Origin of the sequence: Dictyobacter arantiisoli (assembly GCF_008326305.1) — a bacterium.
Classification (GTDB): Bacteria; Chloroflexota; Ktedonobacteria; order Ktedonobacterales; family Ktedonobacteraceae; genus Dictyobacter; species Dictyobacter arantiisoli.
This window is the reverse complement of record NZ_BIXY01000028.1, coordinates 1-57,282: the sequence shown is the minus strand read 5'-3', so window position 1 is coordinate 57,282 and position 57,282 is coordinate 1. Positions and strand designations below refer to the sequence as shown.

The window sequence follows — 57,282 nt, the reverse complement described above, 5'->3', positions numbered from 1 at the left end:
GTGCATTAAAGATGACAAGTACATCAATACCTTCTTGGAGGATAGCTCCCGCCGCAGGAGGAATATAGCCAAAGGCTGCGAAGACCATTGCCAGGCCACTCAAGCCCATGCCAATCCAGATACCTTGCTGGGCGATACGCATGACACGACGGCCCAGGAAAACCGCAGTACTTACGCCTAGAATATTGGTGGAGAGTAAGACGGTATCAGCGGCACTGGCCGCAGCCGTGAGACCCTGGGTTCCCAGCGCCATCCCAACGGTTGCTGTTGCCAGGGCGGGAGCATCATTGATGCCATCGCCGACCATCAAAACTTTCAGCCCTTTTGACTCTAAATCTTGCACCACGTGCACTTTATCTTCTGGTAAACAGCGAGCTATAATGCGATCCATACCAGCCAAATGCCCGACTTGTTGCGCCACCGCTTCACTATCGCCTGTGAGTAAGATAATCTCTTCAATTCCTGATTGTTTAAGTTTGGGACAGAGTTGTCTGATCTCCGGGCGAGGCACATCTTCCATGATGATGAGTGCCTCAACTGTTCCGTTGAGCGCAACGAAGCTACAAATTTGGCCCAGAAAGCGTCTGTGTTCTCTCTCCTCTAAGAAATATTCTGGCAACGGAATATCCAACATGCGTATAAATGTGCGGTTGCCCACAGCGACTGCTATAGAGTTTCCTTCGCCTTGATATTCTTCAGACTGGCTGGTTGCGAGGGTAGCATGAACGCCTTTTCCAAAGATTTCCTCAAAATTGTTGGCAGTAGCAAGGGTGATATTTCTTTTCAGCCCAGCATCAACGATGGCAGAGGCCAGGATATGGGTTGAAAGCTGTTCAACAGAGGCGGCATAGCGCAGGATCTCGTCTTCTGTGTATGGATTTTTCCGCTGGCTTTCAGTGGCAAGAAGAATGGAGGAGACCTTTGGCATGCCCAGGGTCAGTGTGCCGGTTTTATCAAAAACAGCGATGTTTATTTCTCCCAATTGTTCAATAGCTGAGCCACTTTTGACAATAATGCCATTACGAGCGGCCATGTTGATGCCTGACATAATCGCAATCGGAGTTGCCAGTATCAGTGGACATGGGGTGGCAACTACCAGGACGGCTAGTGCATAGACCTGATTGCCAGACATTGTCCATGCTGCAGTGGCGAGCACAATGGTGAGAAGCGTAAAGACAATGCTGTAGCGGTCTGCCAGGCGATGAATCGGCGCTTTCTGTTCCTGGGCCTCTGTTACTAACCGAACAATCTGGGCATATTTACTTTCTGCACTGAGCTTGCTGGCACGGACTTCTAGAATACCATCCAGATTGACGCTGCCAGAGAGGAGTCCCATGCCAGGTATTTTGCGAACAGGGATAGGTTCGCCTGTGAGATCGGCCTGGCTGACACTCGATGAACCCTGCACGATGGCCCCATCTACCGGCACCAGTTCTCCTGGTTTAATAACCACTATCATTCCAGGCTGCACTGTTTCCACTGGGATGTCGAGCAGTTGTTTTCCTTGCCAGATATGGGTAGTGCGTGGCACCCGTTCGACCAGTGAGGAGAGCGAGCTACGCGCACGCCGCAGCGCATAGGCTTCCAGTGCCTCTCCTCCCGATAGCATTAAGACCACGATTGCCCCCGCTAGATATTCATGCAGCAAGAGTGAACCAATAATGGCTATGCCCGCAATGATATCAATGCTGAATTCCTTGTGCCAGAGTCTTCTGATTGTTTCCCAAAGCAGAGGAATACCGCCCCAAATGAGAATTGCTAGCAAGACCCAGTCGGCAAGATCACTGCGCCGAGCCAGCCAGAGCAGCACGCTAATGAGCAACAGGAGGAGTGCAACTGCCGGAATAGGATACCGTTTGCACAGAGACCAGTAATGTGTACACCGAAATATCTGTGTGGTCTTCCCAGACGATGGTGCCTCTGATTGTGCAAAATGTCTCTCCTCCATTTTTTGTGCCTGTATTTGTTCTACTTTGTGTTTTGTCATGGTATCACCTGTACGATCTAACCAGACAGTTTCCTCTGCTATAGAGGCCCCTGCCTGGTTAGACGAAATTTATCTAGAAGCGTCTGCCCAACCATTTTTGTGCTGAGTCATAGGTTTTGTTGTTGTCTTACAGAGAAGATATAGCTCAGGCTGGCCGGGCCTGTGCGAGCATCTCTTGCTGTGGAGGTCGTACAATGAGCAAGGGAAGCCTGGTCCGATTGAGTACCCTTTCTGCTATGCTCCCAAAAATCCAGCGATCTAATTTAGTATGTCCATGGGTGGTCAGCGCTAAAAGCTGGCAGGAGGGAGATTGGTCGGAGTTGCCGTTTTCTACATACTGGATTATCTCTTGGGCAATATCTGCGCTGCTTCTCAGACAACCAATGATCTTGATGCCTGCATATGATTTTGTCGTTTGTTCCAGGCGTTTCACCACATCTTGCAGATAGATCTGTGCTTGCTGGTGGATGAGTTCCTTGAGATCGATCTGATAAATCTCTTTGAAGGCATCTTCATCAGTCTGGTTCAGCGGTTCGATAATACGTAGTAGATGTATCTCGGCCTGGCGTGATGGGGCACAGGCTGCTGCAATTGAGAGAGCTGGCTCTATGATTGCTTCAGCCTGCGATGAGCCATCAAGCGCAATGCAGACTCGAAAGATGGGTTGTCCTTCGCGGTCAACTCCGCATGGTAGTGGATGTTGTTCATCACGTTGGATCAATACTGGTACCGGGCATGTGCGTGCGATCTTTTGAGCCACACTCCCCAATACCCACTGTTTCAGACCTGTATATCCATAGCTGCACAGAACCACCAGGTCAATGCTTTGTCGCGTAATCACTTCCAGAATAGCTGATGAGGCATCGCCGACATAAACCTCTATCATCGTAGGAAGTTGCTTCAATAGCTCTGATGTTTTTAGACTATTCAGGTAGTTTCTTGCCCCTTGTTCCTCAAGCTGCTGGATGCGTTCCATCATCCCTACGGTTTGCATGCTATAGATGCTCATGAATTCAACGCTACGTAGCAAAAAAATGCTGCTGTGATTGATGTGCGCTATATGTGTCGCCAGTGGAAGTGCTTGTTCTGCTCGTGGTGAGCCATCTAAAGGCACAAGGATACGTTCAAACATGGCAGGTCTCCTTCTCAACTTTCATCAGCGGCAACGCCTGGTTAGATGTCAAAGATGAGACTGTGGGGTTGGGCTGCATACCATCCATGCCCCCTCTACCCATTAACACTTCTCTGTAAGAGACTCTACACGTATGAACATACAGTGGTATCACAGAAACAGAAATAGATGTCACACGTACATCACAAAAATCCGTCACGCACCATCGGCAAGGCCTGATTGTGTATGACGTAGAGAGTGAATGAGAGATCTAATCGTCTACTCTGTCTTCGCCTTCTTCATCTTCAGAGTAGAGAGGGATGGAGATAAAAAATGTGGTTCCCTGCCCTTCGACGGATTGAAACCAGATGCGTCCGTCATGCCGTTCGATGAACTCGCGGCTCAAATATAATCCCAGGCCAGTCCCATGAATACCATAGGCACATGCATTCTCCGCACGGACAAAACGGCCAAAGATGCGTGCCTGCTCTTGTGCTGGAATGCCAATGCCATTATCTTTGACACTTACTATTGCGCATTTGTGCTCTTGATCTTCCCACAATGTAATCTGAACATATTCACTTTGAGGGCTATATTTGACGGCATTGGTCAAAATATTCGTGAGGACTTGTTCGACACGCGGCACATCAATCGAAACGACCAGCACAGCAGATTGAGCATCGACAAGACATTGATGATGTCTGGCTGTCAACTGGAAACGCTTTACCACACGGTTCACCAGTGTGACCAGATCAGTTGGCTCCGGATGGAGGTGCAGTCGTCCCGCTTGTAGCCGTGTCACATCCAGAAGATCATCCATCAAATCTCCCAAACGTCTGGCTGCTTGATGAATTCCTTCAAGTGATTCCTGTTGGTCAAGGGTTAATACACCACCTATTACAGGTACCGATTGTGCCTGCAATAGTTGTGCAAACCCTTGAAGAACGGCTAAAGGATTCCGTAATTCGTGCGCTGCAATAGCTATAAAATCATCTTTCAATGCTTCCGCCTCTTTCATCGCTGAAACGTCTTGATGCATAACAAGTGCAGCAGATTCATATGGTGATGTTGCGCTCTGAGAGAAATGCAGGGGAAATTGCTCTGGATTTAGAGCAATCGCATTCACCAGTACTGGTAACGTTGAGCCATCTGGATGACGAATAATCTCCTGATACTGGTAAATTGACACGTTATATTGCACTGCGCGCAAGGTGGTAAGTTGATCGAGAGGAAGGGGGCGCCCATCGCTATGAAAAATCTGAATCGCATTCTGCTGTAAAAATTCGATCATGGGTTGCTCATAAGGCCAGTCCGCACCCCATAAGGCTTTTGCTGCATGGTTGGAGAGTATCAAACGTGCATCATGGCCATGAACCAGGTAGACACTGCTTGGTAACTCATCCAGGATACGTTGTAAGAGGGAACGGCGAGCTTCCGTTTCAGCATGGATAAGTCGTTCCCGCAAAAGCCTGCGCGTTTCAGTGACATCATGCCAGACGACAACGACTTCGGCGATGGGATGATGCTCATCATAACGACCGAACAGTTTTCTATACCCATCCGTTGTTGGTAGAATAGATTGGCGCAGAGGTGACGCATTTACAACAAATTCACGATATTCATGTTTTTCATCAATCATCGTTAATGGAATATCATGTTCCGCCATTCCCTCAAAAGCGCTTCTAGCAGATGCTTGAATAAGTGCCTCAAGAGCCTGCCTTCCCTGAATATGACCCTCTAATTGCTGACGTAACTGTTGAGCACTTTGATTTTCGCGGATGATTTGCCCATGTTGATCTACCAGCGTTACACCATCGGCAATGCTTTCAAAAATGGCTTGTATTTCCTGTGATTGCATCCGCATGATGTGATAGAGGCGCGCATTTTCCACCGCCACTGCCGCCTGAGATGCCAGCCCCATTAATATTTCCTCATCCATTGACGTGAATTGACCAGGAGTAGTATGTCCTAAAAGCAAGCCACCGCGAACCTCACCCTCTCTATCCAGAAGTGGTGCGCCAAGAAAACTGCGGATGATCGGATGTCCTGGTGGAACTCCAATGGCATGCAAATCTTCAGATGGAACATGCCCATGAGCAAAAGCGTATGCCGTATCACGTGCGACCCTACGTGCCTGAGTAGAATCTACGGGATTGGGATGCATCAATTGAAATACATCCTCTACACGTACCGGAACTTTATAACGAAAGATGGGGGCCAACAACCCTTCACCCCCCAGAGGCATGCGACGAAAGAGTTCTTCTTGCTCTTTCGTCACACCAACCACTGCGGCCAGATGAAATAAATTCCCCTCCACAGGAACCAGAAGTTCTCCTTGCTCGTTCATTGGGCGCAGCGTAAAGGCAGCAATTTCAGCGCCAGTGAGATCTGCAGCTGTTTGGGCAATCAGATGAAGCAGTCGTTCCTCATCGTGCTCGCTCATAAGGGCAGCCCCGATACGGCATAAAGCAGCGAAGCGCTCAGATTCGGATAAACTTGGATGAACATTTGGAGGTTCCATCGTAGCAATTATTCCTTCCACAAATTTGATGTTTAGATGAACAGGACTCTTCTGACCTCCTTTGAGAAGTTCAGCTGGAAAGGAGAAATCATCAAAAGGAGTGTTCAGATCTCGTCAGAGCTCATCAAACTAGCCTCCGATGCGTACACCGTGTCTGGATAACTGCCTTGAAAGAGTGGTCCATCCAAAGGAGGCCATCCTTTCAGGCTCCTGCGTACAGGGGGACGATACAGCTTGCGGTTGCGTTTGAGCTGGTTACGTACCTGACAGCCCGGCGATCTGCCGCAACATGGCTTCATCGATTTTCCCATTCGAAAGAGAATGACAGGTACAAAATATGTTACCATATTGTGACACATGGAGGCTATCTCAGCTCAAATGCTGATCTCGAATACAGACCATTTCCCTGGTTTTTGAAATCCATCTGTGATTAAAATAACATGTATGCACTTTCTATTTATAACCATCGTATCTCTGCTTTAGGATACATGAAGATCATAAACGCATCTTTGAACGTTTTGATATGCAATTGACACGCGAAGTTTCAGGCCTGGGACCGGGTCTCACGCTGTGCAAGTATATTGTCGAATTACATCACGGCGTGATCGGGGTTGAAAGCACGCCTGGTAAGGGAAGTACCTTTCGCGTTCTCTTCCCTATTGAATACAATTACCTCTAAAGGAGACCAGGATGACGGCAAGAAAACAGCATATTCTTACTGCAGACGACGATCCACAACTGCTTCGTCTCGTTTCCAGGAGTCTTGAACTTGATGATTTTGATGTGCTGACAGCAACAAATGGAGAAGAAGCATTGGCAATCATCGAATCACAAGCGCTCGATCTTATTCTGCTTGATGTGATGATGCCAAAAATGGATGGCTTTACGGTCTGTCAGAAAGTCCGTGAGTTTTCATCAGTTCCAATCATTATTATCACTGCACGCGGCCAGGACGATGAAAAGGTGAAAGGACTCAATCTTGGTGCGGATGATTATCTTACCAAACCTTTCAACATCGACGAATTGGTCGCCCGTGTGCGTGCGGTCTTACGCCGAACACAATTTACCTCACAAGAACTAACGCATGCTACTCGAACAGTAACCACAATTGGCAATCTCACGATTGACTACGCACAACGACTGGTGACCGTCAATGGCAAAGAGATTGTGTTGACACCGACAGAGTATCGTGTCCTCGCCTATTTAGTGCAAAATGCGGGTTGTGTTGTTACGCAGGATCTTCTCCTTGCGTATATCTGGGGGCAGGAATACGTTGGCGAAGGTCATATGCTTCAGGTAAACGTCAATCGCCTGCGACGGAAAATAGAGCCAGACCCAGCTCATCCACGTTATATTCTCACCAAAGTTGGTATTGGTTATCAGTTTTCCACCAAGCCAAAGGAGTGATGCCTTTTTTATTTCCATTCCTCTTTGCTCTGAAGATGAAGACAGCGAAGACAGAGTAGACGATTAGATCTCTCATTCACTCTCTACGTCATACACAATCAGGCCTTGCCGATGGTGCGTGACGGATTTTTGTGATGGGGTTGTGACATTTGTTTCTGCTTCTGTGATCCCGCCGTAGGTTCACGCATGTAAAGTTCCTTCTAGAGAAGTGTCCACATGGAGAGGGGGACATTCGTCGCGTGAAGCCCCCTCCCCTCCCTACAGTCTCATCTTTGATAGCAGCGCAAGCGTTGCCGCTGATGAAAGTTGAGAAGGAGACCTGCCATGTTTGAACGTATTCTTGTACCTTTAGATGGCTCAACACGAGCGGCTCGCGCTCTTCCTATCATTGCCCGTCTTGCTCATGCGACTCATGGCAGCGTAATTCTGGTGAGTGTGGTCAATCACTTTGTGCTAGGAGAACCTTCATCCACACACAATCACAGAACACTCTCCAGAGATGACATCTCGATGAGCGAAGCGGAAGCCTATCTTGAAGCAACGGCACGTTCCCCTGAACTCGCGCATGTGACCGTTGAGAAGGCGATTCTTTCTGGTCCTGTCGCGTCTACTGTATTGTATGCCGTAACCTCCTGTCGAGCTGATCTGATTGTGATCAGCAGTCATGGGCGTTCGGGCATGATGAGTAAAATGCTAGGAAGCGTCTCTGAGAAGGTTGTCTGCCGGGCAACGATACCCGTGCTGTTACTACGCGAGAAAGGTTCTCTGCCACTCGTGCAGTATCCTCAAACAGATCGAGAAGAGAACATTAACCAGGTGCCATCACCCACGCCTGCTTATGTGGGCAATGCTCATCGAACAATGCCTACCATGTCAACTGGTTTGACACGTATTCTCGTCGCACTCAATGGCACATCTTCTGCTCATGTGCTGCTCAATCCAGCGGCTGAATTAGCAGCCGCGCTTGCATCCCCATATGGCGGGGCACTCCATCTCGCACGTGTGGTACTCCCACCGGAGGTTGTCGCACAGAAACATGCGTATGGATCAGTGGCGGAAACAATGGAGCAAGCACAAAAGTCACTTGCAGCCGTTACCTCGTATCTGCATGTGGGATTGATGGCCCCAATCGTAGCACAGTATCGCCTCGCAGTAACCTGGACGGTTGTAGAAAGCGAACAAATTGCTGAAACCCTGGTGCATCTCGCTGAACACGGAGAGGACGTCGAGGGGGAGGGAGCCTTTGGCGATTGCGATATCATCGCCATGGCAACCCATGGATTAGCTATTGAAAACCAGCTAACGCTTGGCAGCGTAGCTGCGCATGTTATAGCACTTACACACTGTCCCATTTTGCTTGTTCGCCCAACTGCACAGATGCAGATGGATCGCTCTTTTGAGAGATCTGCAAATGTGTGATTCCGCAGGTAGGGTGGACACCGAGACAGAGGACCAAAAGTGATGGAAATAAACTGGACTTTGCATTGTGATCCCAATGAGAGATAGGGGCAAAGCGTGAGAGCGTTTTGAGAGACCAGTGCACTATGGTAGGTATACAGAGAGATTTCGATGCACCCTGGTAGGGACAGGCATGAAGAGAGTCCCATCAGGTGCACAGACGCATTTTAGGATGTCATCCGCAAAGAGCGGACCTGGTCTGGTAAAGGAGATCAATATATGTATGGTGAACTTACCCAAGAACAGATTGATCAGGTATTGTATGCCGAGTTTATTGGTCGCCTGGGCTATCAAATGCAAGGAAAGATGTGTATTCTTCCCATCAACTATGTGTATGATGGGGAAAACATTTATGCGAACACGCTTGATGGTTCCAAACTGTGGATGATGCGCCTATGTCCCGATGTCTGCTTTCAAGTTGATCAGATAAAGAATAGTTCCAACTGGCGCAGTGTCCTTGTGTGGGGAACATTTGAGGAACTCAAAGCAGAGGAGGGTGCCAGAGCCCTCCATTTGCTCACACAGCAGTTCATGACTATGATAGCCAGTGGACAACCATTACATGAGATGAGGAAGGAGGCACACGCACCATCACGCCCTCGCATCATTGTCTATCGCATTCATCTTACGGAAAAAACCGGACGCTTTGAAAACAGCGAAGTATATAATGTTAATGTCACAGGACCACAGGAACAAGAGATACGCTAAAAGAAGGTGCGCATGTTTAAACATATACTTGTTTTGCTCGGCGGTTCAAAGCGTGCGGAACAAGCTATTGAAGGAGCAAAACGCTCAAGCGAGACAACGCATGCTTCGCTAAGCCTCCTCTTGGTCATCGATCCTGATGCCGAGAAAGTAAACCTGTCTGTCCCACTCGTCTTTGACAATCTTGATAAGGCAATTGAGCAAGAAGAAGACCACAGACCACAGAACACATTACCTTCTGCATATCGTGCAACACTATCAACTTCCACTCTCACAAACGGCACGCCTGATACGTCAAGGAGCAGTCATACCAACGATTTTATCCACCATTCAGGAACACCAGATTGATCTGGTAATTTTATGCAGTCACGGCACAACAGAGAGGAGAAACAAGCATTTAGGGAGCGTTGCCCAACAACTCATCACACAGAATACCGTCCCGCTCTTGATTCTCAAAAATGGATGGGGAGCACCGCACACCACCTATCCTGATATGCATCGTTCACCGCACAGCCTCGAAATCGTGGTTGCCCTTGATGGTTCAGAGCAATCAGAGAGAGCGCTCCTGCCAGCCGCCCACCTGATCTCTGCCCCCGAAATCTGTGCAGCGCTTGGGATCTTCCGTGCCACTCTGTATCGATACGCCAAAGAGGCTGAACCGCTTAATTGTCAAAATCCCCGCTCACGGAATTCCAAAATTTACACAAGGGACATCAAACATCCATGGAAGAGGAAAATAGAAAATTGAAGCGTGAGAACGAAATTTTACGGCAAGAAAGGGACATATTAAAAAAAGCGGTGAGCATCTATCAGAAGCAGCCCTGAAGCAGAGGAACAGAGAGTAGATTTGAGGGAGAGGGAAGTGATGCCACAAACAGCACACATCGAGCGACATTTTACCGTTGGAGAGACCATTCGAGATATCGTTATTGGCATGTCAGACGGATTGACCGTGCCGTTTGCTTTAGCAGCAGGACTCTCCGGGGCGGTGAGTTCTAGTTCGATCATCATTACGGCTGGACTTGCCGAGATTGCGGCAGGGTCTATTGCGATGGGGCTCGGTGGCTATCTCGCAGCGCGCAGCGATGCAGAGCATTATGCGAGTGAGCGCAGATGCGAGCAACAAGAAATCCAAGAAAAGACCGAAGCAGAAAAAGCGGAGGTCAGGGATGTTTTCATCTCCTACGGTGCATCCTCTTGTAAATAAGAATGCATGAGTTTGCGTAATTCCTGGCGCGCACGGTGCAGGCGGACTTTTAGGGTAGTCTCGGTAATGCCAAGACGTCTGGCCGCCTCTTTTGTACGCAGGCCTTCGATACTGCGTAAGAGAAAAGGCGTGCGCAAGGTTTCGGGGAGTTGTTCGATTGCCAGTTTGAGCGCGTTGCGTAATTCTTTATCCAGAACCCATGCATCGGGCGTCTGCTCCTCCGAAGTCAGGTCCGCCCCCGATCTTTCCTGCGATGCCTCTAAGGAGGACGAGTCAGGCTTTTTCCGACGTAGATGCATGAGGGCGGTGTTAGAAACAATCCGGTATAGCCAGGTTCGCAGACTGCTTCGTTGCGCAAAGTCGGTGATATGGGAACACGCTCGCAGAAAGCTTTCCTGGACAATCTCCTCCGCCTCCTCCGGGCTTCTCGTCATGCTTAAGGCACGAGCGTATAACTGGCGAGCAAAACGTTTGAACAAACAGGTGCAAGCAGGCTCCTCCTGCTGATACAATCCACGCAAGAGTTCTTGTTCGTTGGCATACACCTCAAGCGACATATTCCACCACGCACTCTGCTCCTGGTTGGATGGGATTTCCCGGCTGTCAGTATCCATATGTTTTTTTATCTCCCTTAACCACTATCGCCCAGGAGACGCCAAACAGATCGGCCAGCGCTCCGGCGAGCAACGCTCCTACTGCATATCCACTATCGCGCCAGAGCCGGTAGACACCCACTGCCGAGGCGCGCCAGTCCGGGTGAGCAACATCAGCGATGGTCGCGAGCAGGGTTGGATAGACCAGTGCCGTTCCCAGCCCAAGCACACTCATGGCCAGTGCCCACCACCCGAATCCATGGAGCAAGGGCAGCAATCCGAGGGTAGCTGCCCGCAAGATCATCCCCCCCACGAATCAGGAATCTTCATTCACACTTCAACGGGGAAGCCGAGCGCGCGCCAGTCAGGAAGACCTGGTTCGAGCCGATGAGCATGGTATCCACGGGCACGCAGCAAGGCGACTGCTTCATCGGCGAACACACAATAGGGGCCCCGGCAATACGCCACGATCTCCTTGTCTCGCGGGATTTCCTGCAACCGTGCTTCGAGTTCTTCAAGGGGCACCGAGCGAGCCTGCGGCAAGTGTCCAGCCGTATATTCCTCGGCGGGACGCACGTCGAGCAGGATCACTTGCTGTTCAGCAAGGCCCTGGAGTAACGCTTCTGCCCCTATGGAGTGCAAGTGTTCTCGATCCTGCAAAAAGGTCTGCACCACATGCACAACCTCGGCCAGGTGCGTCTCGCCGACGTATCGCAGCGCCTGCCACAAGGGAAATACCGCTTCGTCAGCCAGGCGGTAATAGATCGAGACCCCTGCGCGACGAACATCGACCAGGTGTGCCGCACGGAGCACCTGTAAATGTTGTGAGGCATTCGCAACAGACAGACCAGTCTCCTGTGCCAGGGCTTCAACGCTGCGCTCACATTGAGCAAGAACCTCCAGCAGTTCAAGCCGATGTGGATTAGCCAGGGCCTTAGCAATGCGTGCAAACTGTTCATAGAGCTGGTCTTTAAATGCACGTTTCTCATGGGCCTTCATGATTCTTCCCTCTATTCGTTTGATTTATTATTCAATAGATTACTTGAATAATAGTGAAATGTCAATGTTCGCCAGAAGAAAGTCCTCCCACAACGGAAAAGGGCGACTGCCCCTGTGTTCACAAGAGCCATGTAACCTTTTGTCCTTTGCTGCATCCAAGGAAGTGAGGGAAACACCATTTCCCTGATGCGTCACAACAACTATACGGAAAGAGAAGAAAGATGAACCCGAAAAACGCCAATACAACCATCGTTCCTGTCGAAAAAGCCTATGAAATGATCATGGTGACACAAGATGCCATCGTGATTGACGTACGCACACCCGCCGAATTCGAAGCCAAACATATTGCAGGCAGCCATAATATTCCACTGGATCAGCTCCCTGTTTATACAAACGAGATCGCGAAACTCGCGAGCAATACTCCTGTACTCCTGATTTGCCAGAGCGGGACACGCGCGCGCAAGGCGGCAGAAATACTCCAGACCGCGCCAGTGCCTTCCCTCTCTCTCCTCGACGGTGGCATGGTTGCCTGGGAGAAGGCAGGCAAGCCATATAAGCAGGGAGTACAAAAATGGAGTATGGAACGGCAGGTGCGCGGCGTTGCCGGCACACTGGTCCTGCTGGGAGCACTGGGAGGTCTTTTCGCCTGGAAGCCGCTCACCTGGATCGCGGCCCTGGTTGGCGGAGGACTGGCCTATTCGGCGGCTTCCAATACCTGCGGAATGGCGCTGCTGCTCAGTAAACTGCCCTACAACCAGGGCGCGGTCTGTGATGTTCGCCAGACGCTGAAAAATATAAAAGATGCCGCGTAGGAAGCCGCGAAAAGAAGCGACATCAATGAGATCCGCAAAGAAAGAGTGAATTGCTATGATCCTCCATTTAATCTATGATGAAAATCTGGCCCAGGCCAGTTATCTGGTGGGCTGTGCCGCCAAGGGCGAAGCGCTGCTTATCGACCCCAACCGCAACATCGAACACTATATCGCGCTGGCAGAGAGTAAGGGATTGCGTATCACAGCCATCACTGAGACACATATTCATGCTGATTTTGTCTCCGGGGCGCGCGAACTGGCGCACGCAACCGGAGCACAGCTCTACCTTTCGGATATGGGGCCTGCGGACTGGAAATACGAGTACGCGGGGGAGGCAAGAGCGACCCTTCTGCGCGATGGGACGACGTTTCGCGTCGGCAATATCCGCATCGAGGCCATGCACACGCCCGGCCATACCCCGGAACACCTCTCGTTTCTGCTGACTGATACGGCGGCAACCGATGAGCCGATGGGTATCTTTACTGGCGACTTCCTGTTTGTCGGCGATGTTGGTCGCCCGGATCTGCTGGAAAAAGCTGCCGGCGTCAGCGGCACGGCTGATTTGGGGGCACGCCAGCTCTACCGCTCGTTACAGCGCTTCCGCGCATTGCCCGACTACTTGCAGATCTGGCCCGGTCACGGAGCGGGCAGCGCGTGCGGGCGAGCTCTGGGCGCGATCCCGCAAACGACGCTGGGATATGAGAAACGCATCAACTGGGCCTTTGATGTCACCGACGAGCAAAGCTTTGTCGAGGCGGTACTAGCAGGGCAACCGGAGCCGCCGACCTACTTTGCGGAAATGAAGCGCATCAATAGGGTTGGACCGGCTCTGGTAGGTTCGGCGATATTCCCACCGGCTAAAGCAAGCGTTGAGCAACTGATGGCTGATCTGGATGCTGGCAACCCGGTCATCGATACTCGTCCTTCCCAGCAGTACCTGGAGGAGCATATCCCCGGTACCATCCACGTGCCGTTTGGTCCCGTCTTCCTGAACTGGGCCGGGTGGCTGCTTCCCTACGACCGGCCTTTCTCGCTGATCGTCGATGCTGAAGCTGCCCAGGAGGTGCTTACCCTACTCCGTCTGATCGGTCTGGATCGTGTGGCCCATATCTGGACCCCTGACGTGCTGGCCACCTGGAAACAGGGCTGGCAGCCACTTACCAAAACATCGCAAATCACGGTACAGGAAGCCGAGCCCCTGCTCGCTCAGGAGCAAGTGACCTGGCTTGATATCCGTAGTAACGATGAGTACGCGGCGGGCCATATCCCGGGGAGCCAGCACATTCACCTGGGCACCCTGCAACAGCGCCTGCGGGAGATCTCGCCTGAGAAGCCCGTCGTGGTGCAGTGCCAGGGAGGAGCCCGTTCGCCCATTGGCGCGAGTCTGCTGGAAGCCCATCATTATCCACAGGTCATGGATCTGGTGGGAGGGTTCAACCTCTGGCGAAAGGCTGGCTATCCGGTGGTCAAAGGGGCCTAGCGTGAACCTGGGGTGACCACAAGGGTCGCCCCAGGTGGTGGGTTATTTAAAACGTACTTGTTATGAGAGAGATGGAGAAGTAAGGGTGAGTTCGTTATTCACGACGATTGTTTTCGGTGCCGCCATCGGCCTCGTTTTAGGGATGCTGGGTGGTGGGGGATCTATCCTGACCGTGCCGGTCCTGGTCTATCTGTTGCGGATGAACACGCAGGTGGCTGTTACTGCCTCACTGATCATCGTGGGGTTGAACGCAGTGATGGGCAGTGTACTGCACTGGCGGGGTGGTAATGTCTGGCTCAAAGAAGCGCTCCTCTTCGGGATGTATGGCACCGTTTCCTCGTATGTGGGCGCGCGTGTCTCAACCATGCTCAATAGCACGCTGCTCCTGGTGCTGTTCGCGCTTTTGATGCTGGTTATTGCGCTGCTGATGCTGCAACCAAAAGCGCGTGTGGGCATGACCGTGACTCGTCGGCCCTGGTGGCTGGTTCTGCTAGGAGGTCTGGGCGTTGGCTTACTCACCGGCTTTCTGGGAGTCGGCGGTGGGTTTTTGATTGTCCCGGCCCTCGTCCTCCTGCTCGGCATGGACATGCCGACCGCAGTTGGTTCATCCCTGGTTGTGATCGCGCTCAACAGCGCGGCGGGGATTGCCGGTCATTTGAACAGCCATGTGGTCCTCCCCTGGACCGAGATCCTGGTGTTCACCGCCATAGGATTCGCCGGGCTGCTGGCCGGTTCCAGGCTGGCGCGCGTCCTGCCGGTTGCTCGCTTACAGCAGTCCTTCGCCGTATTCGTGCTGGCCCTGGGTGTGGTGTTGCTGGTGTTCAATGTGCCAAAGTTGCTGATATTCTGATGGAGAGACCGTAAAGAAAATAATCAATGTTTCCCCTTGCGCGGCTCCGCGCACGTGGCGCATTGAGCGAGATAGATGCACGCGATTTGCGTTTTTCTCGGGATGAGACCGCAGTCTTTTTTCAGCAGTGCATTCCTTCGCTCCGGCTTACTGAGATGATTGAGCGGATTGGGACACTGTTGGAGGGTTGGGCGACCGGACTGCGCCTGTTCGCGTTTTCACTCCAACGAGTGCCAACAGAAGAAAAGGCGGAGCAGCATTTGACAGGCTTTATGAGTGGGCATCGTCCTTTGCACGATTATTTTCTTGAAGAGGTTCTCAATGCCCAGACCCCCTCTCAACAGCGCTTTCTGCTGCGCACCTGCTTGCTCAGTCGCCTGACCGCCCCTCTTTGCGATGCAATCACCGGCAAGCGGAATAGCGCAGCCGTACTGAGGTCGATGGAGCGGGCCGGGCTATTTCTGGAGCGCCTGGATGGGTCTGGCCAGTGGTATCGTTACCAGGGCATGTTCGCGGAGGCGAGACGACGCCTGGGCGAGGAGACCATCCAGGAAGTACATCTTCAGGCAAGCCGTTTCTTCAGTACCACCAGACCATCTTACAGGCCTTTGGCGCAGATCAAGAAGTGCCTCGCCGGTTAATGGCGGGACCGGAACCGCTTTCACAGCAGGAGCAACGAGTGCTGCGCTTTCACCCGCTCGCGCTCTATGCTGTCCTTCAAATGAGCCATGCTTTCTCCTGCTCCTCTCCCCTCACGGCAGGCAACCTTTCTTTTCCTCCGTCAGCCTGAAAAATTGACTCCCGACGAGCAAGCAGCTCTTCTCACGCTTCGTCAGACCCACCCAGAAGTGGGAGCGAACCTACGACTTGGTTCAGCAGTTTACACAGATGGTACGTACTCGCACAGAGGAGCACCTCGATGGTTGGCTTGCCAAGGTAGCTGACAGTCAGATCCCCAAATTACAGAGCTTTACCCTCGGCATTGAGCGAGATAAACCCGCTGTTGTTGCAGGTTTGACGTTGCCTCACAGCAATGGCATCGTCGAGGGAAAGGTCAACAAGTTAAAGCTTCTCAAGCGCATGGGATATGGCAGAGCAGGATTCCCACTGCTGCGTCAACGGGTGTTGTATGCGCTTTAGAGCCTGAAGACCAATGGCTTCCAGAACGGAGTGAAATCCTCAAGGGATTACATTGGCTCTTTTCAGCAACAAACGGTCCAGAAGGTGGGAGACCCATAAGCTCATCCCTCACCAAAGGAGCGGAAGACCCCATCAAGTAATCACATTTACACCTTATTATCTTAAGCGGATCTGAGGAACAATAGATGGATCTTTAATCTGTTTATCATGAGCCAGCAAAAAAGCTTTTGAAAGAATGAGCGCCAGGATAACATCTCCTTCGAAGGGCAGATAGTATTGGTTATCAGAGGATTCCTGAGCCCCCTTATCAAAGACAATACAGAGATATCGATTATCTGGCTTTATCAAGATGTTGCCTGATCCGAGATGAATACTGTAGGTATGGAGATCACCGCGCACGGTGAGAAAGCGATCTTCAACAGAGCAACGATCCGCAATGGCCAGCCGGGGAATCAGGCGCTCTAACACACTTTTTCGCTCCTCAGCCGACAGAGACAATTCACTCTGATTGTATGTTCGCCAATAGTCCTCAAGTGAACCTGTTTGATTGTATCCATAAGGATCAGCACCAGCATTGGCGACGCTGACAAAGAAATCAATGTCTCGCATGACTTCCGAAAAGATAATAGGCGGAACTTGCTCCAATGTCATGAGCTGTCTGGTGTTGCCTTGCCAGGCCCGTGCCGGATCACTGGGTAAGAAACATACTTGATCGGTTACCAGGTAGTGATAAATTCCACTATCATCAGGGTATCCCTGGAGGGCAAATTCAGCTTTTATCTCCCAATGTGGTAGTTCTAGATAAGGAGGACCATTGCTCTCTCCAGAAAAATGAGTCTGTAATGAAAATGTCCAACCGCGTACACGCGTTAAGGCATTGAATTGATGCTGACGAATGATGTGTCCAGCAAAACGCGTGGAATAATTACTTGTGACACGTTCTGCATCAGTGATTGGGTATATTTCACGATGTGCTTGTTTGAAAGGTTGGGTGACAAGATGTTCTTCGAGCCAGAGACGCCAACGATATGCCTCTTGCGTACTGCTCATAAGAGGATGCCAGAGCGAGACATCGGTCTCGGCAACAAGCTCCAAGGGGTGATTATTGACGTCGACAAGTTGTCCGTCCCACCAAATCCCTTGATTGATCTGGTCGCCAGTACGCAATTGCCAGATGAGGCGTCTAGTCAATAGACTAAGCAGAGGATGATGCAGATAACGTTCTTCCCATGCCGCCAATGACCAGTGCTGGTCGACAAAGGGAAAACGTTCCAAGCGATCTCTCTGTGTGCTCAACATGTGCTCGATGTCACCTGAGAGACGCTTGAGATCTTTCAACTCGTTCTTGTACGCACGTTTGACCTCGGCGGGCACGCTTTTATACTGCGTGCCATCTGCATCCGCCCAGTCCACTTGTACGGTTCTCCCACCTACAGTGAGTTGCGCCGTATATTTCCCAAACAAGCATAATAGATGTCCATCATTGAGATCAAAGGTTGGTACGGTTAATTCTTCCAGATCACTACGCGTCATGTTTTCTCGCCGTGCGACAGCATCCAGAGACTGCCCAATCTTTGCTTGATAGGATGGCTGACTGACATGAAGGCGCACACGTTCTAGCTGGCCAATAGCATACATGCCAGGCATATGTTCCAGGGTAGTGACAGCCGCGCCAGCAACTTTGGGTGCGCGTGGTCCCAGACCAGCCAATTTGCGATATCCCTCGATGGCTGTATCGGCAAGGATAGTTGCCAGGGAACGCTCAGTGCTTCCAGTGCAGAGCCAGATGAGCCCTCTTAAGATATTAGAATTGGCATCATCCATACGTGCTCCTTTTTTATCACTAAAGAAGCTGATCCACCGATGAAGGGTGCGCGTGAGCATATCTGTCTCAACGGCATCAGTTAATGAGCGAGCATGCTTTAACCAGGTATTGTTCAACGTTGCTCCTTTGGCACTGGCACAATGATTGAGGATGCTGAGCCAGGAGGCACGTTGAGCAGCGGGTAAAGCAGCAAGTTCATCGAGAATAGGTTTAGCCCAGGCATCAGGTAGAAGCGAAGAGCGAAACTGCTGTTGATGAGCGGAGAGCAAGTTATCAACTGTCAGAAGATATTTACGATACTCTGCTGTAGTTAGGAATTCCTTCGGGCTGTCATTCAATGAGGTTTTAAATGCCTCAAGAGCAGGACGACAACGTTCCAATAGATCATGTTGTTCAAGGTAAGGGACAATAACAGCCCATAGCCGCCGGATTGGCTTTCCCTGCTCAATACAGAGAAGCAGATTACGAATATTCAACATTGCGTATATATCATCAGGCATGAAAGGAAGTGATTTATGCAGTAAGATATCTATAAGCGTGAGGTCCTGCTGCATACAGATATATGGGAATGGAGTAACATCAGTGCTACTATACTGCCTAGGCATATCAATCATGGCAGATACTTCCTGCACTGCCAGGCGAATGATCCGGACGCGAGATTGTGGCGTAAGTTTTGCTTTGAACTGGATAAGCAATGAGTGTTGTTTCCCGACATGGCCATTACCAAGGTCTTTATGTAGGATAGTGAGTAAGTTTTGTGCTGCCATATCAGTGTTGAGCAGTAAACTGGGATCACGCGACTGGAGAAGATCACTGAATGGTCCTGAACTCTCTGGAAATAAGAGCTTACGCAAGCGTAGACGGACAGAATCTACCGGGTCATCCGGCTTATCATACCAGATCATTTCCTGTGATACATAATGATAAAGAAGCTCTACCTCTGCTCGACAACGTGTCAACCCTTCTTGTGCTGTAAAATAAGGGAAGCAAAGATCAAGCATCTTAAAAGAGAAGATGTAAGCATTACTAATGCTATTAGTTAGCTTGTTATTAGAGAAAAATACATTGATACTTTGCAAAATGCTTTGGATATCCTCTATAGTGTAAGGTAAAGCATCTGAAAGGATGAGATTAGCGAGCTTTTCATTTTGATCAACGAAACTGTAGATCTCACGAGAAGAGCTAGAAGGCCGCTTAAACGCTAAAGCCTGCATTATCTCACGAAGAATAGCTACTTTTAAGAGAGTACTGGTCTTGCTCTGTATGAGTTCAAGTGCGGGATGATCAGGAGGTGGATTAAACATTTCCATTTCTTGATGATACGTGGAAAGCACTTCCTGTGCTTGTTCCGCTAGTGATAGATCACTACCTTGTGCATAATGATGAAATAGTGAGACTAGTCCAGGCGCGTTACCATCAAAAAGTAAGTCTCCAACCAGTAAGCGCAAGCGATATGACTCACGAATGGGTTCATAATTCCCCCAAATATGTGCCAACTCATAGAATAACAGTAATTCATTTCGGCAGTGGACAAAAAGTTCTGGTTGTATGAGATATGCTTCCAGTGTACTGATTACGCGAAACATAGAGGCTTTATGGCTTATAAGGCGGTCGGTTAAAATAAGATCGTGTAGAATGGACAGGATCACCTGCATATCTTCGCCTGAATAAGTTGGACCACGTTCACACAAAGCTTGGATAATGTCAAAGTCATTCCTGACCTGTTTATCATTTGCATAATATTCAGGAGTCATAAAGCGTAAAAGGGCTTGTGCTTGTAGCAACTCAAGCGCTTCACGCAAGGCGACCCGAATTATATGGCTGTACTGTTGGACTTCTAATGATTCTAAGAGGTGTAGACATGCCTCAGCATTGATGTAATGCGTTTCTCTATAAGTCTGGATCGCATGATGAGCCTGCGCTTGCTCTTCTGGTGACATGTTTATCCTCCAATCAGTGGTATCAGTTTGAAAAAGGTGACGGTACTCTTTGCAGTGAAATGAAGAGAAATATCCAGGTGGGTGACTTGCTGGTCATCTACGATGACAATATAGCGTCTCTTCTCAAATGCGGCAATAGCCTGATCATAGTGGGTCTGCTAGTCGAGTAAAGCTGCCGGATCTGCCGGACGCTGGCCCAGCAGCGTAGAGGAGTTGAAGCTAGAAAGTTGGGCACACCTTTGGTCGTTATAGAAACTGACATCTTGCAAGATCCGACAACGAATAATTTCACGCAAGGTGCTTTGTTCTTCTTTGATATCGAGTTGCCAAGAAGGCTGCAAGGTGCCTTGCAGTGATTCATCCTTGATAGTAATAGTTGGCATACCAGGAACCCTCCATATTTATCATACACCTACGTATTCTCCGCGATTCAACCCAAAGCGGAAAGAGGAGAGGAGAAAGGTGTGCAAATATCTCCTGATCAGAAATGATTAGTCAGTGCTGCACTTTCTAAGCATACTCACAACGTAAGGATCTTGATCAAGTATGCTAAGTACAACGTGTCACGAAAATGAGACATAGTGTGCTCCTGCTCTCTTCAATCAATAACAGCTTCTACAGCAACAAACGATCCAGCAGTGCTGAAGTATCATTGGCAAGCGAGCAGGAAGATTCACCAAACCAGTGGAAGGCCCACTTGATGGCGTAATTTTTTGATAATTCTCTGACATCAAGTAATCACATTTACGAGTAGGGTGATAACTAGTACTTGAGGAAGAAATAAATCCATGATTGAGTGTAAATTTGAGCATCGATGAGCGAATTTTTGACAAGTATCTGAGGTAATACCGGCGTTTTTCTCTCGTTAACTACTCAAAGAACCTTCGCAGGCCGGTCAAAGTACTTTCATTTCGATAACGAGTTCTATGCTTTACCTCAGATACTCATCAAGAAATAGCCTCATCGATGCTCAAAATTCACATGGGGTTATTGTGTTATTGCCGGGTCCACTGCTGGTTGCTGTTGCCGCTGCAGGTCCAGATCTCCACCGCGGTGCCGTTGGCGGTGCCGCTGCCGGTCACATCGAGGCAGAGGCCGGACTCACGACCGACGACGCTGCCGTTGGAGTTGAGGTTCCACTGCTGGTTGGTGCCGCCGTTGCAGTCGTAGATCTGCACTCTGGTGCCAGCGGTCGTGGCGTGAGCCGGGATGTCGAGGCACTTGTTGCCGTACACCTGCAGCTCACCGTTGGACTGGTAGGTCCACTGCTGGTTGGCGCCGCCGTTGCAGTCCCAGATGTTCAGCAGCGTGCCGTTGGCCGTGGCCGCCCCTGGCACGTCCAGGCACCGGTTCGAGCCCACACCCCGCAAGATCCCGGCTGTACCGCCGCCACCACTGCCGCCGCCAGCGTTGTTGGTCAGACCCCAGCCATACTGGAGTCGGTCGAGGCCGGACTGGTCGGTGATGCTCAGCGACAGGTTCGTGCCGCTGCCATTCAGTGTCGTGATCGCGCAGGATGCATTCTCGCAGGGGCCAGGGCCTTGCGTCTGGGTGGCTTGCTTGACGCCAGTCCACAGGATCGAACCCATGCCCAGGCTGCGCACGGTATCAGTGATCCCATACAGGTACGACAGGTCGTTGTTGCCGTCCTTGGGGCCGTTGTAGTTGACACCGGTGTTCATCGGGACGCCGAACTCAGTCAGCACTGCGCGGCTGGCGTAACCACAGAGTGCGTTCTGGAAGTCGGTAACCCAGCCCGCCTCGGTAGTGTGCGAGTCACCAAACATACCATAGATATGGATCGATAATAGGGTCCCGCTCAGGCGCGAGTCAGCACCCACCGTGCACAGGTTGGTGTCAGAGTACAGACCTGGAACGATCACCCGACCACGAGGCAAGCCAGGATAGCGTGCCAGCCAGGCGGCCTCGAAGTTGGTCAGATTTGTGGCACTATAGGCATAAGGCTCGTTCATGATATCGAAGTAGAAGTTGCTGTTCCCGCTGTACTTGTTGATCACGGTGTCCCACATAGTGTAGAACGATGTGGTATCGCTGACGGTGCCGCCCTGTAGCCACGGCGCGACGACGACATTCATGCCCAGCGCCGAGGCGGCGTCCCAGGCCGCCGTGTAGCTGCCCCACCAGGATCCTGACGTGGTTGCCGCGTTGAACGGCAACCGCACCGTGTTGGCCCCCAGACTCTGGAATCCCTTCAGGATCGCGGTCGCCTTCGTGTATGTGGTCGCGTAACTATCTGATGTCGACAGACCCACCGGGACGAGGTTGCCGGTGACAAAGTTATCATTCGGGTTTGCCCAGTTCACTCCGTGGAACTGGTTGGTCGCTGCATGCGTCGTTGGAGAGTTTACTCCCTGGATAACGACCAGCGCTATGACGGTGAGTAGCGCACTGAGCACGCAGAAGAGTCGCATCCTGCGATGACGAAACGTCATGTCCATCCTCCTTGTAGTATCAGACACGATCATTGTGCCTATATAGGTGACGTGAAGATAAGTCCTATCTTCTTCTTCTTTCCTGAGGTCAGTCCATATATTGCTCATCCAAGAGCAGATAGATATGAGAAAGGCATGAGATCACCAACTGAAAACTGCCGGAAGGCAGAGGTTGTAAACAGGATCTTCATCCTTTTCTGAGACACAGAGCCTCCTTTCAAAATGGCAGAGCGCTTCTGTCGCGAAGTGTATTCACAAGCCTCTCAAAGGGAGTTACCTCTCACGCTTTGAGCGAGCGGAAGGTGGCGTACACGAGTTTCGTATGACAAGGCTTGTGAAGAGAATCGTCGTTTCCTTTTTTGACAAAGAGCTCAATTGACAACTTCCATGAAAAGTATAACTCATAGACAGCAGCTTTACAATCCATGAATCACCTTTTTTGTTAGTATAAATGCTGAGTAGTATATTAAAGTGGCTGCAAAGCTGGAGATGCACTAATTTATAGATTGATGGTGGTTTCGAGCGAGATGTGCTATGCGCTGAGCTCCCAAATTTACAAAAACGGTATACAACAATCCGAAAGCTCTCCAGAGCTTTCCATGTTTATAAAGGAAAGCGTTCGGCAAAGATTTTTCGTCGGCAGGTACTCTCCGGGCAGAAAAAGCGGCGCACATCCACCTTCAGATGAACGGGACGTCCGCTAGCTGGAAGATCGCGTAGCGTGCGTGTATAATGGCTGTGGATACGCTGGCACATGGTACCACAACAAGGACAAGAAGCGGTTGGGGAAGTTGCGTGCACCGTCACCGTCACGTGAGTGGTCACGCTGACGTGCTCAACTGCCACGTCTGAAAGATCTGGAAGTATTGTCATTGTCTCAGTATTGAATCAAGAAAAGGTTTCAGGAGAAAGTTTGTTCTGTTCTTTATTCTATCACATTGCCATCATCGGGCCTGCGGGAGAACCATTAATTGCCGTGAGTCACACTCAGTGCCAGATCAAGTGAATGGTGGCGTACATTTCGTGTGGTTGTGCTAGAGAGTATGTTGAGAAGGAGGTGTGCGATGCACGTGCCAAACAAAAGAAAGAATCATTCCCCTTTGCGAACTAAGCGATTACAGCGCCAGTGGTCGCAACGTGAACTGGCAGAACGCGTTGGAACCACCATTACCACGGTGAAACGCTGGGAACGTCAGGCCACCGTTCCCAGCCCGTATTTCCGTATGAAGCTGACCGCTCTCTTCGGCACCAGTGAAGAAGTGTTAGGACTGCGAGAAGCTCCTTCCAGTGAGCAAGGCTTGCTCAAAGAGCCGCACCCGAGAAGTTCTCCTGAGCGTTTTGCTGACGGACCACACCTGCTTGATTTGTCGGAAGTGCAGAGAAGGTCTACGCTTCCATCCGACTTGACCGCATTCTTTGGGCGTGAACATGAGATGGCAGAGATGAAGGCACTTTTACAGCGTACTTCTGTCCGCCTGGTGACGCTCACAGGCCCAGGGGGAGTGGGAAAAACACGCCTGGCATTGTCCCTGACGGCAGCGATCGCAGACACCTTTGCTGATGGTGTCTGTTTTGTCTCCTTGGCTTCCATCAATGATCCTGAACAGGTCTTGCCAGCGATCGCCCAGGCGCTTGGCTTATGGGAAACTCTTGATCACCCGACCTCAGAGGATGTAGAGGATTTCCTGCATGAGAAACATCTCTTGCTGCTTCTTGATAACTTTGAGCAGGTGGCTGCTGCCTCTTTACAGGTTGCGACTCTTGTGCGTTCCTGCCCCCACCTGCACCTGCTCATCACCAGCCGAGCCGCTCTGCATCTCTCTGGCGAGTATGAATTTCCGGTGCCTCCTCTACCCATCCCTGATCTTGCACAATTGCCAGATGCACAATCTCTGGGGCAGGTAGCTGTGATACATCTCTTCGTCGAGCGTGCCCACTCCATTCTGCCCTCTTTTGAACTGACTGCGACCAATGCTCGTACAATCGCCGAGATCTGTGTGCGTCTGGACGGCTTGCCTCTTGCCGTCGAACTAGCAGCCGCTCGTATCAAGCTCTTGCCTCCTCAAGCCCTGCTTGCTCGCCTTTCCCATCGGCTCACCCTCTTGACCGGAGGAGCACGGGATCTGCCCGATCGACAGCAGACGCTGCGTAACACCATCCAGTGGAGCTACGACCTGTTGACGCCCCAGGAGCAATTCCTCTTCCGGCAACTCTCTGTCTTTGTTGCAGGCTGTACCCTCCCAGCTCTGGCAACAGTCTGTCGCTCCCAAGGAGATGAGATCCAGGAACCGTTGGATGTGCTGGATGGAATCGCTTCTCTGGTCGATAAAAGTTTCGTCCTGCAAACCTCGTGGGAGAGAGAGGAACCCCGTCTACTGATGCTGGAGACGATTCGGGAATATGGGCTGGAATGCCTGGACGTGGATGGAGAAACCGCGTCCGTGCGTCGAGAGCATGCCCACTATTACCTGGGTCTGGCACAGGAGATCCTGACGCCTCTCGAAAACGTCGAGCAAGCCATTGGTCTGGAGCGGCTCGAACCAGAGAACGCGAATCTGCGTGCCGCTTTGCAGTGGGCGTTGGAACACCAGGAAGGCGGGATGGCCTTGCACTTGAGTGGCGCCCTCTTTCGCTTCTGGGAAGCACGTCGCTCCCTGCGTGAAAAAAGCGAAACCTTTCTGGAACGGGTCATAGCAAGTAGCTGGAGTATTCCCACGCAGAGACAGGGGAAACCGCTCTGCACGACCAGCTTCCTGACCTCCTTTCAGCACAGCATTGAGCACCTCGCCATGCTTAGTCAAGAGGCAGGCGTGGTGCAGCGTGAATGGGCAGGCAGCCACCAACACGCCTTCTCGCTATACCTGCATGGATATGTCGCATGGGCTAACGGGGACTTCGCTACGGCACATGCGCGCGCAGAGGAGGGATTGGCCGTCGCCAGAGCCGCCGATGAAGCCATCCTCTTTGCCGCACTACTCGTGCTCTTAGGACAGGTGGCTTTTGAAGAGGGCGAGACAGACCAGGCCTGCGCGCTGTTAGAAGAAGGACTCGCGCGTCAGCAGGTATCAGGAGACATGCGTGGCAGCATCTCCACTCTTTCTTTTCTGATTCGCGTGCTTTTTGCTCAGGACAAGGAGTCTCTCGCACGGAGACGCAACGTGGAGCGCTTGGAGCTCTCTCAAGCACTGCACTACCAGTGGGGAATCGCTGATGGTCTTACCATTTTGGGACACTTGGCGATGCAAGAGGGCAACGAGGCGATGGCGAAGGAACGATTTGATGAAAGTCTCACCCTTCTACGCGAAGTCAACGAGAACGGAGCTATCGCCGCCTTGCTGCACAGTGCCGGTGTGGCTGTTGCCGCACAGGGACACCTGCAGGAGGCTGTCAGGCTTTGGGGTGCGTCGGAGGCGATGTGTCGAGCTCTGGGGGAATCCTTGCTGCTCGTTGAGCGCGTAGTGGTCGTGCGAGGGACCGTGGCTGTACTTACTGAATTGGGCGAGGAGGCGTTCTTGACCGCATGGGCCGAAGGACAGGCCATGACCCCCGAGCAAGCGCTTGCCATGCTTGGGCAGGGGAGCGGTAGTTCCCGACACAAGGACACCTCGCCATTTGAGAAGAACAAACTGACCACCCGCGAGGTGGAGGTGTTGCAACTCCTGGCAAGGGGACGAACGAATGCACAGATCGCGGAAGCACTTGTTATCAGCCTGCTCACCGTCAAAGCGCATGTACGCTCCATCTATAGCAAGTTGGGGGTCACCTCTCGGAGTGCAGCCACACGCTATGCCCTGGAGCATCAGTTGAGTTGAGGTCCCCTCTCCCTCATTTATACGACGTTGGTGAACCTCAGTGCCTCCCTGAAGCTGCTTCTCGTTCGAAAGAACGAGATCCCCCCTTCCTTTCACGATGCAAATACCTCCTGCGAACGATGTATTTTCATACCCACTCGACTACGCTATCACCAGTGCACAGAACCTGAGCAGGAATACCCTTGATCTAGAGATCAACTATTACAAATTGGATGAGGAGAAAACATGCAAAAGCTTGAAGGAAAAGTTGCCATCATCACAGGTGGAAGCACTGGAATTGGTCTTGCAACGGCACAACTTTTTGCCTCAGAGGGTGCCTATGTCTATATCACTGGCCGTCGGCAAAAGGAACTGGATGCAGCAGTCAAGCTCATAGGGAAGAACGTGGCTGGTGTTCAGGGAAATATTGCCAATCTCGCAGACCTTGATCGCTTGTATGCCACTGTGAAGCAGCAACATGACAAAATCGATATTCTTTTTGCCAATGCGGGTGAAGGGAGATATAGACCATTTGAGGCTATTACAGAAGCAGACGTTGACACCACATTCAACATCAACGTCAAAGGGACGTTCTTCACGGTGCAAAAAGGGCTTCCGCTCTTGCAAGATGGAGGATCGATTATTCTCACCGCCTCAATTGGGGCCTCCAAAGGGCAGGGAGGAGGTACCATAAATGGTGCGAGCAAGGCTGCTGTGCGGTCATTCGCACGCACCTGGGCGGTCGAATTGAGCGGCCGCAAAATTCGCGTCAACGTCGTTAGTCCTGGTCCGATCAACACACCAATGCTGAATAGCATGGGAGAGACAGAGGAGCAGACAAAACAAATCCTCGCGGGGATCGCGACTACTGTGCCAATGAGGCGTTTGGGCGATCCTGACGAAGTCGCGAAAGCTGTCTTGTTTTTGGTCTCAGACGACAGCAGTTTTGTCACTGGGATCGAGTTGTTCGTCGATGGGGGAGTGGCGCAAATTTAAGTGATGTTGAAAGACTTTTAAAAAGAAACGAACAGGAAAAGAAGAAGAAATGTCAACCACTCATAGATATGATCATGCTTTTTTCACAGACCTTCTAGCATTCCCTTACGGGTCAACTCATCCTCCCCGGAGATGGAGTCTATGAACACGTGCGCCAACTCTGGAATGGAAAGGTCGACATCCATCCGGCTGCGTTCGTCCGCTGCGCGAATACACAAGATGTCATTCACACGGTTCAGTGGGCGCGTTCGCATGGCCTGCCACTCTCTGTTCTTGGTGGAGGAAACGACTTTGCAGGACGAGCCCTCTCCGAGAATGGCATCGTGATCGATTGCTCTCAGATGAGGGCAGTTGTCATCGATCCAGGAGCGCGTACGGCCCATGTTCAGGGGGGAGCAAACGCAAGTGACCTCATTGATGCAATGCAGAAAGAGGGGTTGGCGACGACGACCGGCTACTGTCTCACAGGGATGGCTGGCTTCACGCTTGGTGGAGGATATGGTCCTCTGATCGGTGTTTATGGTCTGGCAGCCGATAACCTGCTATCGGCACAAGTGGTAACCGCTGACGGACTTCTCAGAACGGCAAGTGCCAAGGAGCATACGGACCTGTTTTGGGGACTGCGTGGTGGCGGAGGCAACTTTGGAGTGGTGGTCTCCCTGGAGTATCGCCTTCATCCTCTTGCAACGGTGTTGGCTGGCTTGCTCCTCTATCCTCTGGATCAGGCTAGAGCAGTGTTACGCCATTTCAATGAGTTCATCACCACAGCTCCCGATGAAGTGACGATTCAGTCTGGATTCATCACTCTGCCAGGCGGGATGCCAGTCCTATTTCTTGCACCTTGCTATAGTGGCCCTCTTGAAGAAGGTCAGCGGTTACTTTCGCCGCTACGTACTTTTGGCAAACCGCTGGTCGATCAGATTCAACCAACCACCTACGGCGCATTCATTTACACGAGGAAAGACGGGGTGCCGAAAGGCCGTTCTTACTTCATGCAAACGCAGTCTATTGAGCGTCTACACTCTGAGACAATTGAGATGCTCATCGAGCATATCGAGCAGTTTTCTTCTCCATTTTCTGCGATTTCGCTCCATAACTTCCACGGGGCTGCTAGCCGCGTGGCTCTGTCCGAGACTCCCTTTGCGCTCCGTCAGGATCATCTGATGGTCGAGATTATTGCAGGCTGGGAGCCATCATCTCCAGACGAGGAGCAGAGGCATATTCAGTGGGCACAGAGCCTCTCCCATGCGCTTGCACCATATGCCTTCAAAGGCGGATACGTCAATCTCCTCGATGAGAGGGAACGAGACCGCGTTCCGCAGGCATTTGGGTCCAACTATCAACGTTTGTTCAATCTCAAGCGGGCGTATGATCCTGACGATGTGTTTCATTCCACTATTGGGCATGTTTCACCGATGGCCTCCTGATGTTCTTCTGATCGCACCATGAAGGAGTAAAAAATGGGGAATGTCTGATACCCGGTTTAATAGGCATGTACTTAAGGAGAGGTTCTCTCCATTTTTCCCTTCAGTACATGCCTATTAAATCAGGTATCAGATAACAACGCGTGGCTCAAGTGTGCCAAAGCCTGTCGGGTGGCCGAATTTGGCAGATTTGCCAATGGCATCTACCGTGATTATGCTGCCGTGTATGCCGCTTGTTCACGGCCTGAGAGTAATGGTATCACCGAGGGGCAGGTGAACCGCCTCAAATTTCTGAAGCGCCAAATGTGTGGTCGTGCCCGCCTTGACTTGCTGCGCATTAAAGTGCTCCATGCGGTGTAACCTCCCTTCACTTCTTCCTCCGAAGTTACATCAGCCAGCTTTGTTTTCTCCCCTTTGATGCTGTTTCCTGTTCAGGGTACAAGCGGGCACTATTCCCCAAATGTTGGAATGAACCCACGGGATGCGCAACGAGAGTCCAGCATCCTGTTCATCAGTTTAGTGAGGGAGAGGAATGCCCATGGCTTGAAAAAGTCCAGAGGAAATAAAGGTGGTACACCAAAGCGCCATCTGCCGGGGGGAATAGGGCATTCCGTTTTCGAGCCACCAACGGATCATACTGATGAACCAATTCGCCAGAGAGGCAACGGCTATCTCCTCTGGCATCCCTTCGACAGCGTTCTGCGAGCTACTGGGAGGCAGACGGAGACGCTTGCTCAGAAGTTCCGCCAGGGTGTCATGCATCTTTGTGGTGAACCAGGCATTCATCACCATCACACGATACAATCTCGAATACTCAGCAATATGTGTAAAAGAGGCGGCCAGCAGGGTTATCACCCCCTCTACTTCAGAGGCAGAGGGGGACTTCAGTGGGGAACTCAGATCGCAAGTAAGTTGATCAATCGCTTCTTGAAACAGGCTGTTGCCTAACGCATATTTATCCTGATAATGTCGATAGAAGGTAGCCCGGTTCACCATCGCCCGCTCGGCAATTTCTCCCACAGTAATCATCTCAAAACGTTTTTCAGCCAGCAAAGCAATCAACGTGTCCTGGAGGAGTTTGCGTGTGAATCTGGCTCGGATATCCTGGTTTTTGCGCATCAATTTTCCCTTTGTGTCGTCAAATGCGACAGCGTTCCATAGTTGATTCTTGTTTCTGCCCGGCTGCCGCACTATACTCAGTTTGGCAACAGTATATCGCATTTTTCAACTGCTTGTTGCACACATTGATTGCATGCTATTGATTGTTTTAGGAGAAAAATATGTCTTTCGATATGTCTTTTGAAAAGGCTCCGCTTGTGGTAAACCTGCTTGGTATTGTCCTTGGTATCTTATTCCTGTTTGCAGGAGCAAGGAAACTCTATGGATGGGAATGGGGAAAAAACAGTTATCTCCAATACCATCCTCTCTGGGTCTATTACGTTTCTGCGGTCGTGGAGGTCGTTTCCGGAATCGGGCTCATCTTGCCTCCTTTGAGATTCGTCAGCGCCATTTTACAGCTTCTGCTGATTTTCTGGGTCGCCGCCCATCCCTGGCGTCACGTCGAGGTCAAAGTGTTGTCCTTGCAAATCGCTACAACCGCCTTACTTCTCTTGCTGGTGTGGTTGACTCGTCCTTAACGAAAGTCAGGTACGGTTCCGGCATCGCAGACAAGGAGTATATCTCACCAGTATGACGCAATCAGAAGTCACAATTCAGATTACGCCAGAATCAAGGCTCTCGACTCTTTCCTGGTTGGCAGAAGCGACCGCCTTTGCTCAGGTGTTGACCCATACAGGGCTCTTGAAAAAAATCCGGGACCAGGTACGCTTTGCTCGTGCACGTTTCGGTCAATACGACCTTATCGATTTTGTCGTGGTCCTGATCGGCTATGTAGTGTCTGGCGAGCCAACTCTACGGATTTGTTTCTGGCCTCGATGCAGATCTTCCCTGACCTCTTTTCTTGCATTGTTCCGGTTCGATTACAGGCACTCTTCTTGATTGTTGTTCTGATGGAAGGTTAATGGTGATTTTCTGGCTCTTTTGCTTGAGCTTATCTCGTTGCACATCCCGTGGGCCTCATTCTTCTTTGTTATGATGTGGCGTGCCGGAACGCTGGTTTCTCTCCTGATGGCTCGTTTGCTTGCGGTTCGTGGCTTTGACGCCATTGAGATGAGTCCGCGCTGAAGGCTACATGCGATCTGTCGGAAGATTCAGCCCTCTCAGCCCTTCCCGTCTGGGTGGCAAGAGCTAGCAGTCGACGCTCGTCGTGGGTCTAGGAGCGCCAGTGCGGAGGCCATCCATGAACAGGTCCAGCAGCCTGTCAGAGCGTGAGCGCCAATCGCCGATGGGCTCGATCCGCCACAAGAAGCTCATAAGGGTGAGAACATCGGCAGGGTCAAGACCGGCGCGGATGGTGCCCACCTGCTCGTTTGCGTGCAAGAGCAGGGAGAGGGCGCCGAGCACCAGTTCATAGGTTTCGGCGGCGAGGCCTTCGTGGGAGGTGGTCACGGTGCTAAATGCGTCCGCTAAGCCCGCCTTGGTCATCCCGTAGTGCGCCGCACTGTCCAGCCACGCCCGTAGCGCGTCGAGGGGCGGCATGGTCGCCAGCAGCCCCGGCGCAGCGTCGACGAGTTGCTGCACCTCGTGGCGGTAGACCTCGAGCACGAGCACTTCGCGGGTGGGGAAGTTGCGGTAGAGCGTGCCAATCCCGACACCAGCCTTCTTCGCGATTGAGTTCAGCGAGGCCGTACTCGATTCTGTGAAAGCCTCGATCGCCACCGCGAGAATGCGGGCGCGTTTCTGCTGCGCGTCCCTCCGCAGCGACTCGGTCTGTCTGTGCGCCATCATAACTCCGCCTGCTCGGTCATGCACCAAGCTTGACAAGTGGAGAGCTCTCCATTATCATACGTCTATGAGCGGAGAACTCTCCGCCCGCGTACAATATACCATATTCCATGTGGGTATGATACCCCGACTTTTTGGTTCTCTTCGTCACGTGTAGATCGGATCGTGCCAAGGTAAACGGGGCGCTTGTGTCACCAATCACGGCTCTTCGCACTTCTGGTATAACCGCAAACACTTCTGTTTCCTTCTGGAGGTTTTCATGTCAACACCCAATTCACTCATCACGACCCGATTCAACGCCACAAGTACTGCTGAGGATGTTGTGGCTGGTCTCGACCTCACCAGTGTTCGTGCCATCGTCACCGGGGCTTCGTCCGGTATCGGCCTTGAGACTGCCCGCGCACTTGCTAGTGCTGGCGCGGAAGTCCTTCTCGCGGTCCGCAATACCGACGCTGGCGCGAAGGCCGCCGAGGACATTGCGAAGTCGACCGGTAATGAGCATATGCGCGTCGCCGCTCTAGACCTCGCCAATCAAGCCTCGGTAGCCAACTTTGTCCAAAGCTGGAAGGGTCCGCTGCACCTGCTGATCAACAACGCGGGGGTCATTCCGAGCACGCTGTCCCGAACTGCGGAAGGCTGGGAACTGCAGTTCGCCACCAATTACCTTGGCCACTTCGCCCTGAGCCTCGGATTGCATAACGCCCTCGCCATTGGTGCCCGCGAACGGGGTGAGGCACGCATCGTCTCGGTCAGTTCCACGGCGCATATGAGATCACCGATTGTGTTCGACGACATCCATTTCGAACGGCGCGAGTACGACCCGCAGGCGGCCTACGCACAGTCCAAGACCGCCGATTCGTTATTCGCTGTCGAAGCCACGCGTCGCTGGGCCGCTGACTGCATCGTCGCCAACGCTGTCAACCCCGGCGGCGTCGCCACCGGGCTGCAAAGAGACTTTACACAGAAACAAAAAGAGTACCTGGCCGACGCCGAGGCCGCGGGAGTCTTCGTCTATAAGACGGTCGAGCAAGGTGCCGCCACCACCCTCGTCGCGGCTGTCGCCCCCGAATTCGCTCACACTGGCGGGCACTATCTTACTGACGGCCAAGAGGCCCACACCGTGCCCAACGACGCCGACTTGTTCAAAAATGGCGATGGCGTCAAGCAGTGGGCGATTGACCCGGACACCGCACAGAAACTGTGGACGGTCTCGCTCGAGCTCATCGGTCAACCCGCCACGCAGAGCACGGACGCGTTGTAAGTATTCAGTGATGTTCGGGCCACCGTTGAACTGAGGCCACTCATGCTGCTGGGAGTGGCTAAAGATGCTGACACAGGGAATCACTCACGTGGGCGGCGTAGCATGGGGTAGCGCGTTTGTGCAGCTGGTGGAGGTTCCAGGTATGTATGAACACCTTGACCGCTCGACGTCTTGCGCTGCACGAACGAGAAAGGCCGCATGAGCAACGGCCTAAACGTGCGAGGTAAGGGCGCAGTGCGGCGCTGTCTACCTTTTTGCCACGGGAGAACCACCGCGCTCGCGCAACAACTGAGAGAGTGCCTGCGAGAGTGTGGGATACGCAAACGGGAAGGTCGCCTCCGTCAGGCGTTCAGGCACAAGATGCTGACTGTCCAGCATCACCGTCGCGAGTTCTCCTAACGCCGCTCGGAGCACGAACGCGGGAAGGGGAAACAGAGAAGGTCGCTGCAAAACAGCCTGGACCGCGCGCAGAAACGCTCGATTGGTCACCCTTTCCGGCGCACAGAGATTGAACGGGCCGGAGAGCTGGCGCTGTTCCAGCAGAAACTGGATGGCACGGGCCACGTCCACGAGATGAATCCAGGGCAGCCACTGGTGCCCGTTGCCCACCGAATTCCCCAGCACGCGCGCAAACTGCAGCAGCGGAGGAAAGGCGCCAGCATGGAGGTCGAGGACCAGCCCGGTACGGACGATACAGCGCCTGGTCGGAGCGTGAGCGGTCGATGCCTCCCACTCCTGGCAGACCCGCGCGCGAAAGCCCTGCCCAGGCAAGCTGGTCTCAGTCAGCAGTTCCTGTCCGCGATCCCCATAGTATCCCGAGGCTGAGGCTTGGATCAGTACCGCTGGCGGCCCATAGCGCTCCATCGCTTGGATCACCGCCTGTCCGGCGCTCAGACGGCTCTCCAGGATACGCGCTCGATACGTCCGCGTCCAGCGCCAGTGAGCTGGAGTCGCTCCCGCCAGATTGACGATGGCGCACTCATTGGTCAGCAACTCTCCCCATCCTTGTGCAGATGTGGCATCCCAGCCAATCGTCTGAATCTGTGGCAAGCCTTGTTGGGAAAACAACTGGGCTGTCTGTTGCGGATATCTGCTCAAGATGATGACTTCATATCCTTGAGGAACTAAAAGGTGTGCGAGCGCGCGCCCGATCAGTCCGGTGCCACCAGTAATCAGTACGCGCATGGTTCACCTCTCCTGCTCCTCTGGCTTTCCTGCCCCGTTCTGAGACGCCAGCCAATTAATCCACAGCATCCAAAGAGTAGCGCGTTCTCTAGCCCATGAATGGCGATCATTTGCGCAATGGTGATGGTCCATGCTCCCGTTGTCACGCCGAGCACATACGTTCCGGCAACTAGCATGGTGAAAAAGACGGTCAGATACGACAACGTCAGGAGGACCTGCGCGACCCGTGAAACGGTCGTGGGCACGACGAAACGCAGACCCAGCAGTGTGAGTAGAATCAGACTCAGAGCCAGCAAGTCGGCTGGTACCGTGTCAAGATCAGGCAAGCTGGTGATCTGGGCACCAGTCATCCCGGCAGCGACCAGCAGCGGATCGATCAGGACTCCGATCGCCGCAATGCGATAGGCCGCCCAGCAGACCCCACGACGTGTTGCTGGTCTGTTGTGGAGAGCCTGCCCGGTCAACCCTGTTATGACCAGCGCCGCCAGGGGAATCACGTGAAAATGGACCGCCGTGAGCAGGTCGGTATGCACGCCAAAACCCAGCGGCTGAAGACCCCAACACGCCAGCACCATCCATGCCCCGCCAGCTGGCAGGTAGAGCAGCGCTCCTGCCAGGCAGAGCTCAGTGAGCGAAAGGCGGTGTCGCCTTCGCATCTGGCAGAGTTGAACCAGACCGAGTAGCGCGAGTAGCCCGGTAAATCCCCCCCATCCAGCGGCAAACGTCGCAGCCAGTGGTCCCGCCGGAAGAAAGAAGCTGGCGCCCCCGAGAAAGGCCGCCAATGGCTGGAGAAACACGACCAGCGCAGTCCATTTTGAGAACAAAGGGCCTTTGTTCTGGAAGAAAACAAAGGGGAGAGCTAACGGAGTGATCACAAACAATGCCAGCAAGAGCACGATTTCCAGATCATTCAGTTGGGTCCAACCAAGCAGACGAACACACACGCTTCCTCCCCAGACGCCTCCCCCAAGGCCAAGGCTGATACCGTTCCACCTGACCACATGGTCTTTGTGCAACGACATACGAAGCTCCATTTCTTGCTGCTCACCAAGCACCTCACAGGCACGCGAGCTGGGCACCGGTGACACCCTTGGTGATCAGTCAGATTCATAAAAATGAACAATGTTCACTTGCTAAGAGCATAGCAGATGCGTTATGCTTAAGTCAAGGGTTGGACACCGGCTCGCATGATCGGGAGTCGGTGTCCAGGGTACTCGTGCGGGATGTTGGCGGGCAGAATCGTCTGGAGGAGAGCAGTATGGAATTATCTGAGGCACCTGAGACGCGCGAACCACGAGAAACGCAGAAGCTCACGCAGAAAGCGCTCATGACGCGGCAACGCATTATGGAGACAGCCTGGCGTCTGTTCGCGACGAAAGGCTATGATCAGACTACCATGCGCGAGATCGCAGCAGAGGCCTCGTGTTCATTGGGGTTGACCTATCGGTATTTTGCCAGTAAAGAGGATCTCGTTCTGGAATTGTACTGCTGGCTGGTGCTTCAGTTAGAGGAGCTGATTCCGCTGCTCCCTGTGGTCTCCATCGTCGACCGTTTTCATCAACTCATGCACGCGCTGTTGGAGGTTATGACGCCGCATCGCTTAACGCTGGTTGCTTTATCTGGGGCGGCCCTCAATCCCCTCTCGCGCGCCGGAGTCTTCGGCGAGGAAGGAGCGGACGTTCGTCACCGAGCGCGTGCAAGTTATCGTCTCCTGGTGGAGGGTGCCAGGGATATCCCTCGTGCCTCGCAGGTAGAGGATCTGGCGACGCTTCTCTATGGTTTGCAACTGGCCCTGGTCCTGTTCTGGCTCCAGGATCTCAGCCCTGAGAGACGCCAGACCGAGGCTCTTTTGCAGTTCATTCATGAACTGTTGGAGCGGTTGCGCCCCCTCTTACGGCTTCCCTGGATTGCGCACCTCCTGGCTCGGTTCACGCACATTGTTGGGCCGCTGTTTGGATCGGAAGGATGATCAGCGCCAACGAGGAAGCATGGTTCGCCTCAGCAAGAAGATGATCAAATCATGAGAGCAAGAACCTGTACCGTGACCAACAGTTCTTGCCTCGTTTCTACTCGGAGACTCTTCCCTCTTTTACGCCAATTGTAATACCCATTTTCCGAAACCTCAAGCACCTGGCACATCCGAAGAAAGGGAAACAGTTGACGATGTTCATGAATGCATCGGAATTTTACGGATGGGGTTGCGCGAAGATGCTCATGGCTTTTTTTAAGATATCCCTTTCTTGTCGTAATATGTCATTTTCATGTTTAAGTCTTTTCATTTCCTCTTCTAGTAGTGTCTGATGAGCCTTGCCAGGAAATGCTTCTTTCCCGTGTTTGCCAACTTTCTTTGCACCATTTGCTTAAAGTGCCATCAGAAATACCCAGGTCTCTGGATATTTGTGTTTTGGTTTTTTTACTGGTTTTGAAGAGTTGTACAGCTTGTTGCTTAAATTCTTTCGTATAATTTGGTTGAGAACCCTCCTGTTTGACGTAGAACAGATTTCTCTTCTCTGATCCTCCAAATTCGGGGGAATTCCACCATCTTCTGCCTGGGCATTGGTGATAGTGTCTACATGCACCGCAGCTTTGAGCAGATCGCCGCAGCCGGTGGTGGACAGTTTGCCTCCATCGGCGATGAAGCATCCTTAATGGAGAAGATCCAGGCACTGCTCACCTCCCAACTGGTCGAGACGCCTTGACACTCACCTGCTAAATAGAGCGTTCCAAATCTCTTTTCTTTTCATTTCTCTTTTGTATTGTTGAGCACGGGAAGTGGCAGAAGCCCAAATCGAGATGGCGTTTAACGTTACTTTTTTCGTCCATAGATCAGGACGCAAGTACCATGAAAAACACCTATCGCCAAAAACAGGCAAAAAGCAAAAATCATCAATGGAGGCACTTTTCCTAAAAACATAAAGATAAGAACCAAAATGACAAGAGAGCTAGTGAAATAGAGAAGTGCAAAATCTTTCGTACGCCTGGCATAGTTGTGGTTGACATATGCTTGCCACAAACTCGGAGGAGTATCGTTATTCATCGAAATGTCCCTTTTCATCATATAATCCATATCGAGTAGTATAGCATGATCAGTAATACAAGCAAGCGTATCCTTTCCCAATTTCACTGTTTCCCCTCTTTTACTGTCAACGGCATACCACTGGCCCACTAAGGAAACAGTCAGAGAAGATTGGAATGAAACAGGGAACAGACATTGTGTCTGTCCCCTGTGCTTCGTTATGAGATGATGCTGGGAATGAAGCCGGTTGATGATCTCTGTCGTACTATTTATTGACACTCCCTGGCATAAATGCACAGGGATTCTTCCTTCATCCATGAGACTTGCCCATCAGTCTCACAACTGAAAGGTAGCGATCCACATGTCCAGAAGCGTTGCGCAAACTGAGGTTTGCAGGTTTCCGAGTGCCCCTGGGTACCAACCACTTGTTCTTGTGGTGCATGAAGCCCAACCAACCGTGAGGTGGGTATCGTGCCTCATCGTCTTCAGACGAATCTTTTTGCAATGGCTTCATTTCATACAGGAGAGTCTACAAAATGTTTTAATGGTTGTCAATCAGGAAGAGCCATTCATCCCTGCCATGAATGGACAGGGCTTTCTGGCTCGTTTCCTGTAAATGGCCGTTTTCTTGCAGACTCAGGAGGATAAAAAGATGCCAGAGAAGAAGCCACTGAAGGGCGTTGGAGCCAAAGAAGAACGCCAATACGAGGATATAAAGAAGTCCGCTCAAAAAAGTGGACGCTATGGGGATCGAGCCGAAGAAGTCGCGGCCCGGACCGTTATGAAGCATCATCGCGAAGAGCATCACAAAAAAGGCGAGTAGCTACGAAAGACAAAAAAAAGAAGTGGGAACAGATCAACTGTTCCCACCTCTTTTTTCATGCTATGAAATAGTAGGTATTTGATATGATATGATAATTATGGATGCTTAGCTGTTTTTGGTAAGGACGAGATGGATGAATTTTTTACATTTGCTATTATTGTTTTTTGTAACTATGGTGGGAAGTAGTAGTAATGCTGTGGCTGGCGGGGGGAGCTTTTTTACGGTTCCGGCGCTGATCTTTACTGGAGTAGCTCCGACGATTGCGAATGCAACCAGTACGTTGGCGCTCTGGCCGGGATCGATGGCGAGTACGGTGGCGTATCGACGCGAGATCGCGTATGTGAACCGGCGGGTGCTGGTTTTTCTGGTTGGCATCAGTGTGCTGGGGAGCGTGTGTGGGGCGATCCTTCTGTTGAAGACTTCTCAAGCTACCTTTGTTTTTTTGCTGCCGTATTTGATATTGTTTGCGACCTGTTTGTTTGCTGTGAGCGATTTCCTTGCGGCCCATTCTCGTCGCAAGGAGCTTGATACATCGCCGCTGAGCTGGAAAAAGCTGTTCTGTATTACGTTTGCGCAGTTGCTGGTAGCGATCTATTGCGGCTACTTTGGCGGCGGCGGCAGTATTATGATGGTGGCGCTGCTGGCACTGATAGGCTTGAAGAATATTCATGTGGTGAATGGCCTGAAGTCGTTACTCAGCGTGTGTATGAGCAGTGTGGCTGTGATCATTTTCGCGCTGGCGGGCGTTATCAACTGGCCGGTCGCGTCGGTGATGATTGTGGGTTCCATTATTGGCGGCTATGGCGGAGCCTATTACGCCAGAAAAATTGATCCAAAGTGGATACGTCTCAGTATTATCGGGATTGGGATTGTCTTGACTGTCTATTTTTTCATATATTAGCGCATTTCTAGCGCTGTATCAACTTTGATGGGTCTTATCAGGATAGGAATCGTATGTGCCTGCCAGCCAGTGAGCAGCAAGATCCCGCTGGAAGTGGGAGGCTGACACATTCTCAGCGGACCTCCTTGAACAATTCTTGAGTTTTTCAAGATGATTATTTGAAGTTCATTCCCTATACTACTGATATACACGATATACTTTTCATTTGATTGATATTGTTTCAATAAAATGTATAAAATAGAAAAGTAAGGATAATCATTCGCATGTCAAATAACTTCCCGCCCGACCCGGATGCTACCCGGCGCCGTCAGGACAATCCCTATGATGATCAAAGGACCGTGCCCTTTGCGCACGATGATGCCAGCGCCAGCGTTTCACCCTATGCGCAGCCTACCATCCCTTTTTCACCGGATATGCATAATCCCTATGCCCCCATCCCACTACATAGCAACGAAACGGTGTCTATGGATGCCATGTATCAGAATGCCCCGCAAGCAAGCTATCTTCCTTCAGCAGACATGTCCGCCGCCGCGCCTGCCACCCCTGGGATAATACCAGCGGGAGCGGTATCTTCGGGCGTCATGCCGTCGGGAGCGTTGCCGGGTGGCACGATTCCCACCTCAAAGAAGCCAGCGCGCAAACGCCTGCTAATTGCGAGTATCGCTATCATCGTGATACTGGTCCTGGGTATTGGAGGGGCTGTACTCTTATCGGCAGTGACTGCAAACGCCAACAATCAAGGAACAGCAGCAACGACACCTGCTGCAGACACAACACCCGTAGCGACAGCGAAGGTTGCGAATAAAAGTATCACCACGTATCTCACCCGCTACCGGGCAACGATCCGCGATCAAATCGCGCAAGACCTGCATCTTACCCCGACGCAACTTGAAACACAGCTTGGCGCAGGCCGCAGCTTGAGTGCTATCGCAACCGGCCAGGGTATCTCTGCTACTCAGCTACAGGCCAGCGTATCCAGAGCCTTTGAAAAGAGCTTCCAGCCCGCCCTGGGTAGTGGTGCCCTGACACAAAAGCAAATAACCGCTTTGATAAAACGCATGCTCAAACAGCCGCAGACCCTCGACCGCTTGCTCATGGCCCCGGCCAAAAAAGCCACCACCAAAACCGTATAGAATCCTTCAAAAGAGCACGATGCCTACATTTTTGACATTTGAAGTAATAACTGTCGCCCCGAGGTGGTTGTTGAAGTAGGGGTGGCATGGGGCGAGCGTGTCGTGCGATGCCTACGCTTTTCTGACCGCAATAAAGATGAGGTTGAGGGTGAGGATGATGATAGATATCTATGTAGTGGGACGATATTGTACAATGTGTGTGTTTCTATCGATATGGATTTGTTTGTGAAGTGTTTTTACAGAGATCGCTGGGATGGGCAGTGTATTTTATGAACAACAGCTATCCCAGGCGAGACACAAAGGACGGCAGAGAAGGAATTATTGATCCGTGAAGATTGTGGCTATCATCATTAGCATTGTGCTGATCTTGTTTGTTTTGCAGGATAGCTTTGAGACCATCATTTTACCACGGCGCGTAACGAGGCGCTTCAAAGTATCGCACTTGTTTTATACCTCGACGTGGCTATTGTGGTCCGCTCCGGCCCGTAAAATGCGTTCAGGGAATCGACGTGAAGTCTACCTGAGCTATTTCGGCCCTTTATCGCTGATTGTGTTACTGATACTCTGGGCAAGCGTGCTTGTGTTCTCCTTTGGATTGCTGCAATGGGGATTAAACTCATCCATTACGGCACCAGATAAACATATTACCCTGGCAAGCTATCTCTATTTAAGTGGAACAACATTTATCACGCTGGGATTGGGTGATGTCGTGCCACTTACCGGGAGTGCCCGCCTGCTTACTGTACTGGAAGCTGGCATGGGTTTTGGCTTTCTGGCCCTGATTATTGGCTATGTCCCGGTGATCTATCAGGTCTTCTCCCGCCGCGAATTGGACGTTTCCTTACTGGATGCGCGTGCTGGCTCGCCGCCCAGCGCATCAGAGTTATTGCGTCGCTATTGCCGCGATCAAGGAATTGCGGAACTGCTTCAATTCATCCAGAACTGGGAAGTATGGAGTGCTCAACTCTTAGAGAGCCATCTCTCTTATCCCGTTTTGACCTACTACCGCTCACAGCACGAACACCAGTCCTGGCTGGCGGCGCTTGCCACGATCCTGGATACCTGTGCTTTATTGATGGTAGGATTGGATGGGATTTCCGCCCCGACGATCCGTTTTACCTTTGCTATTTCGCGGCATGCCGCCGTGGACCTGGCTCAGGCGTATAGAATTCGACCGAGCAATCACAAGAACAACCGACTCTCCTCCGATGACTTCCTGCTCTTGCGCGAGCGACTGGGCGACGTCGGGCTGCGTTTTCGCCAGGAAGAGGATGCTGAACAGCGTCTGGCCGAGTTGCGTCGTATGTACGAACCATTTCTCGCCGCCCTGGCCGATCATATGTTGATGACCTTGCCTCCCTGGATTACTACATCGAGTGCACCCGATGACTGGCAAACCAGCGCCTGGGATCATTTCGCAGAATGGTCACCCGATAAATTAGAGGAAGTGACGCATATCATCATCGAAAAACATAATAAAAAAACCTCCCTTGCTCAGAGTAGCCAGTATGGGTATGGTCAGTGATAATCCACGTGAGTACTGACTAGCAACCTGTGTGTCGATGATAAACAAGAGCAACTGTTTTCTGAAAGAGGACAGCACAATAAGCTTGCATATCCGGTTTTCTAGCAGATTTTCGCTGTTAAAAGCAGAGAAAATCTGTCACTTTTTGAGGATGCAGATACGTGCCTGCTGCAAGGGATGGTTTTTTGACACTCCCTGGCATAAATGCACAGGGATTCTTCCTTCATCCATGAGACTTGCCCATCAGTCTCACAACTGAAAGGTAGCGGTCCACATGTCCAGAAGCGTTGCGCAAACCGAGGTTTGCAGGTTTCCGAGTGCCCCTGGGTACCAACCACTTGTTCTTGTGGTGCATGAAGCCCAACCAACCGTGAGGTGGGTATCGTGCCTCATCGTCTTCAGACGAATCTTTTTGCAATGGCTTCATTTCATACAGGAGAGTCTACCAAATGTTTTAATGGTTGTCAATCAGGAAGAGCCATTCATTCCTGCCATGAATGGACAGGGCTTTCTGGCTCGTTTCCTGTAACTGCTCTCGGTCAGGCAGGTGTAGCACGAGCCTCATATCTTACAAATAAACAAACAAGCAAGCTGAAATAAGCACGTGGAGGAATTGCTATGTGGAATAGAAGCGCTTCATCGATTTTCGGGAAGAGCGGAGAGAAGGATGAAGAGCTGGAAGATACGTCTTCCAGCACCAGTGATGTGATTGATGATACGTCCCATCGTTTGCAGGATACGCTCAAATCCGGTCTGCATAAGACCCAGGATTACTTCTCAGGCGGTATTGGGGCAACCTTGCAGGAAAGGCTGAAGAGAGGCAATGCGCCCCTCCAGAAGGCTCAGGATACCGTGCCGGGCGGTATTGGGGCAACCTTGCAGGAAAGGCTGAAGAGAGGCAATGCGCCCCTCCAGAAGGCTCAGGATACCGTGAATGATCTGACGGATACCCTGGCTCAGAGTGGGAAGGCAAAGCTGTCAAAAACCCAGGGTACACTGCAAGATACCCAGGATAGTATTGCTCGATCTGCCAGGCAGGCGCAGAAGAAGCTGAAGAAATCTTTCAATTACGCTAAAGATTTTTCCGGTGATTCAGATGATGAAGCGCTAACGGATACCATCGGTCAGAAGCGAGCAAACATGCAGAAGAGCGCGAAGAAGGCTAAGGAGAAATTGCAGAAAGGAAACGGTAACAGAATATTTTCCCATAAATCCGAGCAGGAAGTACAAGAGGAACAGGATACAAAAGCGCACCGCCATCAGCAGCGGAAGCGCTCAAGAACCCTGTTCCGCCTCGGTATCATCAGTGGCATGGTCATCGCCCTGGTGCTGACCCCGATCACTGGCGAACAGGCCCGCAACAAAGTCAAAGAACTCTGGCAAAAGTGGAACGCCGCTCCCAGGCAGTAGCAGCAGATTCTAAACTCGACTTTGTACATTTTTAGGCTTTTGAGCCTGAGAAAAAGGGTGAGTGCGACGCATTTTCGAGCTCACGTTTTCAAAGTTGTACAAAGTCAAGGTAAGAAGGAGGGCTAAGATCCTGGCAATTTTGCGCAGTAAGGATCTTAGCCCTCGAACGGTCAGGCTGATACTAATGACCTTTGAAGCTTCTGGTTTACACTCGTCTCAATACTCGCAACGTAAACTCACGTCCGAATTGAGGCGAAAGGATACGCCAGAGTATACCCAATGCTGTTTCCATGTTCGGAATATTTGCTGAGTCGCCTGCATCCACTGGGTCAAAGCCGATGTCATGGCATAACTGGGCAACACTTTCTTTCGCATAGGAATCATCGCCGTTGATAAACAGAGTAGCGTTGGTTGGACCATAGTGAGGATTTGCGATGACTTCCCAAGCCACCGTGTTGAAAGCTCTGACCACGCGGGCATTCTTTGCAAGCCGAAGGACTTCCGTACCTGCCGATCTGCCATCCCTAAGATTTGTGCTGTTGATGAGAATCTTGTGGTGGAAATCGCCTACTTCTTCAAGGACACGTTCGATTTCAGTGTCTGGAACGGCCAGGAGGATAACCTCTCCAAAGACGATTGCTTCCTGTACAGATCCCGCCCGGGCATTTTCTCCTGCTGTATGGAGCAATGTTCGTATTTTATCGCTTTGCGGGTCACGTGAACCAAACATCACTTGATGTCCCTTTCCTGCCCATAATGTCCCCAAGGTTCCGCCAATATGCCCTGAACCAATGATCGCAATTTTCATAGGAGAATCTCCTTGACTTGCCAGGAACTTCCCGATTTCATGGACATGAACAAACTCCTCATTCTCTAGAAGGACAACTTCCTTGACATCGTCATCCTCAAACGATATGATATGTTATCATATCGTTTGAGGATGACGATGTCAAGGAAGTGGAAATATGCTAGAATAGAATCTCTCGTATCATCTGTTCTGCCAGAAGCAGAACAGATCCAGTGTCTTGACAAAGGACGGAGAAGTCGCATGCGAACCTGGTCTGAAGATCACCCGAAAGCTCGTTTGCTTGAGCGCAAACAGGGAGCCATTAAAGTGGCGGCGAAAGAACTGTTCCTGCGGCATGGATATGCCAATACAACCATGGAGATGGTCGCCGCTCAGGCCGGTGTTTCCATTATGACCCTCTATCGTCATTTTCGAGGAAAAGATGTCCTCTTTCAGGCGGTCATCCAACATCTGTGTAGCCAGAAAGCAAAGGAGGGCAAAGACATGTTCTGGCAGGGGAATCCTGCCGAGGTGCTGCATCGCTTGGGCCAATTGCGGCTCGCCTACGCTCTCAATCCAGAGGAGATCGCTCTGTATCAAGTCATTCTTGGTGCCATGGAACACTTCCCAGAAGTAGGGCGGATGTATTATCAACTGAGCGTGGAAAAGGCACTTGACCGATTGAGTGCGTACTTTCAGGAACTGGATCGCCACGGGAGCTTACACATTCCCGATCCTCGCCTCTCAGCACAGGTTTTTTTGACCTTACTGCAAGGACAGATCATCGAGCGAGCACGTTTGGGAGCAGGATCCGCTCCGACGAATGAAGAGATTGAGCATCATATTGATGCCTGTGTCACCTTTTTCCTCACGGCTCATCACGCCAACCGTCCTGATTAAGCGGCTCTTCCACTCGACTTCCGAAAGATACATGCACAGAGGTAAGAGGAGTCGTGCGATAGGTGTAGGAAGCCCTGACAGAGCGTTTCCACTTGTTCGGTTTAGTCTAAACGTCAAGTAATCAGCACCTATGGATCTGGAATAGGGGTTGGGTTGCGGCGCTATCGAAATCTCTTGGATACTTATGTTGAGCAAAAGCTGCTCTTCCGCATTGGCGATAGCTATCTTTTTCGTCACCAAATGTTTCTGCGCTATTTTGCTGCATTGCCATGATTCCCTTCCCCCATCACTCGGAAGGATAAAGAGCCCAGATTGTGCTCTGGTAGGCATCAGTATTTTTTGTTGAAGAGATATGACATCTTTGTTGCTATGAGAGAAACCAACCTGAGGACAGGATAGAATCCAACCTGGGGTCAGTCTCTCTTTTCTGCTTTTTTGGTATGCTTTCACTCATGAGAACGAGAGGGCGTGGTAAACGCTTGTAGCGATAGTGAAAGGATTCAGCTCAGCAATGGTACAAATGCCTCTTTCAGGAGATAGCTCAGCCGATGGTTCCCTGGTGCGTGTTGAGCAGGTGACACGGACAATAACAACGCGTAACCAGAAGACAACAATTCTCGATGGTATCACTTTCTCAGTACCCCATGGCGCGCTTTTTGCCATTAATGGACCTTCAGGCAGTGGTAAGTCGACCTTGCTCAATATGCTTAGTGGTATTGATCGTCCCAGTAGTGGACAGATTTTTTTTGCGGGCAATGAACTTCGCGGACGGAGTGAAAATGAACTGGCGCGCTGGCGTGGACAGCACGTAGGCATCATCTTCCAGTTTTTTCAACTTATTCCGACTCTAACCGCCTGCGAGAATATTTTGTTAGCACTCGAGTTGGGCGGTGGTGGCAAGCTTCCGCGTACAGCCAGACGTGCCCGTGCGCTCACTTGCCTGGAGATGGTTGGATTACAAGATCTTGCCCGTCGTCTTCCGAGTGAGCTTTCGGGTGGTCAGCAACAGCGTGTTGCAATCGCACGAGCACTGGCAAACAATCCTTCTGTACTGGTGGCTGATGAGCCAACTGGCAATCTTGATTCGAGAACAGCGCGGCAAGTCTTTGCAACGCTGGCAAGCCTGGTTGAATATAAGCATACGGTCATCTATGTTACCCATGATCCAGCCTTCGCTGCCCTTGCCACGGCCCGTATTGATCTCCTCGATGGTCGCATCGTTAGCCAGCATAATGCGCTGGCAACGATAACATCCTTAGAAGGAGCACAGCGATGAGAGCAAGCTTGAAAAAGCCATTGGCTGATATATTACAGCGAAAGGGACGTACCCTGCTTGTCGTTCTTGCCATTTTTATCGGCGTCTTCGGATTAACCTGCATTCATATGACAAAGGATACCCTCTTTTCTGCTTTTGCCTTTAGTATGAGCAGCCAGATCAATCAGCCGGATATTGTGTTGGCCGTTGACCGGCTTGATTCTGCGCTCTTGCCAGTATTACAGTCTGTGCCCAATGTGAAGGCGCTACAATATGAAACAACCTTTGAGACGCTGTGGCATATTGAGCGCTCGCCAGGCTATACCTCAATACAGATTATCAGCTATCCTGATCTGCACCATGCCTCATTGCCGCCATTTGAACTGGTCAGCGGACGCTATCCACAGCCGGGTGAGATCGTGTTGGAATATGGCGACAAAGGGATTCAAAATGTGCAAATTGGTGATCAGATAAGCGTTGATACTTCTTTGGGTAGTGCGCAATTGCGTGTTGTCGGCTTCGCACGGACGCCGGGTATCAATCCTGCGGTCAGCGATAAAGCTCAGGGATATATGAGCGACAATGGTATTCAGCACCTCGCTGCGTTTGCGACGCTTGATCATCCCGATCGTCCGACGCGACTCCATTCCATTGTCGTCAAAGTTACCACCATTCGTGAGGTAAACGCGACGGCTCATGCGCTCCAGCAACAACTGAACTCTCATCAGATAAAAGTGCAGTTGACGGCTTTCCCAGACGCCACCATTTTGCCGTTACAGCAGTTCGATGGCATCTTTGCGCTGCTGGAAATCCTGGTATGGGTGGCGATGGGTATCAGTGCGCTGCTCGTCTTTACTACGGTGACAACAATAATCACTGAGCACATAGCTATTATCGGTACGATGAAGGCGTTGGGCGGGACAGGTGGACGGATCATGCAGAGTTATCTCTTCATGGTGGGGATCTATTGTCTTCTGGCGACGATACCCGGTCTCCTGCTCGGCATTGGAGGAGGGTTCCTGCTGGCCTCTTTGATTGCGACCAGCGTTCCACTCTCACCAGGACCTTTCTCGCTTCCACCTGAAATTATCCCTTTTGCGCTTGCTGTTGGTTGTGGTGTGCCACTGCTCGCCGCACTGTTACCACTCTGCAATGGTATGCGTATGACTGTGCGCGAGGCACTCTCAGGATATGGTATTCGCGTAGAAACGGTCCCACAACGTGGTTTACTTGCTCGCTTTCATCTTCATCCAGCGTGGCCTTCCCAGACGCTCTGGCTGGGACTGCGGAGCCTCTTTCGCAAACGCTGGCGTCTGATGTTAATATTACTGACACTTAGTAGCGCAGGCACGAGTTTTCTTATAGTGCAGATAGTGACAACTTCTATCAATGACACGGTTGGATCAGCCTATAGCAGGCTTGATGCAGATGTAGAAGTTGATTTAGAAAATGCGTCATTCAGCAAGATGCACGCACAATTGCAAGCACTCTCGAATGTTCAAAGGATTGAACGTTATGGGACAAGCGGCGCAAACACGACCTGGGGGCGCATCGTCCTATCGGGTTTTGATCCTGATACCCACCTGTATCGCTATCAGCTTACCAGCGGGCGCTGGCTGCGTTCTGATGATACCAATGCTGTTCTACTCAGCGACGATTTCGCCGCACGTTCTGGCTTGCATAGTGGTAACACACTCACCCTCACCGGGCAGAACAATCAATCCGCCACCTGGACCGTGGTTGGGACACTGCGCCAGGCCGTCGATAGCATGGGCCAGGTTGGCGCAGCCGTCCTCCCCGTCGATACGCTCTATCGTTTTATGGGCATTCCCGAAAATAAAGTCTCGGATACAGCTATGCGGCTACTATTACATACCCAAAACCATTCTCAGGCCGCGCTGAATCAACTGACTACGCAGATTGGTAAGCTAGCCCTTGGCTCGGTGATCAATAATGAGAGCGCAAAAAGTGGTACTATTGTGAATGTGTTTCTGCTACAGAACGAGATAATCCGGCACCAGCGTAGCTGGTTTGGGATCTATGGTTTGCTCTATGGAGTTGCTGCCATGATCGGTCTGGCTGGCATCCTGTGTCTGGCGAAGGAATTGACGAATTCAGTACTGGAACGACAACGTGAGATTGGCATCCTGCGCTCAATGGGGGCAAGCTCCTGGCGTATCATGCAGGTCTTTTGGATTCAGGGACTGGTACTGGGCGGCCTGGCTTGGCTATTCGCAGCGTTATCCGGGCTCCCACTGGCCTACGGCTTTGTACGTCTCTTTAGCAGTCTGGTTCTCCCAACGACGTTCATTGGCGATCCCCTGGCCTTGCTCATGATGCTGATCTCGATCCTGTTCATCGCGAGCGTTGCCTGCCTGTTCCCGGCACTTCACGCCTCAAGAATGAGGATTGCAACCATGTTGCGCTATGAATAAAAGGTCCATCTTCCTGAGGAAAATAATTAATTGGTGCATTGAAGAGCAAAATGGTGTTTTTCTCGTGTTATACTAGGACATAGCTGTTGTGCGTTGAGAGGAAATCATGGGGAAACTTTTTAGACAGTTCGCATTCTCTTATGTATTAGTCTCGCTCGTAGCCACCCTCAGCATTGAAATCGCAACCACGCTGATCCCGGCCATTCAGGAGGTCCAGCGTGGTCGTATCAATGATTCCTCTTCCCTGAACAAGCAAGATATGCAGCGTTTTGCCTCTTATCTGCAACAGCCCACCGCTAATCCCGATGCACTCCGTTATTGGATAGCCATTCCTGCTTTTGATGCGCTACATACGGCTTATCCTTCCCTTTCCTTTCTCGCAGTCACTAATAGCCGGGGGCAGATTCTGGCTTCAACTGCCTGCGGTACTACCGTTCTTCTCGCATCGCCCACATTGCATTGTGCCAGAACAGTGGATGAGCAAAGGGAGAAGCTTCTCCAGCTCTCTCAAATTGAGGTATTTATCCAGCATTGGATGCGGCAGAATAATACAAGTACATTTACGCTCACAGGTCACTTGCTGTCCGGTGAGAGCCTGCGCATGGAATTGCTTGTGGGTGATGGGAAGCAGCAGAGTGGTGCCCTTGTTATGATCTTTCATGGTCCCCCGCCCGTGCAGAATACGACAGACACTTTCTGGCAAAGTTTCGGTTCGGCACTGCTGGATTACCTCCATCCAGAGGGACTCTATTTTATGCTGTTTGCGAGCGCTTTTGGCACCTTGTTTGGCTTGCTTATCTCACGAAATCTCACGCGGCGACTTGAGCGTATCACTCGTGCGGCAGAGGCCTGGAGTCGGGGTGATTTCACTGTGGCGGTGAAGGACAGATCGACAGATGAACTGGGGCAACTCACGCGCGATCTCAATCGGATGGTAGAGCAGTTACAATTTCTTCTCAGCAGTAGACTATCGCTGGCTGTGGTTGAGGAGCGTAATCGACTGGCACTCGACCTGCATGACTCGGTCAAACAACAGGTCTTCTCGAATGCGTTACTCGTTCATGCCGCTCGCACTATCCTGGAGCGCAATCCGCAAAAAGCCTCCCAACATCTCCAGGAAGCCGAACAGATTGCCGAGCGTATCCAACGAGAATTGATCGAATTGATTTCAGCACTGCGCCCTGCTGCCATTGCCAGCCAGGGACTGGTGACAGCTACGCGTGCCTATCTCAATGACTGGTCCAGTCAGACTGGTATTGCGACTGAACTTCATGTACAAGGAGAGCAAGTCACGCCACTTGATATGGAAGTAACGCTTTATCGAGTAATTCAGGAAGGGCTTGCCAATGTTGCACGGCACAGCCAGGCCCGGCAGGTTGCTATTATCCTGTTCTGGGAACTGGAGCAATTCCGGCTTTCCATAAGCGACAATGGCAAAGGTTTCTCGGTACCGCAGGCTTGGGGCAAAGGGGTTGGATTAGCGAGCATGCAGGAACGCATAGCGCATCTTATGGGTAACTTGATCGTGGAGAGTTCGGAGCAGGGAACGCTGATTACTGTCTCTATACCTTTGCCATATTCCGCAGCCGAAAAACCAGACAAAGTAGAAGCTAAGATGAGAGGAAATGTGTAGATGCCTGATCCCATTACGATCTTGATTGTTGACGATCATGCGGTTGTCCGTCATGGTATACGGACCCTTTTGGAGACAGAAGAAGATTTTGAAGTGGTCGGCGATGTCGGTTCAGGTGCTGAAGCTGTGCTTCTGGTGGCACAACTCGTACCAGATGTCATTTTGATAGATCTGCTAATGCCTGGCATGGATGGGGTTGAGACAACTCATCTGTTGAAGCAGCACAGCCCCCATTCTCAAATTATCGTCTTAACCTCTTACCACGAAGATGAACATATTTTTCCCGCGATCCGTGCTGGCGCGCTTTCTTATCTTTTAAAAGGAGTTGCCCTGGGTGACATTGCCGTTGCGGTACGCAAAGCAGCCCGGGGAGAGGCAGTTTTACATCCATCGATCGCCACACGGATGCTACAGGATCTGCACGGGCAAACAAGGGAAACATCGCGCCTCTATGCGACGCTCAGTGAGCGTGAACGAGAGGTGCTCAAGTGTATTGCGCAAGGATTATCCAATGGTCAAATTGCAGAACGCCTGGTTATTACGGAGCGAACTGTAAAGAGCCATGTCAATAACATCCTGAGCAAACTGCATGTCGTGGATCGGACACAGGCTGCTATCTATGCATGGCGTGAGGGAATCATGGGAGGAATGGGGAGAGGAAAATAACTCAGATAGTTGTACGCCCTTTATACTGATACCCATACATCTCTATGCGTGGAATTTTGTCTTTCTATGGGTGGAAGTGGAGAAAAAAAGATGATATGGTAGAAGGAAGAAGAAGCGAAAGTGATGGTTTGATGGCTTATGGATCGGCGAACCTGTATCAGGATATGGAGTGTATTCCTGGTTGGTGGTGTTTTTCTGTGTGTACTTTTGATCTGGTTCTCTCCATCTGCTGTTGCGCACGAAAGAGTTGCAGCGGAAAGTTTTACCAGAGTTCAGGATACTCCAACGGTGGATGCAACGGTGACCGCCTTGCAGAAAGAGCAACTTGCGCAGCAGGTAGAACAGCTCAAAAATCAGAATAGTTGGTCGGCATGGACAAATCTTGCGACGCCGCTCTCTATTTTGATTGGCCTGTCGACTGTGCTGGGTGGTGTATGGCGTTATCTGAGGGATCAGCAGGCTGAGCGCGAGAAGCGCTATGAAGCCGAGAGGCAGCAGCGAGTGGATCAGCAGGCTGAACGCGAGAAGCAGGTTGAAGAACGGTTTCAAAAGGTTGTTGAAGGATTGGGGAGTACCAGTGAGGCTTCACAGGTGGGTGCGGCGATTCTGCTGCGCACATTTGTGCGTGAAGGTAAAGGATATGAACAGTTTTATAGCCAGGCTTTTGATCTGGCAGTTGCGCACTTGCGACTGCGTACCATCAATCCAAAGGTACCTGAACCTCTCACATCATTGAGCCAGGCGCTCGTCACGGTATTAAAAGAATCCTATCCATTGGCACGGGATTGGCTCAAAGAGCATCCTCGCTACCTGGATGCCGCCCGTATTCAATTGGATCATGCCTATCTTTCCAGTGCCGATCTGCAACGGTTCTGGATACCCAAGGCCTCTTTAAGGAAGGCGACCCTGCGCTCGACCAATCTGCGGAAAGCCAATCTAAATGGTGTGAATTTCTCTGGCGCAAACCTCTGTGGAGCGAACCTCGCAGGTGCTGATCTCTATGGCGCGAACCTGTGCGAGGCGGATCTTAATGGGGCTGACCTGACAAACGTTGATCTATCGACTGTGAAAGTCTGGACGAATGCGCGATTATATAATGTGAAAGGGGTGACGCAAGCACAATTGGAGGCATGCAAAGAAAAAGGAGCCATCATTGGTCATGCGATAGTTTCTCCTTCAGATAGTCATGATGTTGAGCAGGTAGCGGTCAAAGCACCGACCATCCCGAATACACTTGCCTCTTTTTGATGGAGCTGCGCGCTGGCAACACATTCTTCTATTTTGATCGGAATGAATCCTGTTGCCAGATTTCAGGCTAGCCTTTCTCCTCAAACAAATCCAACGCAGCCTGAAGAATAGCGGTAATATTGTTGTCTTTATGGCATAGTTTAAGATGGAAAGTGCGGGAGAGTCCAAATTTTAGCGATGGGATACGTATATCCCATCGCTGATCAATCAATGAAAACGACAGGCGATTACCACCTGGGCAGATGGCCAGCGGGGTAGCGGCTGCCAAATGCACCGTGCGGCAGAATCTGCCGGATGAGATCGAGATCAGTCGAGCTGAGGGTTACATCAACAGCAGCGATGTTCTCCGCCAGACGGGCAGGATTTCGTGTACCAGGAATCGGCACGATATCCTGCCCCTGGGCGAGTAGCCACGCCAGGGCCAACTGGGTTACGGTGATACCCTTAGATGTCGCCAGTTCGATCAACTGACCAATGGCCTTGACGTTCGCATGATAATTCTCACCCTGCCACCGCTCGTCGAAGCGGCGCATGTCTCCTTCCGGGTACTCACTTCCCGGCCTGACGGTAGAGGTAAGAAAACCACGCCCCAATGGGGAGTAGGGAACGAAGCCGATACCCAGTTCACGGATCAGAGGTAGGATAGTGGTCTCGACGTCGCGCTCAAAGATAGAATACTCGGTTTGCAGTACAGAAACCGGTTGGATGGCGTGGGCGCGACGGATGATGTCAGGGCCAGCCTCACTGAGTCCGAAGAAGCGCACTTTACCGGCATCAATGAGATCTTTGACCGCACCTGCGACGTCCTCAATTGGCACATGAGGATCAACGCGGTGTTGGTAAAGCACGTCGATGTGGTCCGTCTGGAGATAGCGCAAACTATTCTCGGCGACCTCGCGGATGTGCTCAGGTCGGCTGTCCAATGCCTCATTTTGCATCTGATCGCGAGTCATGTCGTAACCGAACTTAGTGGCGAGTACGACCTCGTTGCGAAAGTCCTTAACCACTCGACCGAGCAGTTGTTCATTCGAGCCGGTTCCCATACCGTAGAGTTCAGCGGAGTCGAAGAGGGTCACGCCGAGCTCGTAGGCACGACGAATTGTGGTGATACTCTGCTCAGTATCACTGGGACCATAAGCCATCGTCATACCCATTGTTCCCAATCCGAGAGATGAAACTTCAAGGCCCTGTTGGCCAAGTGTACGATATTTCATAGCACATTTATCCTTTTCATACTTGCACAACACGTTTCTCGTGTTTACGGTTCGATTATCTCTTGTGATAGAATTATGCAGTCTCGTTTGAGAGAGAACCAGAACTTAGATTATCCTGGTATAAAAACTGTCAGGCTAGGAATATAAAGAAGCAGCAATGAACGATACACAACGACATCAAGAACTGGCGCACTTTTTACGAACACGACGAGAACGGATCTCGCCCGAAGCGGCGGGATTATCTGTTAGGTCGCGCCGTCGCACGCCAGGATTGCGGAGAGAAGAGTTGTCGCAGCTCGCAGGGATAGGAGTAACATGGTATACGAGATTAGAGCAAGGGCAGGATATCATCGTCTCGCCACAGGTTCTCGAAAGCCTGGCACGAGTATTTAACCTGAATGCAGCCGAGCGTCATCATCTCTTCGTCCTGGCACGAGAAGAGGTGCCAGCCGATCCATATCCTTTTACAAGCCAGATCAGCCCTCAACTCCAAAATGTTCTCGATACAATGGGCAATTCTCCTGCCTATATCATCAATCCACGCTGGGATATCATAGGTTGGAATCAGGCTATGCGCTCCGTCTTTTCAGGATTTGACGAGTAATTGATGCATGAGCGTAATGTTCCACGCTCACTATTCACCAATCCATTGCTGCGCACAATGCTTTACGATTGGGAGAACGATGCAAAATGGATACTAGCCATGTTTCGTGCAAGTACGGATCGCTATGTAAACGAGCCATGGTTCAAGATTCTGGTAGAGGAGCTTCAGCAGAAGAGCCCGGATTTTCGGGAGTGGTGGTCGAGGCATGATATACAGTCAGTGTATTTGGGGCATAAAAAACTGCATCATCCTCTGATTGGGCAATTAGCATTTCAACCAAGCATGTTTCAGGTGATTGATGCACCAGATTTACAAATGGTTATCTTTACCCCAGCAGAAGCGGAGACGGAGAAGAAGCTGATTCGCTTGACGCAGCCAATAGAGGTCCAAATGGCTGGTAGAAGGAAGAGCATATAAAGGTAGAAAACGAGTCGCTCAGGGATAAAAAAGGGGGAAAGTTCGCCTCATAGTGTAAATTCCGGTGTAACCATCAGTCTCCCTCCCGCACAAGCGGTAAATGAAGTGTTCCAACAGCCAGACCGTCGGAGATACGCGTACACCATTTACAACGCTCAGGAACAGTATATCAGATGGGGAGCGGCTTTCCCAGGAAACGTTGTCCTAATGCTCATGATTCAGAGCAAGTGTGTATGTTTCAGGGCAAAAACGGTCGAGATTTCAGGGCATTTCTTCTGAAAACGCTGTTGAAAAAAGACAGAAAAATCCCCCTTGCGCCATCTTCGATGGCGCAGTTTATCAGGGATGGACTCACCTCTCTGTTCTATGGGGTTCAGGAGGCGGGTGCAATCACCTGATAGCCTAATTGTTGTAAGCGCCGGACGAAGTGATCAGGTCCACGATGCTCATCCAGTTGATGGAAAAACTCCACACCTTTTTCCTGATACGGTTGTTCTCGGATCATCATGTGGTAAAAGATCACCAGGATACTATGGGCAACGGCCATGGCCGCTCGCTTTGTTCCCTTTCGCTGTTTGATTCGACGATACTGCTCCCCAGATATGTCTGTGTCAGAGCAGTCGCACACTTCTCCCTCATCATTCTCGTTCTTGACCGCAAGGGTCCGGGCTTTTGTCGCATCTTCTCCGGCTCCAGTCCAGCCAGGAGCAGTCTAGCACCAGGCACGCCTACCAGAATATTCACCAGGTATAGAAACTGTCCAGACCGTATGTTCCCCAGGCCAGGGATAGTTCGCCTCCATGGTGGATCTCATGCTCCATGACATGCCAGACAATCCACTGCCGGGTGTGTGCAGGCTCTTCTTCGAACCCGTGCTTCTGGAGCCATGCCTGATGCGAGGCCGGAGGAGGAAAAAGCTGCTCCAGATCAGCGGAAGTCCAGCGGTCCAGGGCTGAAGAGATCACGTGCCAGGTCTTCTCAAATATGGCAACCAGAGAAGCGGCCTCGCGCATGGCTTGCTCGTCATCGTTCCAGTGGGCCAGATTGGGATCTCCTTCCCCCATCCACCCAGAGAACCAGAAGATGCGTGCATCGATCAGATGGGCAAGCTGCTCTCCAATCGAGCGTTGATGTGCTGCCAGTGGCAGGAAAAGTTGTTCAGATGAAAGTAGGGCGATGGTTTGGACCAGAGCGTGCTGATAGTTCTCCCAGCCCCGTTTATAGAACGTGACGAGAGGAGATGTCTGTTCTGTCATGGGTGTCTGCTCCTTGCTTCAATGATGTGCTTCCATGAGTGGAAGTGTCAGTATCGTACCATGGAGGAGGGATCAAAACTTCTTCGATCTTGCTCTTTGTCGAACCTACTTTAATCGAGAGTGCAAAATCCTCTTCGGTGTACATCCGATGCGTGACGTGCAACGGATGCGAACGGTTGCGGGAAACGGTGTCCGATCATGTCAGTCGATAAGCGCTGGTTGCCAGAGTGCAGGCTGGCTTTTGGATGAGTGCCTGTTTGCCGATTTGGACGCGTCAGTATACTGATGGTATGGTAGACCTTTGGGTCTGATGTAGCCAGTACAAGGAGGGACTATGCGTAGAACACTGTTTTGTTTGTTGTTTGGCGCGTTACTCATCGGTGGACTGACCTTTTCCTCTTTCGCGGCACCGCGCGTGTTTGCCGCATCTCATGTTCATGCATCTATTCCTGGTTGTGCGGATTGGGATTACTCCTGCGGCTATCTGCACGGCTTCGCCGATGGAAGATCGGCGGCTAACAATGGACTGTGCCACACACTGTTTTTTGCCTATGCCTCAACCACACCCAGCCAGCAAGGCTATCGAGATGCCTTCAGGGATTATTGTCCCTAGTTAAACCATAACAACCTGTTGTGCGGATCAGTAGGAGTCTTGATTCCCTTTTTTGCTACCCTCGCCTCATTCTAACTGAGCGCCAGGGGGAATGCACAAAGTTTGTTGCATTCCCCATCCCCTTTATTCATAGACAAGGCATACTACCGACCATGGTGCTGGCAGCGATATTCATTTTCACCGGAGCGGGCGTCACAGGCTGCAACGTCCACGTGATCAGTGTGCGGCAGGCGCTCACCCCGGCGCGCTTTCTGGGCCGCATGACCTCCATCTATCGCCTGCTCACCTACGGCGTCATTCCGATAGCCGCACTACGCACTACTCAGCGGTTTTCTGGGACAATGGATCGGCCTGCCAGCCACGCTCTTGATTAGTACCACCGGCCTGGCCCTGGACTTTCTCTGGATACTGCTCTCACCCATCCCCCGCCTGCGCACCCTCGAACTTGGCATCGACAGCGCCACCCTGTCCCCCGAGCCCGTGAGCCCGTAGATACAGATCGGGATTGGTGGCGTTGGGTAAATGGTCGTACGAGGAACGGGAAAGTGCACCTCGGTTGCGACATCGGCACGCATCTACACTTCTCCATTATGCTCAGAGGTTTGCTCAAGCCGGTTACTTGCGTAATGCAGCCAGTTCGGGATCGTTGAGTGACCATTCTTTGAGGCGAGGGGCGAGTGTCAAGGCTTCCTGTAAGAGAGTGGTAGCTTTCTCCAATTGGTTCTGCATTGCGTAAAAGCAGGCCAGGTTATAGAGGAAGCTTCCTTTCACCGATTCGGGTACCTCAGCCTGGATGATTTTGTTCACGCAATCCTCACGAATCTGGATCGCCCGCGGGAGGTCGTGATGGTCGAGATAATACTGTGCACGATGTTCCTGGTCGTGTTCGTAGAAAGTGCCCAGGAAGGCTGCATACAGCGGATTTTCCCCGGAAATCGAACTGAAGCGATCGGAGATCGTCAGCTCTTCTTCGCTGAGTTGCTCGATCAACGTGATGAGTTCAGCGTAGATCCGCTCAGATTCAGCACGAATATCCGACCAGGAGCGCTGTTGTTGCTCTTCAAAGTGGAATTGACCCGTTTTTGGAGGGGACTCAAACGGAAAGAATGAGTCAGTGGAAATGCATCAAATAAGAGAAAAGAACGATCATTTCTCTGTATATATACGTATTCCGTATACGTATATATTAACATACAAACAAGATATTTGTCAAGAAAGATGATTCTCTGTCTTTTTTTCTTGTTTTTCGTAATCAACTGGACTCATATATCCTAAAGAAGAATGTCTTCGTTTCCTGTGATAATAGACTTCTATGTACTCAAAAATCACTTTTTTGGCTTCATGGCGGCTGGAAAAAATAGCCTTCTCAGCACACTCTTTCTTGAGTGTTGCCCAAAAGCTCTCGATCATCGAGTTGTCGTAACAATCACCTTTTCTGCTCATACTCACCTGAATGT

At 51.3% G+C, this 57,282-nt stretch carries 54 protein-coding genes and 3 pseudogenes (1 of these 57 only partly in view); 35 read left to right on the top strand and 22 right to left on the bottom strand.

From position 1 onward, the window contains the following. The 3 genes from F1593_RS11265 to F1593_RS11255 all read right to left on the bottom strand — a co-directional run. Nucleotides 1-1,987, bottom strand: the 5' portion of a protein-coding gene (locus F1593_RS11265; protein WP_149401659.1) for a heavy metal translocating P-type ATPase. It extends 50 nt beyond the left edge of the window; 1,987 of the gene's 2,037 nt are visible here — the first part of the coding sequence; it begins with the start codon at nt 1,985-1,987; the stop codon falls past the left edge of the window. A 145-nt stretch (nt 1,988-2,132) separates the two neighbouring features. Further along, nucleotides 2,133-3,119, bottom strand: coding sequence for a universal stress protein (locus F1593_RS11260; protein ID WP_149401658.1), 987 nt, complete (start codon nt 3,117-3,119; stop codon nt 2,133-2,135). Between the two features lie 250 nt (nt 3,120-3,369). Further along, on the bottom strand, nt 3,370-5,619 hold the full coding sequence (locus F1593_RS11255) for a sensor histidine kinase (RefSeq protein ID WP_149401657.1): 2,250 nt from the start codon (nt 5,617-5,619) through the stop codon (nt 3,370-3,372). A gap of 484 nt (nt 5,620-6,103) precedes the next feature. Between F1593_RS11255 and F1593_RS11250 the strand changes: the two genes are divergently transcribed. From F1593_RS11250 to F1593_RS11220, 7 genes and pseudogenes are all read left to right on the top strand, one after another. Next, nucleotides 6,104-6,298, top strand: a complete 195-nt coding sequence (locus tag F1593_RS11250; RefSeq protein WP_268907039.1) for an ATP-binding protein — start codon at nt 6,104-6,106, stop codon at nt 6,296-6,298. Nucleotides 6,299-6,309: 11 nt separating this feature from the next. Further along, nucleotides 6,310-7,026 carry a response regulator transcription factor gene (locus F1593_RS11245; RefSeq protein ID WP_149401655.1) on the top strand — a complete coding sequence of 239 codons (717 nt, stop codon included), beginning with the start codon at nt 6,310-6,312 and terminating at the stop codon, nt 7,024-7,026. Nucleotides 7,027-7,350: 324 nt separating this feature from the next. After that, nucleotides 7,351-8,445 (top strand): universal stress protein, encoded by a 1,095-nt coding sequence (locus F1593_RS11240; RefSeq protein ID WP_149401654.1) that lies wholly within the window; start codon nt 7,351-7,353, stop codon nt 8,443-8,445. A 258-nt stretch (nt 8,446-8,703) separates the two neighbouring features. Then, nucleotides 8,704-9,192, top strand: a complete 489-nt coding sequence (locus F1593_RS11235) for a pyridoxamine 5'-phosphate oxidase family protein (RefSeq protein ID WP_149401653.1) — start codon at nt 8,704-8,706, stop codon at nt 9,190-9,192. Between the two features lie 12 nt (nt 9,193-9,204). Next, nucleotides 9,205-9,537, top strand: coding sequence for a universal stress protein (locus tag F1593_RS11230; protein ID WP_149401652.1), 333 nt, complete (start codon nt 9,205-9,207; stop codon nt 9,535-9,537). Further along, nucleotides 9,437-9,937 (top strand): universal stress protein, encoded by a 501-nt coding sequence (locus F1593_RS29825; RefSeq protein WP_172632049.1) that lies wholly within the window; start codon nt 9,437-9,439, stop codon nt 9,935-9,937. The genes F1593_RS11230 and F1593_RS29825 overlap by 101 nt, the downstream gene beginning before the upstream one ends. A 117-nt stretch (nt 9,938-10,054) precedes the next feature. Then, nucleotides 10,055-10,378, top strand: a pseudogene (locus tag F1593_RS11220) (VIT1/CCC1 transporter family protein); the annotation flags it as partial. On the opposite strand, the gene F1593_RS11215 reads toward F1593_RS11220, so the two are convergent. From F1593_RS11215 to F1593_RS11205, 3 genes are read right to left on the bottom strand one after another with little or no spacing between them, the layout of a single operon-like run. Continuing rightward, on the bottom strand, nt 10,372-11,010 hold the full coding sequence (locus F1593_RS11215) for an RNA polymerase sigma factor (RefSeq protein ID WP_149401650.1): 639 nt from the start codon (nt 11,008-11,010) through the stop codon (nt 10,372-10,374). The pseudogene F1593_RS11220 and the gene F1593_RS11215 overlap by 7 nt on opposite strands. Then, on the bottom strand, nt 11,000-11,293 hold the full coding sequence (locus tag F1593_RS11210) for an MFS transporter (protein WP_149401675.1): 294 nt from the start codon (nt 11,291-11,293) through the stop codon (nt 11,000-11,002). Before F1593_RS11210 ends, F1593_RS11215 begins: the two co-directional genes overlap by 11 nt. A 26-nt stretch (nt 11,294-11,319) precedes the next feature. After that, complete coding sequence (locus tag F1593_RS11205; RefSeq protein WP_149401649.1) at nt 11,320-11,988, bottom strand: ArsR/SmtB family transcription factor; 669 nt, start codon at nt 11,986-11,988, stop codon at nt 11,320-11,322. 221 nt (nt 11,989-12,209) lie between these two features. Between F1593_RS11205 and F1593_RS11200 the strand changes: the two genes are divergently transcribed. The 5 genes from F1593_RS11200 (at nt 12,210) to F1593_RS28960 (ending at nt 16,270) form a co-directional block, all read left to right on the top strand. Then, the gene (locus F1593_RS11200) at nt 12,210-12,800 is read left to right on the top strand and encodes a rhodanese-like domain-containing protein (protein WP_149401648.1); all 591 of its coding nucleotides are present in this window, start codon (nt 12,210-12,212) and stop codon (nt 12,798-12,800) included. Between the two features lie 55 nt (nt 12,801-12,855). Beyond that, complete coding sequence (locus tag F1593_RS11195; protein ID WP_149401647.1) at nt 12,856-14,280, top strand: MBL fold metallo-hydrolase; 1,425 nt, start codon at nt 12,856-12,858, stop codon at nt 14,278-14,280. Nucleotides 14,281-14,365: 85 nt separating this feature from the next. Then, nucleotides 14,366-15,130 carry a sulfite exporter TauE/SafE family protein gene (locus F1593_RS11190; protein ID WP_149401646.1) on the top strand — a complete coding sequence of 255 codons (765 nt, stop codon included), beginning with the start codon at nt 14,366-14,368 and terminating at the stop codon, nt 15,128-15,130. 26 nt (nt 15,131-15,156) lie between these two features. Continuing rightward, nucleotides 15,157-15,771: a winged helix-turn-helix domain-containing protein gene (locus F1593_RS11185; RefSeq protein ID WP_149401645.1), complete on the top strand. Its 615-nt coding sequence runs from the start codon at nt 15,157-15,159 to the stop codon at nt 15,769-15,771. A 226-nt stretch (nt 15,772-15,997) separates the two neighbouring features. Next, a complete protein-coding gene (locus F1593_RS28960) occupies nt 15,998-16,270 on the top strand; it encodes a transposase (protein ID WP_371873815.1) in 273 nt (90 codons plus the stop codon). A gap of 156 nt (nt 16,271-16,426) precedes the next feature. On the opposite strand, the gene F1593_RS11175 is transcribed toward F1593_RS28960, so the two are convergent. The 4 genes from F1593_RS11175 to F1593_RS11160 form a co-directional block, all read right to left on the bottom strand. Next, the gene (locus tag F1593_RS11175) at nt 16,427-20,035 is read right to left on the bottom strand and encodes a DUF4132 domain-containing protein (RefSeq protein WP_149401644.1); all 3,609 of its coding nucleotides are present in this window, start codon (nt 20,033-20,035) and stop codon (nt 16,427-16,429) included. Nucleotides 20,036-20,193: 158 nt separating this feature from the next. Next, the gene (locus tag F1593_RS11170; protein WP_149401643.1) at nt 20,194-20,418 is read right to left on the bottom strand and encodes a hypothetical protein; all 225 of its coding nucleotides are present in this window, start codon (nt 20,416-20,418) and stop codon (nt 20,194-20,196) included. Between the two features lie 612 nt (nt 20,419-21,030). Beyond that, nucleotides 21,031-22,488 (bottom strand): ricin-type beta-trefoil lectin domain protein, encoded by a 1,458-nt coding sequence (locus tag F1593_RS11165; protein WP_149401642.1) that lies wholly within the window; start codon nt 22,486-22,488, stop codon nt 21,031-21,033. A 603-nt stretch (nt 22,489-23,091) separates the two neighbouring features. After that, nucleotides 23,092-23,361, bottom strand: coding sequence for a transposase family protein (locus F1593_RS11160; RefSeq protein WP_149401641.1), 270 nt, complete (start codon nt 23,359-23,361; stop codon nt 23,092-23,094). A gap of 227 nt (nt 23,362-23,588) precedes the next feature. On the opposite strand from F1593_RS11160, the gene F1593_RS11155 reads away from it, so the two are divergent. The 4 genes from F1593_RS11155 (at nt 23,589) to F1593_RS11140 (ending at nt 29,059) form a co-directional block, all read left to right on the top strand. Next, nucleotides 23,589-26,300 (top strand): LuxR C-terminal-related transcriptional regulator, encoded by a 2,712-nt coding sequence (locus tag F1593_RS11155; protein ID WP_172632048.1) that lies wholly within the window; start codon nt 23,589-23,591, stop codon nt 26,298-26,300. 225 nt (nt 26,301-26,525) lie between these two features. Beyond that, nucleotides 26,526-27,275 carry an SDR family NAD(P)-dependent oxidoreductase gene (locus F1593_RS11150; RefSeq protein ID WP_149401639.1) on the top strand — a complete coding sequence of 250 codons (750 nt, stop codon included), beginning with the start codon at nt 26,526-26,528 and terminating at the stop codon, nt 27,273-27,275. A 149-nt stretch (nt 27,276-27,424) separates the two neighbouring features. Continuing rightward, nucleotides 27,425-28,702, top strand: coding sequence for an FAD-binding oxidoreductase (locus F1593_RS11145; RefSeq protein ID WP_216368845.1), 1,278 nt, complete (start codon nt 27,425-27,427; stop codon nt 28,700-28,702). Between the two features lie 168 nt (nt 28,703-28,870). Then, nucleotides 28,871-29,059 carry a transposase gene (locus tag F1593_RS11140; RefSeq protein WP_172632047.1) on the top strand — a complete coding sequence of 63 codons (189 nt, stop codon included), beginning with the start codon at nt 28,871-28,873 and terminating at the stop codon, nt 29,057-29,059. A gap of 156 nt (nt 29,060-29,215) precedes the next feature. On the opposite strand, the gene F1593_RS11135 is transcribed toward F1593_RS11140, so the two are convergent. Further along, complete coding sequence (locus tag F1593_RS11135) at nt 29,216-29,920, bottom strand: TetR/AcrR family transcriptional regulator (protein WP_149401638.1); 705 nt, start codon at nt 29,918-29,920, stop codon at nt 29,216-29,218. A gap of 59 nt (nt 29,921-29,979) precedes the next feature. On the opposite strand from F1593_RS11135, the gene F1593_RS11130 reads away from it, so the two are divergent. Together F1593_RS11130 and F1593_RS11125 are read left to right on the top strand one after the other, a co-directional pair. Continuing rightward, entirely contained in the window at nt 29,980-30,336 is a 357-nt protein-coding gene (locus F1593_RS11130; RefSeq protein ID WP_149401637.1) for a hypothetical protein, read from the top strand. Nucleotides 30,337-30,388: 52 nt separating this feature from the next. Beyond that, nucleotides 30,389-30,697, top strand: a complete 309-nt coding sequence (locus tag F1593_RS11125; RefSeq protein WP_216368844.1) for a hypothetical protein — start codon at nt 30,389-30,391, stop codon at nt 30,695-30,697. Between the two features lie 249 nt (nt 30,698-30,946). Here the strand turns inward: F1593_RS11125 and F1593_RS11120 are convergent, their stop codons facing one another. Further along, nucleotides 30,947-31,546 carry a TetR/AcrR family transcriptional regulator gene (locus tag F1593_RS11120; protein WP_216368843.1) on the bottom strand — a complete coding sequence of 200 codons (600 nt, stop codon included), beginning with the start codon at nt 31,544-31,546 and terminating at the stop codon, nt 30,947-30,949. 256 nt (nt 31,547-31,802) lie between these two features. Here F1593_RS11120 and F1593_RS11115 point away from each other — a divergent pair, with 256 nt between their 5' ends. Next, nucleotides 31,803-32,804 (top strand): SDR family NAD(P)-dependent oxidoreductase, encoded by a 1,002-nt coding sequence (locus tag F1593_RS11115; protein WP_149401636.1) that lies wholly within the window; start codon nt 31,803-31,805, stop codon nt 32,802-32,804. Between the two features lie 246 nt (nt 32,805-33,050). Here F1593_RS11115 and F1593_RS11110 read toward each other — a convergent pair whose 3' ends face one another. Then, on the bottom strand, nt 33,051-33,989 hold the full coding sequence (locus F1593_RS11110) for a TIGR01777 family oxidoreductase (protein WP_149401635.1): 939 nt from the start codon (nt 33,987-33,989) through the stop codon (nt 33,051-33,053). Beyond that, nucleotides 33,977-35,011 (bottom strand): YndJ family transporter, encoded by a 1,035-nt coding sequence (locus F1593_RS11105; RefSeq protein ID WP_172632046.1) that lies wholly within the window; start codon nt 35,009-35,011, stop codon nt 33,977-33,979. Before F1593_RS11105 ends, F1593_RS11110 begins: the two co-directional genes overlap by 13 nt. Nucleotides 35,012-35,247: 236 nt before the next feature. On the opposite strand from F1593_RS11105, the gene F1593_RS11100 reads away from it, so the two are divergent. Further along, nucleotides 35,248-35,958, top strand: a complete 711-nt coding sequence (locus tag F1593_RS11100; protein WP_149401633.1) for a TetR/AcrR family transcriptional regulator — start codon at nt 35,248-35,250, stop codon at nt 35,956-35,958. A 65-nt stretch (nt 35,959-36,023) separates the two neighbouring features. Here the strand turns inward: F1593_RS11100 and F1593_RS30125 are convergent. Beyond that, nucleotides 36,024-36,488 (bottom strand): annotated as a pseudogene (locus F1593_RS30125) (transposase); the annotation flags it as partial. A 74-nt stretch (nt 36,489-36,562) separates the two neighbouring features. Between F1593_RS30125 and F1593_RS29595 the strand changes: the two are divergent. After that, on the top strand, nt 36,563-36,688 hold the full coding sequence (locus F1593_RS29595) for a hypothetical protein (RefSeq protein ID WP_268907038.1): 126 nt from the start codon (nt 36,563-36,565) through the stop codon (nt 36,686-36,688). Between the two features lie 107 nt (nt 36,689-36,795). On the opposite strand, the gene F1593_RS28955 is transcribed toward F1593_RS29595, so the two are convergent. Further along, nucleotides 36,796-37,026: a hypothetical protein gene (locus F1593_RS28955; protein WP_149401631.1), complete on the bottom strand. Its 231-nt coding sequence runs from the start codon at nt 37,024-37,026 to the stop codon at nt 36,796-36,798. A 631-nt stretch (nt 37,027-37,657) separates the two neighbouring features. Between F1593_RS28955 and F1593_RS28305 the strand changes: the two genes are divergently transcribed. The 5 genes from F1593_RS28305 to F1593_RS11070 all read left to right on the top strand — a co-directional run bounded on the left by F1593_RS28305 (nt 37,658) and on the right by F1593_RS11070 (nt 42,797). Beyond that, nucleotides 37,658-37,828 carry a hypothetical protein gene (locus tag F1593_RS28305; protein WP_172632044.1) on the top strand — a complete coding sequence of 57 codons (171 nt, stop codon included), beginning with the start codon at nt 37,658-37,660 and terminating at the stop codon, nt 37,826-37,828. 133 nt (nt 37,829-37,961) lie between these two features. Beyond that, nucleotides 37,962-38,729 (top strand): sulfite exporter TauE/SafE family protein, encoded by a 768-nt coding sequence (locus F1593_RS11085; protein WP_149401630.1) that lies wholly within the window; start codon nt 37,962-37,964, stop codon nt 38,727-38,729. Between the two features lie 263 nt (nt 38,730-38,992). Beyond that, a complete protein-coding gene (locus F1593_RS11080) occupies nt 38,993-39,862 on the top strand; it encodes a hypothetical protein (protein ID WP_149401629.1) in 870 nt (289 codons plus the stop codon). Nucleotides 39,863-40,190: 328 nt separating this feature from the next. Then, nucleotides 40,191-41,387, top strand: coding sequence for a potassium channel family protein (locus F1593_RS11075; RefSeq protein WP_149401628.1), 1,197 nt, complete (start codon nt 40,191-40,193; stop codon nt 41,385-41,387). 618 nt (nt 41,388-42,005) lie between these two features. Further along, nucleotides 42,006-42,797 (top strand): hypothetical protein, encoded by a 792-nt coding sequence (locus tag F1593_RS11070; protein ID WP_149401627.1) that lies wholly within the window; start codon nt 42,006-42,008, stop codon nt 42,795-42,797. Nucleotides 42,798-43,002: 205 nt separating this feature from the next. Here F1593_RS11070 and F1593_RS11065 read toward each other — a convergent pair whose 3' ends face one another. After that, nucleotides 43,003-43,605, bottom strand: a complete 603-nt coding sequence (locus tag F1593_RS11065; RefSeq protein ID WP_149401626.1) for an NADPH-dependent F420 reductase — start codon at nt 43,603-43,605, stop codon at nt 43,003-43,005. A 240-nt stretch (nt 43,606-43,845) separates the two neighbouring features. Between F1593_RS11065 and F1593_RS11060 the strand changes: the two genes are divergently transcribed. The 6 genes from F1593_RS11060 (at nt 43,846) to F1593_RS11035 (ending at nt 51,721) form a co-directional block, all read left to right on the top strand. Then, a complete protein-coding gene (locus F1593_RS11060; RefSeq protein WP_172632043.1) occupies nt 43,846-44,484 on the top strand; it encodes a TetR/AcrR family transcriptional regulator in 639 nt (212 codons plus the stop codon). Between the two features lie 511 nt (nt 44,485-44,995). Continuing rightward, on the top strand, nt 44,996-45,760 hold the full coding sequence (locus tag F1593_RS11055) for an ABC transporter ATP-binding protein (RefSeq protein ID WP_149401624.1): 765 nt from the start codon (nt 44,996-44,998) through the stop codon (nt 45,758-45,760). Continuing rightward, a complete protein-coding gene (locus tag F1593_RS11050) occupies nt 45,757-48,174 on the top strand; it encodes an ABC transporter permease (RefSeq protein WP_149401623.1) in 2,418 nt (805 codons plus the stop codon). Before F1593_RS11055 ends, F1593_RS11050 begins: the two co-directional genes overlap by 4 nt. A gap of 106 nt (nt 48,175-48,280) precedes the next feature. Continuing rightward, the gene (locus F1593_RS11045; protein WP_149401622.1) at nt 48,281-49,807 is read left to right on the top strand and encodes a HAMP domain-containing sensor histidine kinase; all 1,527 of its coding nucleotides are present in this window, start codon (nt 48,281-48,283) and stop codon (nt 49,805-49,807) included. Continuing rightward, nucleotides 49,808-50,473 (top strand): response regulator, encoded by a 666-nt coding sequence (locus F1593_RS11040; protein ID WP_149401621.1) that lies wholly within the window; start codon nt 49,808-49,810, stop codon nt 50,471-50,473. Between the two features lie 288 nt (nt 50,474-50,761). After that, nucleotides 50,762-51,721, top strand: coding sequence for a pentapeptide repeat-containing protein (locus tag F1593_RS11035; protein WP_172632042.1), 960 nt, complete (start codon nt 50,762-50,764; stop codon nt 51,719-51,721). A 227-nt stretch (nt 51,722-51,948) separates the two neighbouring features. On the opposite strand, the gene F1593_RS11030 is transcribed toward F1593_RS11035, so the two are convergent. Beyond that, nucleotides 51,949-52,935, bottom strand: a complete 987-nt coding sequence (locus tag F1593_RS11030) for an aldo/keto reductase (RefSeq protein WP_149401619.1) — start codon at nt 52,933-52,935, stop codon at nt 51,949-51,951. A gap of 157 nt (nt 52,936-53,092) precedes the next feature. On the opposite strand from F1593_RS11030, the pseudogene F1593_RS29265 reads away from it, so the two are divergent. Beyond that, nucleotides 53,093-53,956 (top strand): annotated as a pseudogene (locus F1593_RS29265) (helix-turn-helix transcriptional regulator). A gap of 373 nt (nt 53,957-54,329) precedes the next feature. On the opposite strand, the gene F1593_RS28300 reads toward F1593_RS29265, so the two are convergent. Then, the gene (locus F1593_RS28300) at nt 54,330-54,503 is read right to left on the bottom strand and encodes a hypothetical protein (RefSeq protein WP_172632041.1); all 174 of its coding nucleotides are present in this window, start codon (nt 54,501-54,503) and stop codon (nt 54,330-54,332) included. A gap of 193 nt (nt 54,504-54,696) precedes the next feature. Then, entirely contained in the window at nt 54,697-55,212 is a 516-nt protein-coding gene (locus tag F1593_RS11015; RefSeq protein ID WP_149401616.1) for a DinB family protein, read from the bottom strand. 334 nt (nt 55,213-55,546) lie between these two features. On the opposite strand from F1593_RS11015, the gene F1593_RS11010 reads away from it, so the two are divergent. Next, nucleotides 55,547-55,825: a hypothetical protein gene (locus F1593_RS11010; protein ID WP_149401615.1), complete on the top strand. Its 279-nt coding sequence runs from the start codon at nt 55,547-55,549 to the stop codon at nt 55,823-55,825. A 212-nt stretch (nt 55,826-56,037) separates the two neighbouring features. Then, nucleotides 56,038-56,199: a hypothetical protein gene (locus F1593_RS28295; RefSeq protein WP_172632040.1), complete on the top strand. Its 162-nt coding sequence runs from the start codon at nt 56,038-56,040 to the stop codon at nt 56,197-56,199. A 241-nt stretch (nt 56,200-56,440) separates the two neighbouring features. Here the strand turns inward: F1593_RS28295 and F1593_RS11005 are convergent, their stop codons facing one another. Next, nucleotides 56,441-56,815 (bottom strand): TPR end-of-group domain-containing protein, encoded by a 375-nt coding sequence (locus F1593_RS11005; RefSeq protein ID WP_149401614.1) that lies wholly within the window; start codon nt 56,813-56,815, stop codon nt 56,441-56,443. 219 nt (nt 56,816-57,034) lie between these two features. Continuing rightward, nucleotides 57,035-57,282: integrase core domain-containing protein (locus F1593_RS11000; RefSeq protein WP_149401613.1), on the bottom strand; the 248-nt coding region annotated here is incomplete at its 5' end.

What these genes read in the sequence shown, in the direction of transcription:
- F1593_RS11030 (WP_149401619.1), bottom strand. Translation starts at nt 52,935, where the DNA reads ATGAAATATCGTACACTTGGCCAACAGGGCCTTGAAGTTTCATCTCTC.
- F1593_RS11255 (WP_149401657.1), bottom strand. Translation starts at nt 5,619, where the DNA reads ATGGAACCTCCAAATGTTCATCCAAGTTTATCCGAATCTGAGCGCTTC.
- F1593_RS11150 (WP_149401639.1), top strand. Translation starts at nt 26,526, where the DNA reads ATGCAAAAGCTTGAAGGAAAAGTTGCCATCATCACAGGTGGAAGCACT.
- F1593_RS11135 (WP_149401638.1), bottom strand. Translation starts at nt 29,920, where the DNA reads ATGCGATATACTGTTGCCAAACTGAGTATAGTGCGGCAGCCGGGCAGA.
- F1593_RS11045 (WP_149401622.1), top strand. Translation starts at nt 48,281, where the DNA reads ATGGGGAAACTTTTTAGACAGTTCGCATTCTCTTATGTATTAGTCTCG.
- F1593_RS11170 (WP_149401643.1), bottom strand. Translation starts at nt 20,418, where the DNA reads ATGCCAACTATTACTATCAAGGATGAATCACTGCAAGGCACCTTGCAG.
- F1593_RS11260 (WP_149401658.1), bottom strand. Translation starts at nt 3,119, where the DNA reads ATGTTTGAACGTATCCTTGTGCCTTTAGATGGCTCACCACGAGCAGAA.
- F1593_RS11060 (WP_172632043.1), top strand. Translation starts at nt 43,846, where the DNA reads ATGCGAACCTGGTCTGAAGATCACCCGAAAGCTCGTTTGCTTGAGCGC.
- F1593_RS11245 (WP_149401655.1), top strand. Translation starts at nt 6,310, where the DNA reads ATGACGGCAAGAAAACAGCATATTCTTACTGCAGACGACGATCCACAA.
- F1593_RS11160 (WP_149401641.1), bottom strand. Translation starts at nt 23,361, where the DNA reads ATGACAATACTTCCAGATCTTTCAGACGTGGCAGTTGAGCACGTCAGC.
- F1593_RS11050 (WP_149401623.1), top strand. Translation starts at nt 45,757, where the DNA reads ATGAGAGCAAGCTTGAAAAAGCCATTGGCTGATATATTACAGCGAAAG.
- F1593_RS28955 (WP_149401631.1), bottom strand. Translation starts at nt 37,026, where the DNA reads ATGAATAACGATACTCCTCCGAGTTTGTGGCAAGCATATGTCAACCAC.
- F1593_RS11100 (WP_149401633.1), top strand. Translation starts at nt 35,248, where the DNA reads ATGGAATTATCTGAGGCACCTGAGACGCGCGAACCACGAGAAACGCAG.
- F1593_RS11195 (WP_149401647.1), top strand. Translation starts at nt 12,856, where the DNA reads ATGATCCTCCATTTAATCTATGATGAAAATCTGGCCCAGGCCAGTTAT.
- F1593_RS28305 (WP_172632044.1), top strand. Translation starts at nt 37,658, where the DNA reads ATGCCAGAGAAGAAGCCACTGAAGGGCGTTGGAGCCAAAGAAGAACGC.
- F1593_RS11230 (WP_149401652.1), top strand. Translation starts at nt 9,205, where the DNA reads ATGTTTAAACATATACTTGTTTTGCTCGGCGGTTCAAAGCGTGCGGAA.
- F1593_RS11105 (WP_172632046.1), bottom strand. Translation starts at nt 35,011, where the DNA reads ATGTCGTTGCACAAAGACCATGTGGTCAGGTGGAACGGTATCAGCCTT.
- F1593_RS11040 (WP_149401621.1), top strand. Translation starts at nt 49,808, where the DNA reads ATGCCTGATCCCATTACGATCTTGATTGTTGACGATCATGCGGTTGTC.
- F1593_RS11175 (WP_149401644.1), bottom strand. Translation starts at nt 20,035, where the DNA reads ATGTCACCAGAAGAGCAAGCGCAGGCTCATCATGCGATCCAGACTTAT.
- F1593_RS11120 (WP_216368843.1), bottom strand. Translation starts at nt 31,546, where the DNA reads ATGATGGCGCACAGACAGACCGAGTCGCTGCGGAGGGACGCGCAGCAG.
- F1593_RS11130 (WP_149401637.1), top strand. Translation starts at nt 29,980, where the DNA reads ATGTCTTTCGATATGTCTTTTGAAAAGGCTCCGCTTGTGGTAAACCTG.
- F1593_RS11070 (WP_149401627.1), top strand. Translation starts at nt 42,006, where the DNA reads ATGTGGAATAGAAGCGCTTCATCGATTTTCGGGAAGAGCGGAGAGAAG.
- F1593_RS11080 (WP_149401629.1), top strand. Translation starts at nt 38,993, where the DNA reads ATGTCAAATAACTTCCCGCCCGACCCGGATGCTACCCGGCGCCGTCAG.
- F1593_RS29595 (WP_268907038.1), top strand. Translation starts at nt 36,563, where the DNA reads ATGCACCGCAGCTTTGAGCAGATCGCCGCAGCCGGTGGTGGACAGTTT.
- F1593_RS11110 (WP_149401635.1), bottom strand. Translation starts at nt 33,989, where the DNA reads ATGCGCGTACTGATTACTGGTGGCACCGGACTGATCGGGCGCGCGCTC.
- F1593_RS11015 (WP_149401616.1), bottom strand. Translation starts at nt 55,212, where the DNA reads ATGACAGAACAGACATCTCCTCTCGTCACGTTCTATAAACGGGGCTGG.
- F1593_RS11205 (WP_149401649.1), bottom strand. Translation starts at nt 11,988, where the DNA reads ATGAAGGCCCATGAGAAACGTGCATTTAAAGACCAGCTCTATGAACAG.
- F1593_RS11065 (WP_149401626.1), bottom strand. Translation starts at nt 43,605, where the DNA reads ATGAAAATTGCGATCATTGGTTCAGGGCATATTGGCGGAACCTTGGGG.
- F1593_RS28300 (WP_172632041.1), bottom strand. Translation starts at nt 54,503, where the DNA reads ATGGCCGTTGCCCATAGTATCCTGGTGATCTTTTACCACATGATGATC.
- F1593_RS11165 (WP_149401642.1), bottom strand. Translation starts at nt 22,488, where the DNA reads ATGACGTTTCGTCATCGCAGGATGCGACTCTTCTGCGTGCTCAGTGCG.
- F1593_RS11210 (WP_149401675.1), bottom strand. Translation starts at nt 11,293, where the DNA reads ATGATCTTGCGGGCAGCTACCCTCGGATTGCTGCCCTTGCTCCATGGA.
- F1593_RS11125 (WP_216368844.1), top strand. Translation starts at nt 30,389, where the DNA reads ATGACGCAATCAGAAGTCACAATTCAGATTACGCCAGAATCAAGGCTC.
- F1593_RS11200 (WP_149401648.1), top strand. Translation starts at nt 12,210, where the DNA reads ATGAACCCGAAAAACGCCAATACAACCATCGTTCCTGTCGAAAAAGCC.
- F1593_RS11185 (WP_149401645.1), top strand. Translation starts at nt 15,157, where the DNA reads ATGTTTCCCCTTGCGCGGCTCCGCGCACGTGGCGCATTGAGCGAGATA.
- F1593_RS11115 (WP_149401636.1), top strand. Translation starts at nt 31,803, where the DNA reads ATGTCAACACCCAATTCACTCATCACGACCCGATTCAACGCCACAAGT.
- F1593_RS11235 (WP_149401653.1), top strand. Translation starts at nt 8,704, where the DNA reads ATGTATGGTGAACTTACCCAAGAACAGATTGATCAGGTATTGTATGCC.
- F1593_RS11215 (WP_149401650.1), bottom strand. Translation starts at nt 11,010, where the DNA reads ATGGATACTGACAGCCGGGAAATCCCATCCAACCAGGAGCAGAGTGCG.
- F1593_RS11010 (WP_149401615.1), top strand. Translation starts at nt 55,547, where the DNA reads ATGCGTAGAACACTGTTTTGTTTGTTGTTTGGCGCGTTACTCATCGGT.
- F1593_RS11085 (WP_149401630.1), top strand. Translation starts at nt 37,962, where the DNA reads ATGAATTTTTTACATTTGCTATTATTGTTTTTTGTAACTATGGTGGGA.
- F1593_RS11240 (WP_149401654.1), top strand. Translation starts at nt 7,351, where the DNA reads ATGTTTGAACGTATTCTTGTACCTTTAGATGGCTCAACACGAGCGGCT.
- F1593_RS11055 (WP_149401624.1), top strand. Translation starts at nt 44,996, where the DNA reads ATGGTACAAATGCCTCTTTCAGGAGATAGCTCAGCCGATGGTTCCCTG.